We start from the raw sequence: 57671 nt of genomic DNA, 5'->3' as shown, positions 1-57671 counted from the left end.
GACTTTGGTTTTGTTTGGATCAAGAATTTTAAATACTTGTTCTTGATAAGTTTTTGCGTTTTCTAGCACCTGCTCACGTGACAATGGCGGGCGGGTTGCGCTCTTACCCGTTGGGTCACCGATCATCGCAGTGTAGTCGCCGATCAGGAAGTACACTTCATGACCCAGGTCCTGGAATACTTTTAATTTATTGATTAAAACTGTATGACCTAGGTGCAGGTCCGGTGCAGTTGGGTCAAAACCCGCTTTAATTTTTAAAGGACGATTCTGCTTTAATTTCTTCAGAAGGTCTTCTTCAGAAATAATTTCGTGGGTGCCTCGTTGGATGAGGGCAAGTTGTTCTTCAGCCGGCAGGAAATTTGACATCACAAAATCCAAATACATCAGTTATTCAATTTGTGCGATATACTAACACTTTTTTAGCACATTGCAGGCTTAAGAATAATCATGACAGCGATCTATATTGGGGTAATGACCGGCACAAGTATGGATGGTGTCGATATTGTTGCTGCTTCTTTTGATCCACTTCAGCTTCATGCCACCCTCACCTTGCCTTTTGATCCCGATCTTCGTGATGAACTGATGGCACTGACTTTGCCAGATGACAATGAAATCGACCGCATGGGCAAAGCTGATGTCGCACTGGCACAAATGATTGGTCATGGCATCAATGCGCTGATTAAAGAAAATAATTTAGATCGATCTCAAATCAAGGCGATTGGCTCACATGGTCAGACCATCCGCCATCGCCCCGAACATGGCTTTACCCTGCAAATTGGTGATCCGAATATCATTACTGAAATCACCCAGATTCCGGTCATTTCCGATTTCCGTCGTCGTGATCTGGCTGCTGGCGGCCAAGGCGCACCTTTGGTTCCCGCTTTCCATCAAGATATTTTCCAGCATGACAGTATTCACCGCGTGATTCTGAATCTGGGCGGCATTGCCAATGTGAGTATTCTGCCGGCAGGTCAACCGGATCAGGTGTATGGCTTTGATACCGGCCCTGCCAATATTCTGATGGATGCCTGGTGTCAGCGTTATACCGGCCAGCCTTTTGATGAAAATGGTAATTGGGCGGCTTATGGCACGCCAATCCGTAGCCTATTAGATCGATTACAGGAACATGAGTTCTTCTCAAAAGAGCCACCCAAAAGTACTGGCCGCGAAGACTTCAATCTGGAATGGCTGGATGAACAAATTGCCGACTGGCGCAATGACCTTCAATACGATGAACTTGAAGATACACCAGAGAATGTGCAAGCTACTTTAATGAAGCTCACTACCCGTGCGATTAAAAAAGCCATTTACCGTTCCGGTCTGGATACCGGTGAAGTTTATGTTTGTGGTGGTGGTGCCTATAATTCACATTTATTGGAACAGTTACGCTGGCGTTTGCGTAAACATCATTGGAGCGTACAAACCACAGCCGATCTTGGCTTAAATCCGACTTGGGTAGAAGGCACGGCTTTTGCCTGGCTGGCGATGCGTTTTATGAATCAACTCAGCGGCAATCTGCCGGCTGTGACAGGCGCATCAGGTTATCGTGTTCTGGGTACAATTACCTCTGTATAAGAGCAGCTTTAAGCTCACTATATATAGTTATAAAAAAGGTCTGCATATTTGCAGACCTTTTTTATAATGAAGAATCATATTTAGATCATGTCTAAATTCTTCCTAACGCATCATGAGTTTGGCATTTTCATTTCTAAATGCACGCAGGATTTGCTGTCCTGCGCGACCGGTCGGGCTTAAACCCAAACGGTTCTGTTCCTGACGAATCGCCTGACGGGTTTTATCCCCAATTAGACCATCTACCTCACCAATATCATAGCCACGGTTTAACAGGAATTGCTGGATCTCGCGACGTTCCGCACGTGACGTACCCGGATCATCGGTTGGCCAAGCTGCCTGGATGCTTCCTTTACCTTGTAAGCGGTCAGATAAATGTGCAATCGCTAAAGCATAACTTTCTGCTGCATTATAGCTGTAAATAGCATCAAAATTCTTAAAGACTAAAAATACCGGGCCATTTTCACCTGCAGGTGCCAATAAGCCAGCCTGAGAAGATTCTGATAAATTGCCCTGCAATAGCGAAGTACCGTCAGCGCGCACCACACCACGGTTCATCCAGCTACTCAGTGATTTTTTATTGCGTCGGCCTTCGCCTGAAACAGACATGCCTTGTGGAATTTTTACTTCAAAGCCCCAAGGTTGGCCAGTCTGCCAGCCACGTTTTTTCAGGAAATTGGCTGTAGAAGCCAGTGCATCAGGAATACTGCCGACTAAATCACGACGACCATCCCCATCAAAATCTACCGCTAGTTCATCATAGGTTGATGGCATAAACTGGGTGTGACCAAATGCGCCTGCCCATGAACCTTTGAGCTGGCTTTCATAGACATCACCACGCTGTAACAGTTTCATAGTGGTGAAGAACTCACCACGGAAATAACTTTGACGACGACCTTCACAACTCAAAGTACCCAAGGCCTGTAATAAAGGATACTTCCCGGAAATATCACCAAAATTACTTTCTACGCCCCATACGGCTACGATGGTTTCTGCCGGTACTCCATAGGCTGTGCTAATCCGGTTTAATACCTCACGATGTTGCTGCAGTTTTTGTCGACCCAGTTGTACACGTTCTTCATCCACCAGTCCGGACAGATAATCCCAGATCGGAGTCGAAAACTCAGGCTGATAATTCAGCTTTTCAATCACAGAATAATCGGGTGTTAAATTTTGCGTATAACGATCGTAGGTTGAACCACTTACGCCTTGTGCAATCGCCTGACTGCGCAAATTGGCAAGACAATTCTGAAAATTATTTTGGGACGCATAATTGACGGGGCTGCTCGGAACAGAGGATATATCCGTTGATGTCACACGCTGACCATTAATAATCAGTTCTGCCTGTGCCTGTGTAGCAGCTAAAACCAAAGAACCAACAAAAAGTGCAAGCCGTTGCATAAGACCCTTAAATATTTAGATTTTGAATTATGTTTCTACCTTAGCAGCTCATGACGAAAATTAAAGCGCCAATGCGTAAATTTAAATTCATAATTCCTACACTTTTGAATTCATTTTGTAGCTTTTAAATTTAAAAACTTATCCACAAGTCCATTTTAAATTCAAATCAGGCTCATTTTTTAAATTTAAATTCAAAACTCAGGAAATTACTTTTGAATTTAAAAATTTATTGTGGATAACTTGTCTTTAGATTAGGACTGCTCAATCAGCCAAAGGCTTCTGGTATATAGTATTTCTATTTTAAATTCATTTTTATTAGAAGTAACTATATTTAAATTCAGAACTTTGAATTCATTGATCAGCTTTTAAATTTGAATTCATATTTTTGAATTTAAATTTAAGCAGCGAAGTTTAAATTCAAAGTTCATTTTTAAATTTGAATTTATTTTTATGAATTTAAATTCAAAATCTATTTCCAGTTTTAAATTCAAACTCAATATTAAGTTTATCCACAAGTGAATAACCCAGAATTCAGCCCAAAATAGCAGCGAATTAAATTATTATATTTATACTCAATTGATCAGTTTATAAGCAATTGATTTTAAAAATGATCCGACCAATGGCAGGGGATTTTTAAAGAGGCGCAATCATGCCTGAATCTGGACAAATAAAAAAGCGATCACCGAAGTGATCGCTTTTTTTATCAGCAGCTTAAAGCTTAGATGGTCATATCTTCGCTCAATGCCAATGGATTCGGTAAAATCTTCGCCAGTTGACGGCATAAAGTGGTCAGCTGAGCGCTGTCTGTGGGCATCAAAGTGATGTGACCAATCTTGCGACCTTCACGTTCTGTTTTATTGTACAGATGCAGGTGTGCGCCTTCTAAAGTCAGGACATCTTCAGATTTGGGATGCTGACCGATAATGTTCACCATCACGGTTGGACGCACCACTTCAGTTGAACCCAGTGGCAGACCTGCGACCGCACGAATATGGTTTTCAAACTGCGAGCAGACAGCGCCTTCAATCGACCAGTGACCTGAGTTATGCACACGTGGTGCCATTTCATTTGCATACAGGCCTTTGTCTGTCACAAACAGCTCAAGGGTCAAGACACCCACATAATTCAAGTGATTGAGCAGGCGAGTGATGTAATCCTGCGCGACTGGCTGCAGATCCGCACTATTGGGTGCCGGAACGATGGAATGCGACAGGATGCCGTTATGGTGATGATTTTCAGCCAATGGCCAGGTTTTGACATCACCATTTTGACCACGTACCGCAATGATGGATACTTCACGCGAGAAAGTCACAAAACTTTCGGCAATCAATTCACCAGCAGGGCCGAGTTCCGCCCAGGCCTGATCAATCTGATCTGCTGAACGTAGAACGAACTGGCCTTTGCCGTCATAACCACCACGAGAGGTTTTTAGCACGATCGGTAAGCCAAGCTCAGCAACGGCCGCCTGCAAGCTTTCGACTGAAGTCACCGCTTTATATGGTGCAACCGGAATTTCCAGTTCATCAAATAGTGCCTTTTCAGACAGACGATGTTGTGCAATAGCTAAAGCCTGACGAGGTGGATGCAGATCTTTGTTTTGCGTTAAAACGTCGACATCAGCTAGGGGTGTATTTTCAAACTCCAGGCTGAAGACATCTGCGCTATTGATGAAATCCTGCAAGCCATTTACAGCTTTTGTTGAGAAAACCGGACCCAAAGCCGCAGAAGGGCAGTCCGTATTGGCTTCAAAGAACGTACATTGAATATTTAGAGGTAGTGCGGCTTGTGCCATCATCCGACCTAACTGGCCGCCACCAAAAATACCGATGGTTTTATCCATTGTGTTTGATCCCGTATTAAGCTTGGACTTACATTTGACCTGGAATATTATTACTTGCGACTTTCTCGGTTTGTGCCGCGCGGAAATCTGCGACATTTTTTGCGATCTCTGGACGGGTTAAACCTAAAATCTGTGCTGCCATAATGGCTGCATTGGTTGCACCGGCAGGACCGATCGCCAATGTTCCTACGGCGATACCCGCTGGCATTTGCACGATAGAAAGCAATGAATCGACACCATTTAAGATCGAAGATTTGACGGGTACACCCAGTACTGGCAGATCAGTTTTGGCTGCACACATACCTGGTAAATGCGCTGCACCACCTGCACCGGCAATAATCACCTGAATACCACGATCACGCGCTTGTTCAGCATATTCAAACAGACGGTCCGGGGTACGGTGTGCGGAAACGACTTCGGCTTCAAATGAGACACCAAGCTGCTTGAGCATATTGGCAGTGTGTTCGAGAGTTGCCCAATCTGATTGAGAACCCATGATAATACCTACGAGAGGAGTATCTTGTGCAGCAGCCGCATTCATTGCAAATTTTCCAGAGATTAAAGTAAGAAAGATAAATCTCGACGAGAGAGCCAAGCTTGAATAGGAATGCATATTATAGACTGATTTTTCATCTTCATAAAATTTAACGGTCAAAGCAAGGCTCGATTTTTCTTATTTTTTTAGCAGATTCTTAAAAACTGGAATAAAAATAGGGAAGTAGTGGCTAGTAGATGATTTCAAGAACTGCGGAATACAAAATAGACACAACCACAGAGACATAGCGCCGCCCATAAATAATCCAGTTTAAACGGATGTTTGAACAGGAAGATCATAAAGGGAACAAAGACCAGTAGAGTGACGACTTCCTGAGTAATCTTCATTTGACCCACCGCCAGTCCCTGTTGGGCTAATAATTTGGTCGCTGGAATCATCAGGCTATATTCAAACAAGGCAATGGCCCAGCTAAATAAAATCGCCTGCCACAGCGGTGCATCATGCGGCAGGAATTTGAGATGTCCGTACCAGGCCAAGGTCATAAAACAGTTGGCAATCACCAGAAGAAATAGAGCCGGTAGCATCTGCATGCACTCTGCAAAAAGTTCGGGCTTATTTTACGATTTATTTTGCCAAAAGATATTCCGGAAGCTTGAAAATTTCCCTGAATTTGTCTGTGAAACAGGATTTAAAAAATCCCGCAGGAATGCTTGAACTTTGACTATCTTTTCGGTCAAAGCCTTGCTATCGTTGCTTGCAAATCGAATAAATCATGGCAACAGCACCAGTACAAAGTGATGTGTCAGGCAAAATGGAGTGAAGTAGATGCATCTGCATATTTTGGGTATTTGTGGCACCTTTATGGGTTCACTGGCATTACTGGCACGTGATCTAGGCCATAAGGTGACAGGATCGGATCAAAACGTTTATCCACCGATGTCGACCCAGCTGGAAAATGCAGGCATTACTTTAATGCAGGGCTACGACCGCAGCCATTTACAGCCGCATCCGGATCTGATCATTGTCGGCAATGCCATGAAACGTGGTATTGATGCTGTAGAATATATGCTGAATGCAGGTCTACCTTATATTTCAGGTCCACAGTTTCTGGCAGATCATGTCCTGCAAGGTAAACACGTTTTAGGTGTAGCTGGTACGCATGGTAAAACCACAACTACCACCATGCTGGCATGGGTACTGGATCAGGCCGGTTTAGAACCTGGCTTCCTGATTGGCGGTGTACCGCTTGGCTTTTCTGAAAGTGCGCGTTTAGGTGGCGGGAAATACTTCTGTGTCGAAGCCGATGAATATGATTCTGCCTTTTTCGACAAGCGTTCCAAGTTCGTGCATTACCATCCTAAAACGGCGATTCTGAACAATCTGGAATTTGACCATGCCGATATCTTTGATGATCTGGCAGCGATCCAGAAACAGTTCCACCATTTAGTGCGTACCATTCCAAGTGAAGGCCGCATTATTACGCCAATTACTGAAACGAATATTGATGAAGTGCTAGAGCAGGGCTGCTGGACGCCTGTGGTTCGTACTTCATTAGATGCCAATGAAAAATCTGAGCTTTATGCTGAACAGCTTTCAGAAGATGGTTCTCACTTCAAGGTACTCCAATACGGTATCGTGAAAGGCGAAGTGAAATGGAATATGACGGGTCAGCATAGTGTAGCCAATGCACTAGCAACGATTGCTGCTGCTGAACATGTCGGTGTCTCTATTGAAACGGCTTGTGAAGCACTTTCAAACTTTGGTGGTGTGAAACGCCGTATGGAACTGCTGGACACTGTACGCGGCATTGAAGTCTATGATGACTTTGCCCATCACCCAACTGCAATTGATACCACCCTTGAAGGTGCACGCAAGCGTTTAGGTGAACGTAAGCTGTGGGCGATTATTGAACCACGCTCCAATACCATGCGTATGGGCAGTCATAAAGATGGTTTGGCACATTCCGCGCGTCTGGCGGATGAAGTGATCTGGTATCAACCTGAAGGTCTGGACTGGGATCTGCAACCGGTAATTGACGCTGCACCGAATAAAGCTGTAGTTGCACGTACCCTGGATGAGATTATCCAAACCGTGGTGGCTGAAGCAGGTGAGGGCGATGCGGTGGTAATCATGTCCAATGGTGGTTTTGGCAGTCTGCATCAAAAACTGATTAGTGCTTTAAAAGCTTAAAAATTTATATAAAAAAGCCCGTAATAGCGGGCTTTTTTATTTTAAAAATTAAATTCGCTTTCTATCTTTTTTAAGAAAATTAAACTTCATTCAAGTTCAAATCAACTTTCTTATTTCACTATTAAAACAGCTAAAATTTATCTTTCTTCTTTTCATTATCTTTTGTTGCAATCTGAACATAAGACTCATTGCAATCTTTGAGTGCTCTAGGCACAATCAATAAGAACAACAGTATTTCGATCCTCTTTTATCCTTCACCCTCCTGATGATTTTCCAGGCTGTAAAGGCAGCAAAAAAATAGCTTTATCTCTCTTGTTCAGACCCTCATTTCCTTAGGAGATCTGTCATGACAACAATGAAAGCCATGGTGTATTACGGCGCCAATGATATTCGTTTTGAAGAACGTCCTATTCCCCAAATTCTGCAACCTACTGATGCCATTATCAAACTTAGCAAAGTCACCATTTGTGGTACCGACCTCGGGATCTGGAAAGGTAAAAACCCCGAAATTGAAGAGGTCGCAAAAGAAAAAACCGGCAGCTTTAATGGCCGGATTCTCGGTCATGAAGGTATTGGTATTGTGGAAGAAGTTGGTTCTGCAGTTCAAAACTTTAAAAAAGGTGATCGGGTGATTATTTCCTGTGTCAGCCGCTGCGGCACCTGCGAAAACTGTCAGAAACAGCTATATGCCCATTGTAGAAACGAGGGTGGCTGGATCATGGGCTATATGATTGACGGCACTCATGCCGAATATGTCCGAACCCCATTTGCCGATACTTCTCTCTATCACCTACCAGAAGGTCTGAATGAAGATGTTGCGGTCTTTCTTTCAGATATTTTACCGACCTCACATGAAATTGGTGTGCAATATGGTCAGGTCAAACCGGGAGACAATGTGGCGATTGTCGGTGCCGGCCCAATCGGCATGAGTGCCTTGCTCACTGCTCAGTTTTATTCTCCAGCCAATATCATCATGGTCGATGTCGATGATAACCGGCTGGAATTTGCCAAAACTGTCGGTGCCACCCATACCGTGAATTCAGCCAATGAGGATGCTATTCAACGTGTACTGGACCTCACTGATGGAAGAGGAGTGGACTGTGCCATTGAAGCGGTGGGCCTGGAAGCCACCTGGAATATTTGCCAGCATATTGTGAAAGAAGGCGGTCATCTGGCCAATGTCGGTGTACATGGTAAATCCGTCAATTTTGAACTGAATAAACTCTGGATTAAAAACCTGACCATCACCACTGGCCTGGTCAATACCAATACCACCGGGATGCTGCTCAAAACCTGCTGCTCCGGCAAACTGCCACTGGAAAAACTGGCCACCCATCACTTCAAGTTTGCTGAATTTGAAAAGGCCTATGATGTGTTTAAACATGCCTCTGACGAAAAGGCTTTAAAGGTCATGATTGAAATGACTTAGATCATCATTGGCAACAAAAAAGTCCGCTATGCGGACTTTTTTATTTTTTAGCATCAATTAAAAATAGGGAATATAACCACGCTGTTTATAACCTTGAGGAGAAGCAAGATTGGCCTGATTTTCATCCAGACGATAGAGCAGTTCCAGGAATCCACCCAGTTGTTCCTGTTGCAGTGCATGAGGTTCAAATTGGCCTAAACCTAAACGTGAAAATAAAGAAGAAATTTCACTATGTTTATGGACATATTTCATCGACCACTCCGAGAAATGTGGACGTTCTACCGTTGCATCCTGAAAGCGAAGCACCTGATGATGGCGTGGATCACGGCAAATACTCTGAAACAGATTTTCTACCACCTCTGCCTCACCTTCCAGACATTGAAAAAACTTGCCGTGGGAATAATATAAAACCCCGTTAATTTGGTGAGCTTTATTAAATTTTCTCGCTACAGATAATATATCGCTAAGATCCTGTAATAACTCTTGTTCAGATTCTATCCGCTCACTGGCGTAGCAAAGCTGTAGCATAAGGTCATCTCACTGAAGAAAGAATTAAAAGCATAATTTAATCAATTATTTTAATTTAAGTCGATCATTTTTTAATCAAATATCCGTTTTTGCTTACATTGTTTTAGGTTTGCTTTTCCAAAGAAAACTTCTAACAATTACCTCCTGAGAGGAAATCAATGATTTCAGATATATAGCGATAATGATGAAGGAGTGAAACCTGATGTTAAAAGATCTGATTTTCACTGTAGCGTTGTTGTGTATATGTTTTATGCTTTTGATTATGCTGAATGAGATGGCCTTGACGACCGAGACCAACATTCTGCTCAGTTCAGTTTTTGTAGGCTGGACGCTTTTACAGTTTGTTCGCCGTCGTATGTTTTTTTATATCAGTGTAAGCCTGATGATAGGAATACTTACGCTGTTAGGCAAATATGAAGAAGTGTTATGGAACAGCATAGGCCTGATGGCAGGTTATAGCGTATATAACCTGCTGCAGCGTATTTCTGTACCTGCACTTAAAGGCAAATTACAACATATCTCTATCTTGGATAAGTTTAATTCAATTGCTAAATAGCAGCTGCCACATCCTGTAGGCTGCGATCACGTTTAAACATGACATCTACATAGGAACACTGGGGAATAATTTTTAAGCTATTCTTGCGGGCAAAGTCGACCAGTACATCCAGCATTTTGCGTGCTACGCCTTGACCGCGTAAGGAATTATCTACCCAGGTATGATCAGCCACGATGGTCGATGCTTCTTGCCACTGATATGTAATTTCAGCAAGACGTCGACCATCTTCCTCCATAAAAAATACACCGCCGCGTTTTGAATCTTGATGTTGAATGTCCATACTGAAGGCTGATCTCTTAATAAAATTATTGGTTTATTTAATTTAAAACATCTTCTTAAAGAAATAATATGAATTATTGTTAAGTTTTTAATATTGGATGAAATTTTTTATTTTCTTTCATCATTTCCTGTGATTTTTTTCAAATATTGATAACTTTTTATTTCTCTATTTTGCCTGATTGAGGGTGATGCAGTTTTAGTCATCACATATCACCCCAAAAATTTAATTTTACCTACTCCCTAATTGAGAAAGACAGGATTAGAATGCAGCATCTTTTTGCATGCAACTTCGTATGTCTGACTCATCTTCCGCTTCTTCCGTCACCAAGCAATGGATTGGTGTCATCGCTTTAGCCTGCGCGGCTTTTATTTTTAACACCACCGAATTTATTCCTGTGGCATTACTGAGTGGAATCGGGCAAAGCTTTGCCATGTCCGCCACTCAGGCCGGCATCATGCTGACCATTTATGCCTGGATCGTGGCCCTACTATCTCTTCCGATCATGCTGCTCACTAAAGCCATAGAACGGCGTTTTCTACTGATGCTGGTCTTTGCGGTCTTTATTTTAAGTCATGTGCTGTCCTATTTTGCCTGGAGTTTTAGCACGCTGGTGATCAGCCGGATAGGGATTGCCATCGCACATGCCTTGTTCTGGTCGATTACCGCTTCACTCGCGGTTCGGGTCGCACCGAAAGGTAAAGAGTTTCAGGCACTCGGTTTATTGGCCACAGGAACGGCGATGGCGATGGTGCTCGGTATTCCATTTGGCCGGATGATTGGTGAGGCGTATGGCTGGCGTAATAGTTTTGCCCTGATTGCGTGTCTCGCATTGATCATTTGCCTGATTCTGGCCAAAACCTTGCCATTGCTTCCAAGTGTCAATTCAGGCTCCCTCAGCAGCTTAAAAAGCCTGATCAAACGTCCAAGCCTGATGCTAGTCTTTACCCTCACCATTCTGGTGATTACGGCGCAGTTTACCGCTTATAGCTATATTGAACCATTCTCCCTGAATATCGCCCGCTTTGATTCAGCCCAGACCACAACTTTACTTCTGGTTTATGGCGGAGCAGGATTCCTGGGTTCTTATCTGTTTGGCCGCTTTGCCGCACAGTTTCCGAAAATGACTATTCCTGCTTTTACTTTTGGACTGGTTATTTCCATGCTGCTGTTATTGCCCTTGTCGAGCACAGTCACAGGCCTCTCTGGCTTATCTCTGCTGTGGGGTTTGAGCATCATTGGTTTCAGCTTGGCTCTACAATCCAAAACCCTGAACCTAGCTGCAGATGCCACAGATGTTGCCATGGCCATTTATTCAGGCCTGTATAACGTCGGGATTGGCGGAGGAGCTTTGCTTGGCAGTATTGTCACGCTTCAGATCGGGCTATCGAGCATTGGCTGGGTAGGCGCAGGGCTGGCGATTCTTGGATTTCTGCTTAGTCTTTATTTGGTTCAGCGTTTGGACTTCCTGCCCAAAGCTGCTGATTAAACGCTGCTTTTTGTAAAATAATTTGTGATTATGCATAAAATCTGTCATGCTCATTTGATATTGAGCAATTGCTCAAACAGAATTGAGTTTGAACAAGGGGAGTAGCCTCCTCCAAACGTTTAAGAATGAAATTTTAGTTTTTGAACGTATCAGAATATCGTCATTACACTTTGCAAAAAGTCGGTATCTGAGCATCTTGAAATACTGCTGGATCTCATCCAGTAGAGCACAAAGATGTAGGCAAGACCTTGATCATGTTGTTATAGATGTATTTCATCTGACAGCAGGTCAAGGTTTTTTTATGGCCGATTGTCAGATGTGGAGAATTCCCATGGAAACAATTGGTACACCTTGGCTGTATCTGGCTTTTTTCATTATCGTTGCAGTGATGCTGGTCATCGATTTTATCGGCTTTAAGCATCAGCACGGACAGCCCACCAAAGTCCGCACTGCCGCCTACTGGAGTGTTGCCTGGGTCAGTGTAGCGACTCTGTTTGGCGGTGCATTATGGCTGTATCTGGAACAGACTTCAGGTGCTGCTCTGGCAAACCAGAAGGTGATGGAATACTTTGCCGGTTATTTGCTGGAAAAATCTCTGGCAATTGATAATGTCTTTGTCTGGCTGATGATCTTTGCTGCCTTTGCTATTCCTCCTGCACTGCAACGCCAGCTGCTGCTCTATGGCGTTTTGGGTGCCATTATTCTGCGGACCATCTTTATTTTTATTGGCGCATGGTTCGTACAGGAGTTCTCGTGGATTCTGTATATCTTCGGTGCTTTTCTGGTTTATACCGGTTTTAAATTCCTGCGCGGCCAAGGAGAAGAGCATACCGATATTGAAGATATGGCAGTTCTGAAATGGCTACGCAAACATATCCGGATTACGCCGCAAATGCGTGGCAATAAATTTTTTGTGCATCAGAACGGTGTCCTGTGGGCAACGCCATTATTTCTGGTGCTGATTCTGGTGGAAGCTTCTGATGTGATCTTTGCGGTAGACTCGATCCCAGCCATTTTCGCTGTCACCACCGATCCCTTTATTGTTTTAACAGCGAACCTGATGGCGATTCTGGGTCTGCGTGCCATGTTCTTCCTGCTCGCTGGTGCTGCATCAAAAATGTACTATCTGCCTTATGGCCTCGGGATCATTCTGGTCTTTATCGGCTTCAAGATGCTGATGCTGGAAGTATTCCATATGCCGATCTGGATTTCCCTGAGCTTTATTGTCATTGTGCTGACGATTACCGCCTGGTTATCAATCCGTCATAGCAAAAAATACAATGAAACAGCGCTATAAATAATTGCTTCGGCATTCCTGATAAGTCCGCAAAATGCGGGCTTTTTTTATTTCAGGCCAGTGATCGTTTTGGCTACTTTAATTAGCATCATTTTCTTTATTTAAATCTAATTTAAAAATCTCGTGATAATTGCTTTGATCTTGGCCGCTATTTTGCATTGTTAAAATTTGGGGATTTTTAGTTGTGTATTTCCCATACAGGCTAGAACTTTTCAGCTACAATCAATCGAAAAAATTACAAAGTGCAGGTTTTCAATGTCTTCTTACATTGCGACGACAGCTATCCGTGGTCGTTTCCTCGATATCCAGAATACAGTTGCCCAAGCACGTGAAATTCACGACCAAGTGCGTTATATAGAAGATGGTTTACTCATCATAAAAAATGGAATAATCCAGTGGTTTGGTTCCTGGCAGGAAGGTCAGCAGCAGCTCCCTGAAGGTCTGGATATTACTTATTATCCTGAACAGCTCATCATTCCGGGTATGATCGATACCCATATCCATTTCCCGCAAACTGAAATGGTCGGTGCTTATGGGGAACAGCTACTAGAATGGTTAAATACTTATACCTTCCCGACTGAGATCCAGTTTCAGGATCCGGCGTATAGCCAGAAAATTGCACAGTTCTTTATTCAGGAATTGCTGAAAAATGGTACAACCACAGCTTTGGTGTTCTGTACCGTTCATCCAGCCTCGGTAGAAGCACTGTTCGAAGCGGCTACAGCACAGAATATGCGTCTGATTGCCGGTAAAGTGCTAATGGACCGCCATGCACCTGAAGCCCTGACGGATACTGCAGAATCTGCCTATAGCGACTCTAAAGCCCTGATTGAGAAATGGCATGGTAAAGGACGTAATCTTTATGCGATTACGCCACGTTTTGCTCCGACCTCAACGCCTGAACAGCTGGAAAAAGCAGGGCAGTTAAAAGTCGAATATCCAGATGTTTATATCCATACTCATCTCAGTGAAAACAAAAATGAGATTGCCTGGGTAAAAGAACTCTTTCCGGAACGTGAAGGCTATCTGGATGTCTATCATCATTATGGACTGACCGGCGCTAAATCCGTATTTGCCCATTGTGTGCATCTGGAGGAAGGGGAGTGGGAGTGTATGCATCAAACCGACTCTGCAATTGCCTTCTGCCCAACCTCAAACCTTTTCCTGGGTAGCGGTTTGTTTCCGCTGAAGAAAGCCTGGGATAAAGGCGTGAAAGTCGGCTTGGGTACCGATATCGGGGCAGGAACCTCCTTTAACCAACTGCAAACCTTAAATGAAGCTTATAAAGTGCAACAACTGCAAGGAGAAAAACTTTCGGCTTTTGAGTCGCTATATCATGCGACCCTGGGTGGTGCGAAAGCCTTAAGTCTGGATGACCGTTTGGGGAATTTCAATGTGGGCAAAGAAGCAGACTTTGTGGTGCTGGATCTCAATGCCACCGCTTTACAACAACTACGGCAGAGCAGGGCCAAAAATATTGAAGATACCTTTTTTGCACTGACCATGCTGGGGGATGACCGTAATATTGCAGCAACCTATGTCTATGGACAGGCTGTCTATGTCAAAGCCCAATAAATCGCGTCAGCGCAGGATCATTTTGGCTGCAATCGTCGCTGTCTGTGCCTTTGCGCTGAAGAGAGATTCACAGCAGCCCGAAAATTGATTACATTTACAGCAAGTAAAACAGGTGCATCTCAAGCAAGGATGTATTAAAATTGCTGCAATTCAGGTGTTGCAGGTCAACACCTTTTTTATTTTGCTATTTTTATTTTTTAGGTATCTACCCATGACCGTTCAAATGAGCGTAATGATTTCCGCTGAAGAAATTCAAGCTAAAGTCAAAGAGCTTGGTGCTAAAATCGATGCACACTATGCCAATAGTGACAAAGAGCTTGTACTTATCGGTTTGTTACGCGGTTCAGTGATTTTCATGGCAGACTTGTGTCGTGCCATTACCAAGCCACATGAACTCGACTTCATGACTGTATCCAGCTACGGCGGCGGTACGATTTCGAGCCGTGATGTCAAAATCCTGAAAGATCTGGACGGTGAAATCCGTGGTAAAGATGTGCTGGTGGTTGAAGATATTATTGACTCAGGTAATACCTTAAGCAAAGTCCTGGAAATCCTGCAAACCCGTCAGCCAAACTCAATTGAACTGTGCACTTTGGTGAGCAAACCTTCACGTCGTGAAATCGAGCTGGAAGTAAAATTCTTGGGCTTTGAAGTCGAAGACAAGTTCATTGTTGGTTACGGTCTGGACTATGATCAAAAATACCGTCATATTCCATTTATTGGTGAAATCGGCCTTTAAGAACCGGTTTAAAAGAAGTGGCTTCGTGCCACTTTTTTTATTTCTTGAATCATTTCAGTAACACAGCAAACAAAAACGCAACAGCCCGTTGCAGGACATGACTTTTTTCAGTGCTTTTCTTGCCGCAAGATAAACCTGATGTAAAAACAAAGACATGATAACAAGGAGTATGCTGATGTGGTCAATTATCGTTGCGATTGTGGTGGGTTTTATTGCGGGTCTGGTTGCACGCGCGATTCATCCTGGTGATGACAAGGCTGGATTCATTGTTACGACCCTGTTGGGGATTGCCGGTTCACTGGTTGCGACCTTTGCCGGGCGTATGCTGGGCTTGTATTCCCAAGATTCTGCCGCAGGCTTTATTGCCTCAGTGATTGGTGCTGTAGTCATCCTATTTATCTATAATATGGTGACCAAACGCAAACGAATCTAAGCCCTGCTTAGAATAAGTTTCTTTCATAAAAAAAGAGCACTGGTTTAAGTGCTCTTTTTTTATTTATTGAGTATAGTCAGAATTTTACAGGCCGAATTCTTTGAAACCTTGTTCAATCTGTTCTGCTGGCTGAGCGCCCATGACTTTAAAACCATTCGAGAAAATAATCGCTGGTGTGCCATTTACACCGAGTGATTGTGCCAGCTGTTTATTACGTTCAATCGGGTTGGCACAGCTCTTTTTCGATTTAGGTTGTATACCTTGACCAATCAGGTCTTCCCAAGCCTGTGCTGGATTTTTTTCACAATAAACCTGTTTAGATGGCGCAATTGACTGCTGTTTTAAAGGCAGGATGAAGGTATAAATAGTGACATCTTTGAGTTTTTTCAGCTCTACTTCAAGTTGTTTACAATACGGGCAATTTGGGTCAGAAAAGATGGCAAGCTGACGTTTTCCTGTCCCTCTGACTGATTTAATCGCATCCTGTAGCGGTAACTTTTTCCAGTCGACACTGTTTTGTTTGAGTAATAAATCCTGAGTCAGATTATGCTGGTCCTGAATACGGAACATTGAACCAGCTAGGAGATGCTGGGCATCTTCATTCAGATAGACAATCTGCCCCTGCATGGAACCGCTATAGATTCCTTTCATTTCGGTAGGCTGAATATTTTCAATTTTTAGGTTGGGACTGTTTTTTGCCAGATTGGCTTTAACTGTATCCACATTGGCAAAGCTAAGGCCAGGGAAGAGGGTCAAAGCCAGCAGCATATTTCTTATTTGCATGAATGTCCTGCTCAGGTCCAAGTTAAATGTGTTTCGATTTTAGTCTTTTTAAAAAGAAAATTCTGACTATTTTATGTAGCCTGATGTTCAAATCGAACTGATCAATCAGTTATGTTTCACGTGGAACATTGACCCTTTAATGCTGATTGACTTCTACCGAGATATGCACGATTTCGTCATGAATAGAGATCGCCTCACGGATTTGATCAGCACTAATAGGGATTCCTGTTTGAACGGCAACAAAACAGGAAAATTTACCTTTACCGACTCTCGATACATGCAGGTCAGTTAAATGCAGATCATTCCCATATTCAGCAATGACTTCACGTATTTCTTCGACCACTGGGGCATCCATATCGGCATCCAGTAAAGTCTTGGCACTTTGCTTTAGCAGGCCAATCGCCCAGCGTGCAATCAGGATTGAGCCGACCAGTCCCAGTACTGCATCGAGAAAATCCCAGCCCATATATTTTCCAGCAAACAAGGCAATAATGGCCAGAACAGAAGTCACGGCATCAGCAACCACATGCAGAAAGGCCGCTTTATGGTTCAAGTCATGATGACCATGATTATTATCATGCTCGTGATGGGAATGTCCGTGATGATGATCATGGTGATGGTGCCCATCATCATGCAGCAACCAAGCACAGGCCAGATTAATCAATAGTCCTAAAATCGCGATTGGAATGGCTTGGCTATAATGAATCTGAACTGGCGAAAATAGACGTTCTACTGAATGAATCGCCATAAAACCGGCTACTACAAGCAATAAAATTGCACTGCTATAACTGGCCAGAATTTCAATCCGCCAAGTACCCATATTAAAGCGGGGATCATTCGCATAATGGCGGGCCGCTTTATAGGCAAAGTAAGCTAGTCCCAAGGCCAATACATGCGAGCCCATATGCCAGCCATCAGCAAGTAAAGCCATTGACTGGAAGATCCATCCCCCTAATACTTCCAGCACCATCATGACGGCAGTCAGAATCGTGGCAAACAGAATCTTTTTCTGTGCGAGTGGATTACCTTCATCAAATTGATGGCTGTGCGAATTGGCGGTATGTTTTTGCATAAAAGGGAACTGTTATTAATACTCCCCCCTAGTATATTTATTTTTGGAGATTTGTGGTGAGTCATGTACATGATGATAAAAAAATATTAAACCGGGTACGGCGCTTGCAAGGTCAGATGAACGCCGTAGAGCAGTCTCTCCAGAATCCTGAGACAGGCTGTATTCAGGTCCTGCAACAGGTTGCAGCCGTTAAAGGTGCCATAAACGGTTTGATGAATGAGTTGATCGAGACCCATTTAAGAGAGCATGTCATTGGAGAAGCTGTGGTTAATGAAGAAGAACTGGCTGAGTTTTTAAAATTATTAAAGCGTTATGGCTAATTGTTTAGTTCAACATTTTTGTTTTCTTTACAGCAAGATAATTGACCGCTTTTTCATCTAACCGATACACTGCCACCCATTCTCTTCTTTCTTCCACATCATTCTTTTTAAAATGTGGTGAAACTTTTACGGCAGCTACATGACAGAAAATATCTCATGGCGACCTTTCGCCATGGTCAGTCTTGCATTGATTATGGGTACCATCGGTACAGCACTGGCAAGTCCGCTTTATCCCATTTATCAACAGATCTGGCATTTATCGCCAAGCCAGATTACCTATATTTTTGTCGCCTATATGTTTGGCTGTCTGGGTACCTTGTTATTCCTGGGACGTACCAGCAACACGATTGGTTTCTTAAGAACCCTGCAAATTGGTCTGGTATTTATTAGCATTGGCTTGGTCATTTCAGTCTTTGCCGAGAATGCGCTGATTTTGTCGGTGGGTCGTTTTATCATTGGTATTGCTTCAGGTCTGATGACCACTTCAGCAATGCTAGGCATGATGCAAACCATTCCAGAAACTCATAAGCAGCTTGCACCACAACTGGTATCGATTCTGACGGCTATAGGTTTTGGTTTGGGGCCGTTTGTGGGTGGGGTAATTGCGCAGTTTTCTCAAGCTCCATTAATTACTCCATACCTCCCAATTATTCTTGGGGCAGTGCTGTGTTTTGTCGGATTATTCTGGCTAAAAACCCCTGCTTTTGAACGTCAGCCTTTTAGTATTGCACCGAAATTACTGCGTCCTGAACCTCAGTATCATGCTGTGTTCATGATTGTGGGATTAACTGCATTTAATGCCTTTGCTGCTTTCAGTTTATTTGCTTCACTGTCACCGTCTTTTGTGCAGGATATCTTGCCCTGGCATGATCCTTTGGTCAGCGGTACCGCCATTACCTGTATTTTGCTGATTTCTGCTGTGGTGCAGTTCTTTGCTAAAGCTGTTCCTGCAAAGAAATGTCTGAATATTGGCCTGATGATTATGCTGGTGAGCTTGGTTAGCCTTGCTCTTTGTATGATCCTTAAAGCAAGTATCTTGTTCTTCGCCAGTGATATCTTATTCGGGATTGGACATGGTTTTGCCTTAATGGGCGCATTCGGTGTGATTCATGCGATCACAACCTTGCAAAATCGGGCAGCCGTGATGTCGACTTACCTGTTTATTGGCTATTTGGGCACGATTGTGCCGATTATCGCGGTGGGGTATCTGGCTGATCACTTCGGCTTAGGATTTGCCGTGATCAGCTTCTGTGTAGTGATCAGTGCACTCTGTCTAATCCTTTGGCTATGGCATCAGAAACTGCAGGTAAAAGCCTGATAAAAAAGCCCACATTTGAGGGCTTTTTTATATAACTTAAGGATTATTTTCCAATACAGAATGTAATTTAAATTATATTTTTAATATAAATTAATTACTTATAAAAATAATTAAAACTCAGTGCCTAACAAGTGACTGATTATGTCATCACTAGGCACTTTTTAAGCCTGTGCCTGATCTGCTTTTGTTGTTCGATTTGGTCGCATGGGTGGGGGATGCTCAGACATTCCAGCATGATAGATCGGATACCGCGTCCATCCAATCGAGTTTTATCTATTGGGATTTTAAAGGCCAAAACCACACTTTAGCTCTCTCCCTCGCGTGCGCGCGCGTTTTATTGATTATTGTCTGACGGTATAGCGGTTTGCTGTGTTTTTTCGCTGCTCAATTTTGAGCATCGGCACTGGTGACTGTACGAAAGTTTCGTAGTGGATTACTACTACGGAAAACTCAGGTTAGCCAACGCAATTTTGCGTTGTCCTACTATAGAAAACTTTAGTTTCAAAAATACAAAACCTAATAAAACCTAATATTCAAAGATGCCATGCTGTTATCAATTGTTATGGTCTGGACTTAGTAAAACTTAGTATTGCAGACGGCGTAAATCCTAAGTAATCCTAAGGTCATAACCTGACAAAACCTGACATTTAGAACGCCGTAGCTGTAAGCAATAGTAAGTACCTTTAACTTTATTTTAACTTTTAACTCAAACAGGATTTTTTTTGCTGGTGCGGTTGGGAGTGGTCTCCGCTTTGGGCCAATCCATAAGGTATAAAATCCCCCCCTTGCTATATAATCGTATATACGATATATTAAATGAAGAATCTACTAAGGGGTATACAATGACGAACAAGACTAAAACTTATGATGCTGGTGATATGCACGACCTAGCTTCATTAGCTGAATCAGATATGAACTGGATGTGTACAGCTATCAGCCATATCAGAAAAGAAGTAATGAAGTTAAACAAGCTGGCAGAAAGTGGAAAAGAAGTCAGCCAGTATCATTTTTCTGAAATTGTTACTCAACTAGATATGTATGAATATTTAGCAGAAGACCGCCACCGCAACCATGCTAAAGGGGCAGAAGCATATAAGGCTGAGTGGGAAGCTGCCAAACAAAAGGCCAGTGCATGAACAAGCCTAACGACACGCCCAAAACTCGCTATGAGAAAAAGCGCAAGCAAAAGCTAGTCAGCTTCAATACTGAGAATCCACACGATGCCAATCTATTGGCCCATGCTAATAAACTGGATGATTTTAGCGGATGGGTTAAAGAACAATTGAATGAAGATATGAAGAAAAAGAAAGGCTCACAATAGTGGGCTTTTTTAATGCCTTAAATACACATAGTCTTATGCCATGCTTTACGCCCTTAATAATTATTTAAACCTGATCAATCCGACTGAGATAACTCACTAAGAATATCGACATGAAGTTATATTTTTTATTTGGCCGAAACATCGCATAAGGCATATCGTTTTGATGTGGTAACAGGAAATCAGATATACAAGTTTTGATGTGGTAACAGCATTTTTTTGATGTAGTAACATGGTCAACGTATATAAAATAATCAGAAGTACTGACGTGTGGTATACGGTTATAATTTTGGTATCCATCCATAAAAATAGAAATATCAACCTGTCAAAACCTGACACTTTTCCCAGTATAAAAACCTGTCAAAACCTGTTATTTGAAAGTAAGGGATAGTAAGTATTTGAACCTAACAAAACTTAACCTTTGAACCTGATAAAACCTGAAATTAGAACCCAATTAAACCCAACGATTGAGCCCGATAAAACCTATTATTTGAGCTTCAAAATACTTCAAGTTGTTATCAATTGTTATGGTTCGGACTACTACAAAACACTACCCTATTTTCCATATAAAAAACCGACATTATAGACCCCTTTATAAACACTCTATTTGTACGAAATTGCTTACATATATTATTGAAATATAAGGTTAATTATTACTTTCTACATGGTAAAATTAAGAATAAATTTTTGGTGAAAAATAGCAGTCTATTAAGGCTAATTTACTAAAAATTTTGAATAGCTAAAAAGAGGCTATTAATCACTAAAAAGTAATTTTAAAAACAGGAGAATGCTTATGCCAATTGCAGCAGCAGCAATAGGAACAAAACTTGCAGTAGGTATGGTAGGTGCCAGTGTGGTTGGTGGTGCTTTGTCCTCCAGGGCACAAAGAAAATCAGCAAATGCAGCAGCAAACGCCCAGATCGAAGCCTCTGAAATGGGGGTAGAGGAACAGCGTCGACAGTTTGATGCAGTTCAGAAGCTCTTAAAACCTTATGCGGATGCAGGCCTTAGCGGTTTGACTGGTCAGCAAGATTTGCTTGGAATCAATGGTAATACAGCCCAACAAGCAGCGATTAACAACATTAACAATAGCTCTGAAATGCAAACCTATTTGCAACAAGGTGAAAACGCCATTTTGCAGAATGCATCCGCTACTGGTGGGATACGTGGTGGCAACACTCAAGCAGCATTAGCACAGTTTAGACCGCACTTGCTTAACCAATTAATCAATCAGCGTTATCAAAATTATGCTGGATTAACATCATTGGGTCAGAACGCAGCAGCAGGGACAGGTAATGCTGGCATGCAAACAGCTAGCAATATTTCAAACCTGTATCAACAGTCTGGTGCAGCACAAGCGGGTGCGGCTTTAGCAAAAGGTCAGGCAAGTGCCGATATGTGGAATGGTGTATCACAGGCAATCGGTCAAATTAGTGGTATGAAGATGATGGGCCTATTTTGATTAAAGGCCATTTACTGATACGTACTGATACGAAATGCAGTTTCAGCAAAATGGCTATGATGCTTATATATAAAGGCTTTGATGGGGGTTTTATGGTGCTTTTTGGTGGGGTACTGTCAAGGTAAATCAGAGAAGTGCTGTATAGCTAAATTTCTCCTTTCAGATTTGGAATCTGGTAGGGTGACATTTGAAATGCGACCCTATGAAAGAGATGCTTTTAATCTAATTAGACTGCACCGATCTAAAGCTGTTTATTCTATTGTCACGATTTCCATGATAGTTGAATCTGCATGGTTATCTTGACCATTCAGCCAATAAAAAGCCCCCAATTAAGGAGGCTAGTCAATCATAGCAATTGCAGCTCATCGGCTCGAATCTCTGTTATTTCCCGATCAGTTCCTTTATTGTCTTTCCACTTCCTTGTACGCAATGAGCCCTCAATATAAACCTTGCTGCCTTTCTTGAGGTACTTACTGGCAATCTCGGCTAATCGGTTGTTAGTAGTGATTCTGTGCCATTCTGTAGCCTCTTTGCGCTCTCCAGTGGTCTTGTCTTTCCAGAACTCGGACGTTGCAACGCTGAATGTCGTAATGCTGCCACCGTTGGGAAATTGTTTAGTTTCAGGGTCACGGCCTAATACACCCATCACAGTTACTTTGTTTACGTTTGGCATTGGCTTAAATCTCTCTAAATTTTCTCAGAATGTCTATTTTTCATGGGTAACGTAGGTAACATGGGTAACATCCTTGCTATGACAGCGTTTCAGGGTGTTACCTATATTTTTTTGCTTGGGTAACGATGGGTAACATGGGTAACAAATGAGGGAAAATTTAGAACTTGTTACCTCTGTTACCTGTTACCATTTTCAATAGGTAACGCCTGAAAGCCTTTATTCATGCGGTTGTTACCTGTGTTACCTCTGTTACCTTCGTTTTTTACTATTCCCAGCTAAAAATAGCCTCTTTGACGGCGTAAACCTTCACTGCGTTTTTCCGTGATGGGATTCTTGCGGTCTTGCTGGTCTTGCCTGTGTCATGCTCAAGTAGGTTGTAAGCTAGTAAGGCCCTTGCTGCTTTGCGACTGTCATAACCTTTGCAGACTTCATTTTTAAACTGCTCAGGCAATACATAAAATATCTTTTCGCCGTTCTCTATCTTCCAGTAGCCGACACGGTTATTGATACGCTCGATATGATCGGGATCGGGTGTAATAGCTTCAAAACGGCTTGATTCATTCGCCTCAAAGAATGCCTTAACATGGGTCACAATTTCCCGATTCTCATAATCTCCGACCTGCTCAAAACTGCCCAGCCATTGATTAAATATCTTTTGTACGGCGTTAAACGCTGTGCCTGTTTTCCAGCCTGTAATATTGGCCTTTGTTGCCAGCTCTCCAGCCGTTGCCACCAATGCAAAGTAGTTAGCCACTCGGACAATATGCCCTTGCGACTGGTTCACGGTTAAGGCTTGGCGATACTGGTCTAAAAGCTCTCTAGCTTCGTCCATGCGCTCGCCTTTGTTGCTGGTCAGATACTCAAGCCATGCAATGCCAGCCACGCCGTAGCAGTCTGCCATGCGTTTACTCAGTTCAATCGCTTGCTTTGCCCCATCCTCTGCAAAGTCGATACAATCAAAAATACCGTACTCAGACTGGTCTATATCAATATCAGCCAAGCGTATTTCTTGCCCCAGCTTAGTCTTTTGGCCTTGCTCGGTCATAATGTCTTTAAGGCTTTTTTCACCACTGGATAGAAAAATAACTTTCCACTGGTGCATAGGTTTTGCTGTAATTTGCTTGGTCATTCGACCTTTACCTAAACCATTGGCAAGCATATAAACGACATTGCCTAGCTCTTTGGGGTTCGCTATCTCCCCGATTTCATCCAGCACTAAAAAGCTGTCATTGTGCATATACGCTGTATGCTCTAAGGCGTTCCCTGTGGCTCTCCATGTCCTATAAAACTGCTTTGGATTTCCCCACACGGAACTCGCAAGGTTTAAGGCTGTGCTTTTCCCTTTGGATGAACTGCCCTTGATATGAAAGCCTCCGCCTTGCTGGTTAAGAGGGTCTAGCAGTTGCCCAGCAAAGGCCGTACACAATGAAAAAGCCAACAAGCTATGATTCTCTGCCAATTGCGCTACATTACTTCGCCATTGCTCTAGTGTGCCTTTGCTTTGATAACGGTTATCTAGGGCATTGTTAGCCTGATAAACAATTAAATCACTGCTGCTTTGTCCGATCTGCTTATGAGGTAGTACAAATACGTCATCATGCCAGCCGACCCGATCCACACATAAGGCATATTGACCTGTTTGATAACTCATTAAATAGCATTGAAAAAGGTTTCTTGCTCGTTGGTCAGGTGCAATCATTACACCCTGGTAAGACAATGCTTTGCGTAGGTCTGCGCCGTCCGTCTGGAATAGCTCCATAGATAGGGCCTGTGTGTGTTCTACCTCGTTGTCATCCTTCCACTTGAGCAATACACCCCAGTTATTACTAGAATTATCCCTAGTCTTTGCAACGACCAATACAGGGCTTGAGATAAAACGCTTGTGGCTTATGCCGTTCTTATCTTCGTCAACAAAATAAAGCCCATCCTCTGTGATGTGGAAATGTCCGTTTTCCCATTTCATAGGTTTAGCCAGGTGGCCTTTGGGTAAAATACTTTTTACTGGTAAAGCCTCTATAGCTTCATCAATAAACGCCAGCACCTCACTTACACTTTCATGCTGGGTCAGTTCGATCTGAAATTCACTTACACCAATTTTTAAATACTGGCATAGCAGCCTAACAGCCGTGTTCTGCTCCAATGCTTTGAATGGCTCAAGGTGCATTTGCTCAATTCTGACAGGTAGGTAAAGCTGCTTATAACCTGCCTGTGATAGCTGATTAATAACGAACTGTATTTGTTCAAAATCAAACGGCTTGAGTTCTGTTTTATGGTTGCTGCATAGGGTAGGCAGTAGCACCAATACAACGGCGTACCCAGTCTGTGCGACCTTAAAGAAAGCCTCTAGGCTGTACGTGATAATGACAGGCTTGGCATGGTCAAAATCACCATACCTTACAAAACCTTTAGCCAGTCCATCAGGTATGACGGCCACACGCTGCCCATCCTGCATGACTGCACATTGAACAAGCTCCATTTGCCCATCATAGATAGGCATAATCAAAGGCTGTGCATAGGTAACGCCGTTTATATCCACATTGCCATCATCAACATAAATCGGCTGCTCAGGACTGCCAAAACGCTGTATTAATGGATGTGATGAATAGGCATCATTAAACGATACAAGCTGTGTACATTGCGCTAAAATATCTTTGGCTTGATCTAGTGTATCGGGGCTTTTGTGAAGTGCGTTCATAATTGCCCCTTTATGCTTGAACTAAGCGCGAAACGCCTAGCAAAACTAGAATGAAGATTACGCCGTAGAACAAGCCAAGCATAAGATCGAATAAATACTGTTTCATGCTGCCACCTGCTTAATAAGTTCATAACGCGCATTACGGCCAATACCTGAATTATTGCGCTCGTTATGGGTCACAATGTCATAGCCTGCATTTCGTAAACGCTGAATGATTGCGCTCAGGCGGTAGCAGTTGAAAAGGTCGATAGCCTCGGCCTGTGAAATGGTCTTGCCTTGCTTGAGGTGTGCTAGGACTTGTTTTAATTGGGTGTTGTTCATGTTCTTATGCTCCCATTCCTGATAGTGCATCAGTCAGCTTGTGAATCGTTCCGATATGGATTATCAGAACGTCCTTAACACCTGATTTCTTCACCATGTCAGCATGTTCACTGAGTAGCTCTTTAATCGTTCCGTTAAAGCCTTTAACCTCTAAAAACTTCATAGCTTCATCATTTACGATTAAATCTGCTTCCTGATCCGCTTGGCCAGTCGGACAATATGAAGCAAGGGCATAGGCGTATAGATCGGCTGGGTCTGTAATGCTCAAGGTTTCCAGTGCCAAGCGTAAAAAGGTATTTAGCTTGCTGGCCTCAGCCTTTAGGTAGTCATCAATTGAATAAGGCTTAGAAAATACCTCTGCACTTAATTCGGATGCTCGGATAGAAACATGGTCTAGCAGGTCAATTGCCTGTTCAATCTGTCTTGCATTGGCTTCGGTTTTAAGTTCATCAGGCAAGTAATCAAGGGCCAAGCAAGTGAAGTCAGATACATCAGTAAAAAGGCTCTTTATCTGCTCGCCGTTTCCTGCATGGCTGATCTGCTCAAGTTTGTTTTGCGCTTGCTGGGTGATGCTAATCGCATCTTGTAGAGTAATTTCCATAGCTCAAGCCTCCATCGTTGCAATGGTGGCTTTGTGGCTTGCTATGCGTTCATTAATCCACTGGTCTACATCGGATTCAATCCAGGCCACGCGACGTTCAGAAATATTGACTGCTTTCGGGAACGTGCCTTGTTGCATCATTGCGTAAATTGACGATGCACCCAAACCAGTTTTGGCCTGCACTTCTTTACGGCGGATCAGGCGTACATTTTCGATTTTTTGTTCTTTAGATAAAGTCATCTAAACATTCTCCATAATGGAAATGCCTAGACACAAAATAGGGAATAGAAAAGTAATTAAGAGGGAAAAACTAAGTTTTATTAATCAGATATAGCAGCATATAGCTGTTCAATAGATTCTAATGACTAACAACAAATGTTCAGTTTAGTAAACAATATGTTGACTTATGCCATGTTTGAACTACTATAAATACTGTTAAACCAATTTAACAAAATTAGTTTTTAATCGTTTTACATTTCTAAAGTTCCTTTAGTTTTGTGCCTGTCACGGCGGTTAAAAACATTTGGTGATTTTGCGACTGCAATCGCTTGTCACCACGGAAAAAGGTTAGCACTGCAATGCTGGCCTTTTTTTGTTTGTGGGTCTAAATACACCTTTAAAAAGGTATGATAGACATTCATTAAGTTCCTAATAAATACATTGGAACTCTATGTTTTACTTTATAAGAGTTTTGCTTAAATGGCTACCTCTTTACCCAACAAGCGCGACATCTTCAGTAACACCTCACTACTTAAATAATTCACTTTTGAATAACAGTACTATTAAAAAAATATAACCTGAGTTATAGGCTTTAAACTTCAATTTAACTCTATTTAATTCGGTTTAAGTCGTTTTACCTCACTTTTGCTATAAATCTAATATAACCAAAGTTATAAATTGAATAGCATTACTATTAGTCATATATGAATAATTAATAATTCAGCAAGTTACAATTAGATACAATTAAGCACCTTTAGCCTGATTAAAAAAGATCAGATTCGGTTCATAAATCACACTAAAAATATGATTACTCCATTTCTGCATCATCTCTGTGCGTTCTTTTTCATACTTGGCTTTGTTATATACACCCCTTACACCTTTGGCCGTATGGTTTAAACAAGCCTCGATTGCATCACTATTAAAACCTTGCTCGTTTAAATGGGTGCTGGCCGTTCTTCTCAAGTCATGCACGGTAAACGGTGGCAAGTCTGTTAGTGCCAGTGCTGCCTTTTGCGCCGTATTAAATGCGTTATGGCTGATATGAGTACCTGGCTTTCTGCCTACAAATACAAAAGGCTCATTGCCTGCAATCGCTTTGAGTTCCTTAAATATCTCCATCACCTGATCCGACATATAAACGACCATTTCACGGCTATGGCCTGTCGCACTGTCGGCCTTTGTTTCAGGGATAAGCCATATACGGCTATCAAAGTCGATATGCTCCCATTTAGCCCTCAATAGCTCTGACTTTCTAACCAATGTCAGCAATGACAGCAAAAGGCCCAGCTTTCTAGGTCTATAGATTCTCGAATTTAGTAAGGTGGTGTAATAGGTACGGATTTCATTTGTACTTAAATATCTATCTCTAGGCTTTGCCTTGTGTACGTGCCGTGATGGGATAGCCAAAACAGGGTTATATGGTACAAGGCCCAAAGTCATTGCATAATCAAACATGCGCTTTAACAAGCCTCTGACTTGGTTAGCTGCTGCATCATATCCCTGTTCTTTTTTACGCCATATAGTACGGCGTATATCTTCAATACTGATCTGATCTAATGGAATATGGCCCATCATCGGATAAATATCATTGCTCAGGCATAAAACCATGTTGTAAGGGTCTTTGCGGTCTTTTTTAATGACTTCTTTTAAATAGCGTTCGCCGTAGTCCTTGAACAAAATACCTTTAGGTTTGGTCTTATCTTGTTTTGGTGAAATACCTTTAGCCACCAATGAGGCGGATTCATCCCTGATCTGTCTAGCATCCTTCAATGACAAGTCAGGATAACGACCTATAACAAGCCGTTCTTGCTTGCCTGCCAGTGAGTAACGATAGTGCCATGACTTAACGCCTGATTCCTTCACCTCAATAAACAGGCCATTATTCAGCTTGTCTTTAACTGAATATCGCTTGTCTTGTGGTTTCAGGTTTTGAATCTCTCTATCAGTAGAGAAAAACAGGCCGTTCATTTTTGGCATTACTCTAGTCACTCAGGCATGAAAATAAGGTTTTATTGTCACGTAGCTAGTAGGTGACTAAAAAAATCATAGCACTAGATGAACGTATAGAACATATTGGAACAATAAAAAGACATAAAAAAAGCACTAAGCTATTAAAACTTAATGCTATTTAATTATCATTGGAACTTATTAGAATTTACTGGAATATAGGCTTAAATTGAAATTACTTTCCAATACAGAACGATCCAAAGATCTTGCCCAGCAGGTCATCCGCACTAAAGTCACCCGTAATTTCGCCCAGCGCATTCTGTGCCAGACGTAAAGACTCTGCGACCAGTTCACCTGCGTTATACACTACAAGTTGCTCACGGGCTTCAGCTAGGTACATCTGAGTGCGCTTCATTGCGTCTAAATGGCGGGTACGGGCAATAAAGGTATCTTCTTCAGGCTGGAAGCCTGCATGCGCCGTAATCGCATCTATGAGCGACTGGACGCCAGTTTCTTGCTTGGCTGAAACGGTAATGTGACGGAAGCCCTTAAAATCCCCCATGACAGCATCGGCACCGGTCAAATCGGCTTTATTCCCAATCAGGATCAGACGTTTTGGCTCGAGATGCTCGGCAAAATATTCTTGAGCGAGTTGTAATGGGTCATCACCTTGGCTCAGGTCATAAACCAGCAACAGCAGATCGGCCTGTTCAATTTCTTTAATCGCGCGGCGAATGCCTTCTTTTTCCACGATATCGCCGGTTTCCCGCAGACCAGCAGTATCGGTCAGGGTAATCGGCAGGCCATTCAATGTGATCTTTTCATGCAATACATCACGGGTTGTCCCTGCAATATCGGTCACAATCGCACGTTCATTACCTGCTAGGGCATTGAGCAAGGAAGATTTACCTGCATTCGGTTTACCGGCAATCACCACTTGTAGACCTTCGCGCAGTAACTGCCCCTGACGTGCAGATTGCTGAACCTGAGTGACGGCATTCGCCACGCCATCCAGCAGATTTAAAATCTTGCCATCCGCCAGGAAGTCGATTTCTTCTTCAGGAAAATCAATCGCCGCTTCGACATGCAAACGCAAATGAATCAGCTGTTCTAATACCGTATTGACCTTAGTCGAGAATGCCCCTTGCAGCGAACGGACTGCAGACCGGGCAGCCGCTTGGGAGGTCGCATCAATCAGATCGGCAATGGCTTCAGCCTGTACCAGATCCAGCTTGCCATTCTCAAAGGCACGCATCGAGAATTCACCGGCTTTGGCTGCAGTGGCACCCAGTTCCAGCAAACGGCCCAACAGGGCATTCTGAATCACCGGGCCACCATGACCTTGCAGTTCTACTACATCTTCACCAGTAAAGGAATTCGGATTCGGGAAGCAGATCACCAGACCTTCGTCCATCACTTCACCAGCTGCATCATAGAACTGACGGAACCCGGCAAAACGGGCTTTGGGCAAATCTTTTTGGCTCAAGGCCTGGGCAATTTCATAAGACTTGGGACCCGACAGGCGAATGACACCTACACCGCCACGTCCTGGGGGAGTTGCAATCGCAGCAATCGTAGTTCGGTCGAGCATAACATTCACCTAGAAAAACTTAAAAATACAGCAAAAAAAATCCGCTCAAGATTACCATCTTAAGCGGATTTATTCAGCCCATCAGTACAACTTAGTTGACTGGTGTTGCCTCATCGCGTTTAGCACGGTCTTTGGCAACAGACTTGTTGATCAGTGTTTGCTGCAAGATCGTGATCAAGTTGTTCACAATCCAGTACAACACCAGACCTGCCGGGAAGAACAGCAAGAATACTGTAAAGATCACTGGCATAATCTTGAACACTTTCGCCTGCATTGGATCAGTTGGCTGCGGATTCAGCATCTGCTGAATATACATGGTCGCACCCATGATCAATGGCAGGATGAACCAAGGATCCATTGAAGATAAATCCTGAATCCAGAACATCCATGGTGCATGACGCAGTTCTACAGATTCCATCAATACCCAGTACAGTGCCAGGAAAATTGGCATTTGCAGTAACAATGGTAAACAGCCAGCAAGTGGATTCACCTGCTCACGTTTGTACAGTGCCATCATTTCCTGAGAGAAGCGCATACGGTCTTCACCAAACTCTTCTTTCATGCGTTGCATTTCAGGTGCAATCACACGCATTTTCGCCATAGAGCGGTAGCTCTTCGACGACAATGGCCACAGGATCAGTTTCACCAGTACGGTTAACAGGATGATTGCCCAACCCCAGTTACCCACTAGACCATGGAAGAGCTCAAGACCAACAAACAGCAGTTTGGCAATTGGCCATAACCAGCCATAATCTACAGTCTGGTTCAGACCAGTCGCTAGGTCTTTCAGCTCCGATTGAACTTTTGGACCAGAGTAGAAGGTCGCATCGATTTCAGCTACGGTGCCTGCAGGCACATTGAAAGTTGGAGAAGTAAAACCAATGATATTCATGTTATCAGTTGATTTACGTGATTCCAGCTTCGCACTGTAGGCTTCACCATTGGCTTGAGTCAATTTCAGGTTACCTGGCACCCAGGCACTCACGAAGTAGTGCTGAACCATTGCAACCCAGCCACCTTTGGCTTCGGTATTCAGTTTTTCTTCAACAAAGTTGTCAAATTTTAACTTGTTGTAGTTTTCATCCGGTGTACCCCAAGCGCCGCCCAGGAACGTTCCCAGTGTGAAGATACCCTGATCAGATTTACCTGGATCTTCGGAATTGTCACGTTTGATCTGACCGAACATCTGACCTTGCCAGGTCTGGCCGCTGCGGTTGACCACTTTGTGATTCACAACTACCGGATATTCACCTTCAGTAAAGTTGAAGGTTTTAATGACTTCTACACCATCAGCCGTTTTAAAGACCATAGGTACAGAAAGTACTTTGACAGTTTCGCCATCTTTATTTTTAGCGGCTTTGGCATCTGCCAGTGTATAAACCGTTTTTTCCAGCTCATAGGTTGGACGGCCATTACGGCTGCTGTCCGGTCCATTCAGACCGATCAGACCCGACTGGGCGACATAAGTCCGTTTCGCATCGCTTTCCAGCATGACGAACGGTTCATCGCTGTCTTTATTCTTGTCATGATTGAGTAATTCAACACGAACAATATCACCACCTTTAGGATTGATCCAAAGATGATAAAGGTCAGTTTGTACTGAAATAAGCTGCTGACTTACAGGTGCGGTGGCATCCGTTGCTTGCTGCGCTGGCATATTTGCTTGTGGCAGATCAGAGGCGGTCGTCGCCGTCTGAGCATTTGGCAAATCTGCAGATACTTCATGTGAAACAACCGCAGCTTCTTGCTGTGGTTTGGTTTCAGCATTGCCATAATCTTTTTGCCACGCCAAAATGAGCAAATATGCGACAACAAACATGGCTCCGAGAATTGCAATCCTGGCCCATTGTTGCATATGTATTACCCCAAGTGGTTAGAGTGATTTTGGTTCAATAAACGATCACGAAAGGGTACAGCAACGTGAAGCGTTTGAGAATCTATTTGCTGAAATGAAATAAAACGAATCGCTTTCGGGGGAACCGGATCATATCCAGAGCCACCCCACGGATGACAACGGCAAATACGCTTAGTAGCCAGCCACACACCACGTACAGCTCCATGTGTATGGACTGCTTCCAAGGAATATTGAGAACATGTTGGAATATAACGACAGCGTGGTCCCAATAAAGGACTAATCGCAATCTGATAGAAACGTATTAACCAATGCAGTAAACGTACCATTGGCCATCTCTACTTTTGTGGGGAGGATGATGCTATTTTGGAATGCTTTTTGGCAAGACGGTTGAGTTTCTGCCAGGCAAATTGTAATTGCTGATGCAACTCTGCGTTCGGCACTGCTTCTATACCTACTTTAGGCATAACCACAATATCCAAATCATCTAGTTGCTGTTGATGCAGGCGAAAACTTTCGCGAGCAAGTCGTTTTACTCGATTTCGTTCGTGCGCACGGCGCACTTTTTTCTTGGCAACAACTAAACCCAAACGGCTGTTTGGCAGTTCGGAATGTTTTGCAAGAAAAAGGAAATGGGGTTGATGCACTTTAAAAAGCGCACCATCAAAGACTCCTTTATAATCTGCAGCACAGCGTAAACGAAGCTCTGTACCAAAACTATAAAGTGTAGTCATAACACCCAAAATCGGCAAAGCCTAACTGATTAAACAGTTAAGCTGTGACGACCTTTTGCACGACGGCGAGCTAGAACTTGACGACCAGCTTTAGTAGCCATACGAGCACGGAAACCATGAACGCGTTTACGCTTTAATTCAGATGGTTGGAATGTACGTTTCATATTGAAACTCCAAAAATGATCTTTCTATAAAGGTCCGCGATTTTAGTGCTCATTGCTTGAGCTGTCAATGCAAAAGCCACTTTCTTTTCAAATAAGACTGAAATCAAAATTGTAAATAGGGATTAAAAAAATTGTATTCAAATACCTATATATAAGTTAACCACAATATAACTATTTGTTTTAAAATTAAATATAAGTTATTAACACTTATATCAACATAGTTATCCACAACTTATGTGAAATCTAAATTTAACCCATGAGTTTTGAATTTAAATTTAAACTTTTCTTAGTTATCCACAAAAGAACCGAATCTTATAAATAAATTCAAATTTATAAATTTAAATTTATTACTATTAGGATGGACTTTTTCTGTGGAAAAGCTAATTTTGTATTAAATAAACAAAAACTTAGTTTGTGGATAAAACTGTTTTTATTAATTTTATACTTTGTGGATAACTTTGTGTTATATTTTATCCACAGCTTGCGGATAAACTTATCCACACCAGCTTTTTAAATTTAAATTTATCCACCATGACTGCTTTTTGCGCAAAATCTGTGGAAATTGCCATGACAGATGTGGATAACTTGGTTAGAATGGCGACCCGCTTTGGTCGCGGTCAGCCTTTTTGATTAACAATGGAATGAATAGGGGATTCACATGCTTTGGACAGACTGCTTAAATCGCTTGCGACAAGAGCTCTCTGGAAATGTCTTTACAATGTGGATTCGCCCGTTGGTTGCAGAAGAGCTGGACGATACCCTGCGTCTTTATGCACCTAATCCGTATTGGACGCGCTACATTCAAGAGCATCATCTGGAACTGATTTCGATTTTGGCCGAACAGCTGTCTGAAGGTCGCGTACGTAAAGTTGAAATTCTGGTGGATTCACGTCCAGGTGCAATTTTATCTGCCAGTGAACAGCCAGCGACGACAACAGCGGCTTTGGAATCTGCACCTGTGGTTGCGCCAGCACCGCGTCCTAAGAAAGAAAAAGAAGATTCAGGCAAAAATAGCCGTAAACGTCAGCTGAACCCTTTATTTACCTTCTCGTTATTTGTTGAAGGCCGTTCTAACCAGATGGCGGCTGAAACTTGTCGTAAGGTGTTAACCCAACTCGGGGCTTCACAACATAACCCGCTATTTTTATATGGTCCGACTGGTCTGGGTAAAACCCACTTGATGCAGGCAGTCGGGAATGCATTATTACAGGCAAAACCCAATGCCCGCGTAATGTATATGACTGCGGAAAGCTTTGTGCAGGATTTTGTCAGTTCCCTACAACAGGGCAAGGTTGAAGAGTTTAAGAAAAACTGCCGTTCACTGGATCTTTTGCTGGTTGATGATATTCATTTGCTGGCAGGTAAAGAAGCCAGTCTGGTGGAGTTCTTCTATACCTTTAACGCGTTGCTGGATGAATCGAAGCAAATTATTCTCACCTCGGATCGTTATCCTAAAGAATTGACCGAACTGGATCCACGTCTGGTTTCACGTTTTTCCTGGGGACTTTCTGTGGGTGTGGAACCACCCGATATTGAAACTCGCATTGAAATCTTGCTGAAAAAAGCTGAAAACACTGGTGTAGACTTACCACGTAACTGTGCGCTATTTATCGCCCAACAAGTGGTAGCGAACGTCCGTGAACTTGAAGGTGCGCTTAATAAAGTGGTGGCGATCTCGCGTTTTAAAGGAACGCCGATTGATCTGGATGTGGTACGTGAGTCTTTGAAAGATGTCCTCGCAATTCGTGCCCGTACCATCAGTACTGAAAATATCCAGCGTGTAGTGAGTGAGTATTTTCGCATTCCGCTTAAAGAGCTGGTAGGTCCAAAACGTACCCGTATTTATGCCCGTCCACGTCAGCTTGCAATGGGTCTGGCACGTGAACTGACTGGAGACAGTTTCCCAGAAATTGGTATGGCTTTTGGTGGTCGAGATCACAGTACAGTCATGCATGCCTGCGAAAAAGTACAGAGCTTGCGTGAAGAAGATCCGATCTTCAATGAGGACTATAAAAACCTGCAACGCCTGTTGCAGAGTTGACCTAAAACGCTCAAATTCTGTTCTTGCTATGCGGCCTGTTTTGCCGCATAGTTAACTGCTAAAAATTCAACTTTTATCTTATTAATCTTCAGCTTTAGAGGAATGTACCGTGCGTTTAAAAATCGCGAAAGAAAGCTTACTGAATGTTCTCTCACATGTCGTAGGAGCGGTTGAACGTCGCCATACCTTAAATATTCTTTCAAACCTGAAAATCCAGGTGACTGCTGAAGCTTTGATCGTCACTGGTTCCGACTTGGAAGTAGAACTGGTTGCTAGCACCCAGTTGGCTGAAGGTGCATGTCTGCAAGCCGGTGAAACCACTGTTCCAGCACGTAAGCTGATTGATATCTGTAAATCTCTGCCATCAGCAGCCCTGATCGACCTGCAAATTACTGATGACCAGCGTTGTATTCTGAAATCTGGAAATAGTCGTTTTGTGCTCGGTACTTTGCCTGCGGATGACTATCCATTATTGAATACTGAAAATACCCAAGGCACGCAAGTGACTGTGACTCAGCGCGAATTAAAGCGTCTGTTTGAAAAAACGGCTTTCGCAATGGCAGTGCAGGACGTACGTTTCTACCTGACCGGTACTTTACTTGAAATTGACGCCAATCAGCTTCGTGCGGTAACGACAGATGGTCACCGCTTGGCACTGTGTGAAACAGCAGCACAATCGACAGCAACTCAACCGATTCAAGCCATTGTTCCACGTAAGGCAGTCGCTGAATTGCAACGTTTATTAAGCGTTGAAGATGAGCAGCTTTCTCTGCTGATTGGTCGTGAATTATTGAATGTGACCATTCGCATGGCCAGCCGTGATAAAGAACAGACCGATATCACAGTTCGTTTCACCACGAAACTGATTGACGGTAAATTCCCGGACTACCGCCGTGTGATTCCACGTGGTGGCGACAAGAATGTGATTATTGCGCATGACGTGTTTAAGCAATCTTTACAACGCGTGGCTATTTTGAGTAATGAAAAACTACGTGGCGTATTCCTGAACTTTAATGCCGGTTCATTACAACTTCGTGCCAATAACCCGGAACAGGATGAGGCGATTGAAGATCTGGCCATCCAGTATGCAGATGCACCACTGGAAATGTCATTCAATGCGCAATACCTGATTGAAGTGCTAGGGGTACTGGACGGTGAAGATGTGTCGATGACCATGACTGAAGCGAATCAGTCTGTGCTGGTTCAGGATCCATCTCATACCGATCAGACTTATGTCGTGATGCCAATGCGTGTCTAAGCGACAGCTGAGTTAAGCCAACGCTATGCATATTACGCGTCTTCATATTGAACGTGTACGAAACTTAAAAACGGTTGCACTCCAGGGATTGCAACCGTTTAATGTTTTTTATGGCCAGAATGGTTCAGGCAAGACTTCAGTACTGGAAGCCATTCATTTACTGGCCACAGGACGTTCCTTTCGTACCCATATCCCGAAAAATTACATTCAGCATGGCGCCTCGGATGCGATTGTGTTCGCCCAATCGGAAACTGAAAAAGTCGGCATGCAAAAAATGGCCAGCGGGGAACAGCTGATTAAGGTCAATGGCGATGCGATTGCGACTCAAGGCCAGCTTGCTAAAATGTTGCCCTTACAACTGCTTGATCCACAAAGTACCGATATTATCGATCATGGCGCCAAACCACGTCGTCAGTTATTGGACTGGTTAATGTTCCACGTGGAACCAGAGTTTTATCATGCCTGGCAATATTATTCACGAGCCTTAAAACAGCGGAACAGCCTGCTTAAATCCAAACGTTTTCTAAGTTTGTCTGATCTGGAACCGTGGAACCAGATGCTGAGTGAGTATGGCGAGATTTTGCACTCCCAGCGTGTCGGCATCGTGGAACAGTGGAAGCCATTTTTTGAGGATGATCTCAAGCATCTACTGCCTGATCTGGAGATTTCTCTGGAATACAGCCCTGGCTTTCACAGCGAAAACGGCCTGCTGAATGACCTGACTAATCATCATGATAAAGATGTGGAACGACGCTATACCGAATATGGTCCACATCGCGCAGATTTGCGTCTCAAGACCCCTTTGGGGGATGCTGATGTGATCCTGTCCCGTGGACAAAAAAAGCTTTTAATGATGGCACTTAAACTGTCGCAAATCGCAATGCTGCATTCTTGTAATAAGGAAACTGTGGTATTATTAGATGATGTGACAGCAGAATTAGATTTAACCGCACAACAACGTTTAATTGAGCGATTGAGCCAGCTTGGTAGTCAAGTTTTTATTACCACTTTAGACCATGAATCAGTACAAAAGCACCTACATGATCTGTCTATCTCATATCAGTTATTCAATGTTGAAAACGGTACAGTTCAAGTTGTTGTGCAATAGTTTTTAAATTTTTACCTATCTTTGGATAAACCTATATTTCACTAGGGAGAAACCATGAGTTCAGAAGATCAAGCTGCTTCTCAAACAGAACAAACCACTGAAAAAGCTTATGATTCCTCTAGCATCAAGGTATTACGTGGTTTAGACGCAGTACGTAAGCGTCCAGGCATGTACATTGGTGATACAGACGATGGTACCGGCTTACACCACATGGTCTTCGAGGTCGTAGATAACTCGATTGATGAGGCGCTGGCAGGTCACTGTGATGAAATTTTAGTGACTATTCATGAAGATGAATCAGTTTCAGTATCAGATAATGGCCGTGGTATTCCGACCGACATTCACCCTGAAGAAGGTGTGTCTGCTGCAGAAGTAATTTTAACCATTCTGCATGCTGGCGGTAAGTTTGATGATAACAGCTATAAAGTTTCTGGCGGTCTGCACGGTGTAGGTGTATCCGTAGTAAATGCATTGTCAGAAAAACTGGAATTAACTATTCATCGTGCCGGTAAAATCCATGAACAGGAATACCGTCATGGTGATCCACAATTCCCGTTAAAAGTGGTGGGTGAGACCGATAAGACCGGTACTCGCGTGCGTTTCTGGCCAAGTGCTGAAACCTTTAGTCAGACCATTTTTAATGTCGATATCTTGGCGCGTCGTTTACGTGAACTGTCCTTCCTAAATGCAGGTGTACGAATCGTATTACGTGACGAACGTATCAATGCCGAATACATTTTTGACTATGAAGGCGGTTTGGCTGAGTTTGTTAAGTACATTAACCAAGGTAAAACCCACCTGAATGACATTTTCCATTTCACCACTCAGGCGGAAAATGGCATTGGTGTAGAAGTTGCACTGCAATGGAATGATTCTTATCAGGAAAATGTACGCTGCTTTACCAACAACATCCCGCAAAAAGATGGCGGTACTCACTTAGCCGGTTTCCGTGCAGCACTGACCCGTGGTTTAAATAACTACATGGACAGTGAAAATATCCTGAAAAAAGAAAAAGTTGTGGTTTCAGGTGATGATGCGCGTGAAGGTTTGACTGCGATTGTGTCAGTAAAAGTGCCGGATCCGAAATTCTCTTCACAAACCAAAGAAAAACTGGTATCGAGTGAAGTGAAATCTGCCGTTGAGCAGGCCATGAACAAGGCATTCTCTGAATATCTGTTAGAGAATCCACAGGCGGCTAAATCAATTGCAGGCAAGATCATTGATGCAGCGCGTGCCCGTGATGCGGCGCGTAAAGCCCGTGAAATGACCCGTCGTAAGAGCGCGCTGGATATCGCCGGTCTTCCAGGTAAACTGGCGGATTGCCAAGAGAAAGATCCAGCTTTATCTGAACTGTACCTGGTCGAAGGTGACTCTGCGGGCGGTTCTGCAAAACAGGGCCGTAACCGTAAGATGCAGGCAATTCTGCCGCTAAAAGGTAAGATCCTGAACGTGGAACGTGCCCGTTTTGACCGTATGATTTCTTCTGCAGAAGTGGGTACGCTGATTACGGCACTCGGCTGTGGGATTGGTCGTGAAGAATATAACCCGGACAAGCTGCGTTATCACAAAATCATCATCATGACCGATGCTGACGTGGATGGTTCACATATTCGTACGTTGCTGTTGACCTTCTTCTTCCGTCAAATGCCGGAACTGGTGGAACGCGGTCATATTTATATTGCACAGCCACCATTGTACAAGTTGAAAAAAGGCAAGCAGGAACAGTACATCAAGGACAATGATGCACTGGAAACTTACCTGATTTCGAATGCGATTGATGAGCTGGAACTGCATATCAGTGCCGATGCCCCTGCGATTCGTGGTGAAGCTCTGGCCAATGTGATTACTGATTATCAAACTTCACAGAAGAGCCTGGCACGTTTAACTGTACGTTATCCTGCAAGCTTGCTGGATGCGTTGATTTCACTCGAAGCATTCAAGCTGGATCAGCTGGAAGATAAAGCGTATGTGGAAACCTGGGGTGAAGACCTGCGTGCAGCGATTGAAAAAATCCAGCCAAGTTTACGTCCTGAATTGAGTCTGGAACGTTTTGAAAAAGATGTTGATGGCCAGATCGTAGAAAGCTGGTTACCACGGATTACAATTTATGTGCATAACCTGCCGCATCATTACCTGCTAGATGCTAGCCTGCTCAGCTCAAGTGAATATGCACGTTTACTGAAAAATTCGAAAAGCTGGTTCACGCTGCTTGAAGAGGGTGCTTATTTACAGAAAGGTGAGCGCAAGATTCAGGTCAGCAGTTTCCATCAGGTTTGGCAGCACATTCTGCAAGACTCTCGCCGCGGCATGATGATCCAGCGTTATAAAGGTCTGGGTGAGATGAACGCGGACCAGTTGTGGGAAACTACGATGGATCCGGAAAACCGTAACATGCTACAAGTGACGGTGCAGGATGCAATTGAAGCAGACCGCATGTTCTCTTGTTTGATGGGGGATGATGTGGAACCACGTCGTGCCTTCATTGAAGAAAATGCCTTGAATGCCGATATTGATACCTGATCCATCGGAATAAATCGAAACGAAAAAGCGCCTTTTAAGGCGCTTTTTTTACGTAAATTTTCTATTAATGCCAGATGAACTGTTTAGAATAATTTTAATCTAAGCAGTTTTTAGACCAATGATCTGCTAATGCTAGGTCTTAAAAAACCTAGTTCAGTAGAATCAAGTCTTATTTATAAAGAGGTTTATCCATGGATAGCCAGCTTGAAGAAATACGTGAGATCTGGGCAAATGCATTCTACAGTGGCGACTATGATGTGCTGCGCCACTATGAACATCAGGACTTTCAGGTGGTTTTTGAACAGGAAGGCCGCGTAGAAGGAAGTTATCTGCGTTATGACCGGATCGCTCATGCGGTACAAAATGGCGTATGGAAACCGCTGAAGCCAGACATAGAATATGAAGAATACGAGTACAATGAAGATCAGACCGAATGCCGGATCTTGATTGGACTGGAAAATAATAAACAGCGTCTTCAGGAGATCTGGAAGCTAGAGGATGAATGGAAAATTCTAGAACTTAGATTTTTGAAATCCTGAATTTCAATGATTTATTAAGTTACTTCGAAATTTTTTAAAAATATTTGAATAGTGTTGTTTTAAATCTTACTTAAACCTTGATCAATCGTGTGGATAACTGCAAAGTTATCCATATTTTTTATGTGAATAAGATAGTATTTATCCACAAGTTATATTGCCTTTCTTATCTCTCATTTTTTTAAATTTAAATTTAATTTCTCTATCTTGTGGATAAGTGTTTTTAAATTTAAAATGGGTTTTTGAATTTAAAAGACTAGTTGGAGCCATATCTTCTATGTTCTTTAACGGCAACCAGTTCAGGTGAGTTTTTATCTGTTTTTAATGGTAAATTATATAAATAACTTAAAAATTAATGGTTTATATTGATATTGTAGATTTAATTAACAATCAGCGTGGAACATATTTTAATTCTAAAAATCTTCACTGTAGTGAAACTACACAATTAATTTAATAATCAAGTGAACTTTCAATTTTTTATTACTGAATCATAGGCTTATAGATTTTTCTAACTTTTACTTCTATAGCTTAGTTTCTTTAAGCTGGATCATCACGTGACCTAGTGCCAGTTCATTTGATAAACAGGCAATAGATCTGAGCTTTTAGAAACTGAAAATAGAAAAAAATACGGTTTATAAAATGGTGATCAAAAATAAAAAAAGCGCCTAATGGCGCTTTCTATTTTTTACCATTGTATTTATGGGGTCAGAATAATCTTGCGGCAGTCTTCTTCACGTTTATCGAAAATACGATAGCCTTCAGCAGCTTCTTCCAGTTTCATGCGATGGGTAATAATCACTTCTGGAGACAGCTGGCCATTTTCTACATATTCAAGTAATTGTGGCAAGAATTTATGTACATGTGTTTGACCCATTTTAAAGGTCAAGCCTTTATCGAAGGCATCACCAAACAGGAAGCCATGAATTGGACCAGCATATACACCTGGCACACTCACCACACCACCACGGCGTACTGCGGCGATACATTGACGTAGGGCAAAGCCGCTCGAACCTTCAATTTTTAGATTCGTCATCACAGTTTCAAGCAAACTGCCTTTGGCCTCGAAACCAATCGCATCAATGACGGCATCAACACCACGATGACCGGCAGTATTCTGAATAATATATTCAGCTGCATCGACTTCATCAAAATTCACTGGAATTGCACCATAAGTTTGATGGGCGAAACGCAGACGGTAAGGGTGGTGATCGACCATAAAGATCTGTTCGGCACCCAGCATACGTGCGCAGGCAGCCGACAGTAAACCAACTGGACCAGCACCATAAATCGCAACACTGGAGCCGCGAGTGACCTGGGCATTGGTTACAGCCTGCCATGCAGTAGGCAAGATATCAGTCAGAAACAGGACTTTTTCATCCGGTAATGATCCTGGCACTTTAAATGGGCCCACATTACCTTTAGGCACACGAACATATTCAGCCTGTCCGCCTGGTACACCGCCATATAAATGGCTATAACCAAACAGAGCCGCACCTGGTGGAATTTGTTTCTTATTGATAATTGCACCACGGCCAGTATTGGTATTTTCACAGGCAGCCATCAGTTCATGTTCACAGAAAAAACAGTGACCACATGCAATCACGAAAGGAATAATTACCCGGTCGCCTTTTTTGACTTCTGTGACTTCAGGGCCGACTTCTTCTACAATTCCCATAAATTCATGGCCGAAAATATCGCCATCTTCAGTGGCCGGGATTTTACCCCGGTATAGATGCAGATCTGAGCCACAGATGGCAGTCGCTGTCACCCTTAAAATGACGTCATCTGGTTCCTGAATCACTGGATCTGGAACGGATTCAACTCGTACATCCCGAGCACCATGATAGGTAAGAGCACGCATGCGGATTTCCTCTCTCTAGTTCAACATTAAACAGACTCGTATCAAGGCTACCAAAAATAAAAAACACTTTTATTAGAGCCTTATGCGCCAAGAAATCGCTGTAAATTAATGTATGAAATAAGACATCCGAGTGTTTAAAAAATAAACTTATATAGGATTTGCGTAATTCACTACAAAATATGTCAAAAAACGGTTTCGATAAAAAAATCAGGGAAAAGATGGAGAGAGCAATATATAAAAAGTATAAAAAAGAGATTAGCTCCAGTTGCAGCTAATCTCTAAGATTTGAATCAAGGTTTAAAACTTAACCTTCCTGAAAAGATTGCTCCAAACTTTCTAGCTCCATCATCAGTTCTAGCATTTGCTCTTCGGCAGTTTCCAGTTTCTGTTTCAGTTCAGTTTGCTCGTTCATAAGTTTCAGCAAGTCATCTTTACGTGCAGCTTCATATAAAGCGCTATCTGCCAGCAATTCTTCAATTTCTGCCAGACGCGGTTGTAACTTGTCAATTTGCGCTTCGCATTTTTCGATATTCTTGCGAATCGGACGAGTCTGCTCACGACGCTGAGCGGCCAGTTTGCGCTGTGCTTCCTTATCTACTTTGGCTACCACCACAGGTTTAGCTTCTGTTTCTACTACCTGTGCTTTGGCTAAGGCATTCTGTGCATTGATCTGCTGTTGACGCGCTTCACGTAACCATTTGGCATAGTCCTGCAAATCACCCTCAAATTCGGTACAACGTCCGGCATGTACTAACAGCAATTCATCACATACTGTCGCAATCAATTGACGTTCATGCGAAACGAGTACCACCGCACCTTCAAAATCCTGCAAAGCCATAGTCAGGGCATGGCGCATATCCAGATCCAGATGGTTTGTCGGTTCATCCAGAATCAGTACATTTGGACGCTGCCAAACAATTAAAGCCAAAGCCAAACGTGCACGTTCACCCCCAGAGAAACTCTCACATGGGGTATCCATGCGCTCACCGCTAAAACCGAAACTGCCGAGGAAAGAGCGTAAAGAAGCTTCACTGATTTTTGGATCGGCGATACGTGCCAGTTGTAGCATTGGGCTGGCATTAGCATCCAAAGCATCCATCTGATGCTGAGCAAAATAACCGATATTGAGTAATTCTGAGGCTTTACGTTGACCATTTAATAAAGGCAAATCTCCGACTAAGGTTTTGATTAGGGTTGATTTACCCGCACCATTCATTCCCAGTAAACCAATGCGAGAATTTGGGGTGATTTGCAGGTTAATTTTGCTGGCAATCGATTTATCGCCATAACCAATTTCCGCCTGTTCCAAGGCCAGAAGTGGTGAACTCATTTTGGTCGGTTCACGGAAACTGAAGGTAAAAGGTGTATCCACATGAGCAGGGGCGAGATCCTGCATGCGCTCCAGCATTTTGATCCGACTTTGGGCCTGACGTGCTTTGGTCGCTTTGGCTTTAAAACGGTCAATAAATTTTTGTAAATGTGCCCGGGCTTCCTGCTGTTTCTCAAAGGCTTGTTGCTGTTGCGCCAGACGTTCACTACGGGTCACTTCAAAAGTTGAATAATTGCCGGTATAGAGGGTGAGTTCCTGATTTTCGATATGCAGAATATGATCCGTCACAGCATCCAGAAAATCACGGTCATGCGAAATTAGCACTAAAGTGCCTTCATACGCCTTTAACCAATCTTCGAGCCACAAGATCGCATCCAGATCCAAGTGGTTGGTTGGTTCATCGAGTAATAGCAGGTCGGAACGGCTCATCAGGGTACGGGCCAAATTCAGTCGCATCCGCCAACCGCCTGAAAAACTGGAAACATCCAGACGGATCTGATGATCCATAAAGCCCAGACCGGCCATTAACTGAGCTGCTTTTGATGGTGCAGAATAGCCATGAATCTCGTCGAAACGGCCATGTAGCTGTGCCAGTTCTGCATCGGACAGCTGTTCTGGATGCGCAAGTTTGGCCTGTATATCCCAATACTCTTCATCGCCTGACAGAACAAAATCAATGGCCGGCATATCTAGTGCTTTAATTTCCTGAGCCATATGCGCTACGGTCCACACGGATGGACGGGTTAGTGAACCTTCATCTGCACTGAGCTCACCTAAAAGAGCCGCAAACAGGGTTGATTTTCCTGCGCCATTCACGCCGGTTAAACCAATTTTCCAGCCGGGATGAAGCTGCATGGAGGCTTTTTGAAATAACACTCGCCCACCACGGCGTAACGAAACTTGGTCTAACTGAATCATTGAACTTACTAACAAGAGCAAAAGAGAATGCCGCTATTCTAATGGAAAGCCGGAAGAAAACAAAAAATCTTCGTTGCAGCTTATCCTGTTCAGGCTTTAAAAATTTATAGATTCATATATGATGAACTATATTTTGAGTAAATACTCTATTTTGTTTAAAAACCGAAAGATAGAGCCATCAAGGCTCATAATAATATTGAGTAGAATAAAAATGAAAAAAGGATTTTTAATTTTATCTGCACTGGGCCTATGGGCTTCGAGTGCACATGCTGCCCCAGTCAATGTCTGTGTATTTGATTTACTGGGAAAATCGGGTGAATCCTTCAAACTGCTGGAAGAATGGGCATTAGCCAGCAAGCAGTGGGGGGCTACGGTTCAATTGATTGCTTATCAGGATGAAGCCAAAGTCGATCAGGATGCCAAAGCCGGAAAATGCGATGGCTTCTATATGACCTCCATGCGCGCGCGAGCTTATAACAAATTTGCAGGCTCCATTGATGCCATTGGCGGCGTTCCTAATAATGACATTGCCATGAAAGCGGTGAGTTATGTGCTGGATAAGCGTAATACCAAGCGCATGACCACTCAGATTGGCAAGGAAAAATTTGAAGTAGCCGGTATTGGCCAGATTGGTCCTGCTTATATTTTTGTCCGTGATCGTAATATGAACAAGCTGGAACATATTAAAGGCAAGAAGTTTGCAGTTCTACATTATGACTATGCCCAAACGATTATGGTGAACCGGGTAGAAGCCGTACCGGTGAATTCGGAAATTTCCAATTTCATTCGTAAATTTAATCAGGGTGAAGTGGATATAGTGGCAGCGCCCGCTTATGCCTTTAAACCTCTCGAAGTGACTAAAGGGTTGGGCCAGAAAGGAGCCATGATTAACTTTCCGGTGGTAAATGTCACAGCAGATCTGATTATTCGACCAGATAAATTTCCGGAACAGTTTGCAGCCAATTCCCGACAATGGTTTGTTAAGCAGTTACCCCGTAGCTTCGCGATGGTGAAACGTATGGAAGCAGAAATCCCGCGTAAATATGTTCTGAACCTGAGTCGTGAGGAACAGGTCAGTTATCAGAAAATTCTGCGTGAAGGGCGTATGGATTTAACCAAACAGGGCATCTATGATGCTGGCATGATGACGGTATTAAAACGGGCACGCTGTACTGTGGAAAGAACCAATTTCGAATGCTCAATTAGTGGTGAATAGTTTTAAAATCATGTATATCTTTGTAACTACAGCGAATGAAATGTAATTCAAAGTAGCCAAGTTAAAATATTAAGATACTGATATATTTATAAAAAAATAAGATAAAAGAAATCAAGAAAAACTGATTTATCTTTATAGGCCAAAAAGCCGCTTTTATCTGGAGTAAATGCTCTATTTTTTTGAAATAAATTTGCTTAATATTTGACGCGTGTACGGACACTCAGCTAACAACAAGATTTCAAAGGATAACTAAAATGAAAAAAACACTCTTATCATTGGCTGCATTTTCTGCATTTGGTTTTGCAGGTGTGGCACATGCAGAAAAGGTCGATATCTGTGTGTTTGACCTACTTGGTAAATCTGGCGAGTCTTTCCAGATGGCTCAGGAATGGGCGCTGGCAGCAAAAGGCTGGGGCGCAGATATTAATCTGATCGCCCGTCAGGATGAGGCCGTCGCTGACAATGACTTTAAGGCTGGCAAATGTGATGGTGTATTCATGACCGCCATGCGTGCCCGTCAATACAACAAGTTTGCCGGTTCAATCGATGCCTTAGGTGGTGCTCCAAGTAATGCCATTGCACAGCGTGCGATTAGCTTCGCTTTGGATAAGCGTAATGCCGCTAAAATGGTTACGACCATGGGCGGTAAAAAATATGAGGTGGCCGGGATTGCGCCATTAGGTTCAGCTTTTATCTTTGTACGTGACAAAAACATTAACTCCATTGAAAAAGCGGCAGGCAAGAAGTTTGCTGTTCTTGGCTATGATGATGCGCAAAAAATCATGGTTCAACGTGTAGGTGCTCAGGCTGTAGTGTCTGATGTATCCAACTTCGTGGCCAAGTTTAATAATGGCCAAGTCGATATGGTGGGCGCACCGGCGTATGCGTACAAGCCACTCGAAATCTATAAAGGTCTGGGCAATAGCGGTGCGATGTTTAACTTCCCGGTACTGCATGTTACCTCTGACTTTGTGATCCGTCCGGAGAAATTCCCAGCCGGTTTTGGCCAGAAGTCTCGTGACTGGTTCATTAAAAATCTGCCTAAGAGCATGGCGATGATTAATCGTCTGGAAGCCGGTATTCCAGCGAAATATAAGCTGAATCTGAGCGCGGAAGACAAAACCAAGTACCAGAAGTTATTACGTGAAGGACGTATGGATATGACCAAGCGTGGAATCTATGATGCCAGCATGATGTCGGTATTGAAACGTGCACGTTGCTCTGTCGATAAGGCCAACTTTGAATGTTCACTTTCTGGCGAATAATTTGATTTTTAAGGAAAAAAGCTTAGATTTATCTAAGCTTTTTTTATATTAAACAAAGTCAGATCTGCCATTGCAGATCACGGTAAAGCAGTTAAGCTGATTAAAAATAATGCTTTCATGTTTAGTATAAAAAACAATAACATGTAGCACTTAAAGCAGATAACAAAAACAAGGCAATCAAGGAAAGCAAAATGATGCAGAGAGGATGGAAAGCCCTGGCTGTAGGTGCAGCACTCGCGGCAGTTTCAGGTCTGGCTCAGGCTAAACAGGTGGTATGTGTATTTGATCTGGTCGGCAAAAATGGTGACGTTTATGCTGTAATGAAAGACTATCAGCTGGCTGCAAAAAACTGGGGTGCTGATATCGAGCTCAGGGTAAATACCAATGAAGCTGTCGTCGCAGAAGATTTTAAAGCTGGTAAATGTGACGGGATCAGTGTCACTGGTATGCGTGGCCGTCAGTTCAACCGTTTTACTGGTTCACTCGATGCGATTGGTGCAATTCCTGATCTGAACCTGGCGGTAAAAGTTATGCAAGGCCTGGCGAGTCCGACCTTTGCCAAGCTCATGGTTCAAGGCAAGTATGAAGTCGCAGGGGTAATTCCGGTAGGCGATGCCTTCCTGATGGTCAATGACCGGAGTATTAATACTGTTGCAAAAGCAGCAGGTAAAAAAATTGCTGTACTTGACTATGACGAAGCACAAAAAATCATGGTTCAACAAGTGGGTGCACAGGCAGTCAGCGCCGATGTGACCAACTTTGGCTCTAAATTTAACAATGGTCAGGTCGATATTATTGGCGCGCCGGCTGCTGTATTTAAACCGCTAGAACTGCATAAAGGTTTGGGTAGCAAGGGTGCTATTGTGAATTATCCGGTATTGCAGGTCACCGGTAATATTATTATTCGTCCAGATAAATTCCCGGCAGGATATGGACAAAAATCACGTGAATGGGTGAAAAGCCAGTTACCACGTGCTTTTGGAATTTTGGGTAAAATGAAGGCAGATATTCCCTCTAAATACTGGATGGATATTCCTGAAGCAGATAAGCCAGGTTACCAAAAGCTGATGCGTGATTCGCGGATTGATCTGACCAAACGGGGTATTTATGATAAACGCATGATGAAGTTACTCTGGCAATTCCGCTGCAAGCAAAATCCGAAAAACTTCGAATGTGCATTACAGGATGAGAACTATAAACAATCCTGATAAAATTACTCTGATTTGACTTTTAATCTGTACAGACTGACCATATATTGAGTGTGTTATACTTGAAATATGGTCTTTTCTTTTTAAAGACATTCCATTCAACAGAGGAATCCGCCATGAATGCTCAAGCGCTTGTGCTCACCGACAATGCCGCAAATAAAGTACGCCAGTTGCGTGACAGTGAAGGTAACCAAGACTTAATGCTCCGTGTGTATGTCACCGGTGGCGGTTGTTCAGGTTTCTCTTATGGCTTTAACTTTGCGGAAAGCCAAAATGAAGATGATGCAGAATTCGTCAATGGCGATGTCAAAATGCTGGTCGATTCTCTGAGCTATCAATATCTGGTCGGTTCAGTGGTTGACTATGTTGAAGGTCTGGAAGGTTCACGTTTTGTGGTACAAAACCCGAATGCGACCACGACCTGTGGTTGTGGATCTTCATTCTCGATCTAATACCTATCAAGTTGAATAAAAAAGTCCTCATATGAGGACTTTTTTATATCTGAAGAAAGCTTAGCTTTCCAGTTTGACCGCTTCAAGCAGGTCAAAAATCACTGTAGTGACATCCTGACTCAGTTCGCGGTTATTAAATATCTCGTAGGCTGTAATGGTAATGTCCGTATCACTCGGCAACAGACGCTGTTCTTCCTCAATCAAGTCATTGATCGGTAACAAAGTCTGTTTCACTTGCAGATGCAAAATATCCTTAAATTCAAGATTTTCATCATCCAGCTCGATCAGCTGTTCATTGAAATAAGGCAGCAAAATTGAATGAAGATAAGGTTGAATATCCTCGATATCAAAGATCTCGATATCACGGGTTTCATCAATCGTACTAATGTGGTCATTTACTTCAATTAAAATATGGTAGTAACTCACATGAATCTCCAAGAAAGTTGGCCTAAGACGTCCTACTGTTCTTCACAATAACATGAAATGAAACCAAGTTGTATTTTTACTAGCCTAAACACATAAATAATATAGGGAATTAAAACCTGAATGTTATCGGGTATACAATAGGGTCTTGTCTGCCGGGCGTAGTTTGAAATCTTGCAGATTCTGTTCACCCAATACAGGATACATTAAGGCTTCCGGATCATTATGATGATAGAGACCCAAGGCATGGCCCAGCTCATGTGCCAAAGTTAAACGTAAATCATCTTTGGCATCAAACTGGTAAATCTGGATCTTATCTCCCATAAAAATACCCTTATGAAACTGGCGTGGGGGAAAACGCTGCTGGGCCTGCTGGATATTTCGCTGATGGCTTTGCACACTGTTTTGATGAACAGAAACTTGCTGATTAAATGAAGATAGCTGTTCCTGAAGATAGGCATATTCGCGCTTAAAACTTTCCAGTTTAGGCTTGAGCATTTCCATCTCATACTGAAGCTGTTCACGCTCGGCAGATGAGCTGGCTTGTTGACGGCGTTGCAATAAAGTTTGAAATTCAAACTCAAGCTGACTTTTTTGCTGGATCAGTCGTTGCTGCTGATCTTCCAGATTTTTCTGTGAAACTTGCAGATTGCTGACTTCACGCTGATATCTGGCTTCATCGGCAAGTAACTTTTTTTCAACCTTTTTAAAGGCTTCATAGTCCTGTTGGCGTTGATCATAAATCAGTTGAATGGCCAGCTGAGCATTCTCATCATAGACCATCAGATCATCGCGATTGGTTCCTTCATGCCAGATCTGAATAGCTTCCTGACTTAATTGAATGACCTCATCACGGGTCAAGCCAAAACCGGGATCGACTTGGTCAATCCGGAAACGTAGGCGCGTATCAAAAGGATGGGTCAAACGGTCAGCCAGGGAATTAAATTTTAATTGTGGATGGGTCTTGGTTTGTAGATACAAAAACAGTGACACAATGAAAACGACAATCCCCAGAAAGCTTAAAAGACGCATAGTGTTTTTTTAAATATTGTTTGGCTCAATGTAGCTAAAAAACCAGCAAAATCCTAGCGTCAGAGCGATAAAAAGTGGCAATAAAAAACCGTGCTTATGCACGGTTCTGTTCAGGTCAGATTATGATTTTTTACCTTTCCACTGTTCAATCTGTCTTGGCATATTGGAATGATAGATAAAACCAAGGCCTATACCATTCAATAAGAAGATCATAAATTCAATTAAATATTTCAGGTTATAGGAATGTCTGGTTTGGTGATTAAAGGCATACAGCGTGATTTCAGATTTAAAGATCTGGAAAATAATATAGCTCAGCAATCCAATAGCTAGAATGATAAAACCTTTTCCGGAAGGGTAACGCTGAGGTACAGCCAGGATCAGTAATACAATGATAGCAATCAGGAAACCCAAGGAAAAAGAAGCTTCAATTCCGAAAGTTTGCAGGTAATTAAAAGGTGCTAGTACCACATTCGGCGGTAAGATCAGAAGCAGATTGCCCATCGGGTAGAGCAGCATGATCGCAAGCCCGGAAGCCAGAAGAAAAAGCTTAATAAAATTCTGCATACGTTTTTATTTTTAAGTTATTTATTTCATTATAGTTTAATTAAAAAACATTCTATTGCCTATGCATTGAGCAAAAAAAAGACCGCATAAAATGCGGTCTTTTTCTCAAAGTGACAAATTATTTTTTGTCATCTTTTACTTCAGTGAATTCAGCATCAACTACACCGTCATCTGCTTTTTGAGCTTGGCCTTCGCCGCCTTGAAATGCATTAGGATCGAAACCTTGTGCACCGCCTTGGCCTTGAGCTGCTTCATAAGCACGTTGAGTGATCGGCATAATAATGTTTTGCAATGCTTCAGTTTTCGCTTTGATTGCTTCAACATCATTTTCTTTCGTAGACGCTTCTAACTCAGAAACCGCAGTTTCGATTGCAGTTTTTTCGTCAGCAGTCACTTGTTCGCCAAGATCTTTTACTGCTTTTTGAGCAGAAGAGACTAGCGCATCCGCTTCGTTACGTGCTTTTGCAAGCTCTTCAAACTTACGGTCTTCTTCAGCATTCGCTTCAGCATCTTTGATCATCGCTTCGATTTCAGCATCAGACAAACCTGAGTTTGCTTTGATCTGGATAGATTGCTCTTTACCAGTGCTCTTATCTTTCGCAGATACTTTCAAGATACCATCCGCGTTGATGTCGAACGATACTTCAATTTGTGGCACACCACGTGGAGCAGGTGGGATGTCGCCTAACTGGAAGTTACCCAACAATTTGTTTTGTTGAGCCATTTTACGTTCACCTTGGTAAACTGAAATGTCTACAGCAGGCTGGTTGTCCGCAGCAGTTGAGAACACCTGAGATTTCTTCGCAGGAATCGTCGTGTTTTTCTCAATGATTGGAGTCAACACGCCACCCATGGTTTCAATACCAAGAGTTAGTGGAGTTACGTCAAGAAGAAGTACGTCAGTTTTATCACCAGACAATACCGCACCTTGGATCGCAGCACCCATTGCGACTGCTTCGTCCGGGTTCACGTCTTTACGTGGCTCGCGACCGAAGAATTCTTGTACTTTTTGTTGTACAAGTGGCATACGAGACTGACCACCTACCAAAATTACGTCAGAGATGTCAGAAGTTGAAAGACCAGCATCTTTCAGCGCAATCTTACAAGGCTCAATGGTACGAGCTACAAGATCAGCCACTAAACCTTCAAGTTTTGCACGAGTCACGTTGATCACTAAGTGTTTAGGACCAGTCGCATCTGCAGTGATGTATGGAAGGTTGATTTCAGTTGCGTTAGAAGAAGAAAGCTCGATTTTTGCTTTTTCAGCTGCTTCTTTCAGACGTTGTAACGCAAGTGGATCATTCTTCAAGTTAACGTTTTGTTCTTTCTTGAACTCTTCAACCAGGTAGTCGATCAATGCGTTATCGAAGTCTTCCCCACCAAGGAAGGTATCACCATTAGTTGATAACACTTCGATTTGCTGGTCACCATCAAGGTCAGCAATTTCAATGATTGAAACGTCGAATGTACCACCACCCAAGTCGTATACCGCAACTTTACGGTCGCCTTCTTTCTTGTCCATACCGAACGCAAGCGCCGCAGCAGTTGGTTCGTTGATGATACGTTTAACTTCTAGGCCTGCAATTTTACCTGCATCCTTAGTTGCTTGACGTTGTGCATCGTTGAAGTAAGCAGGAACAGTAATCACCGCTTCAGTGACTGTTTCACCCAGGTAGTCTTCTGCAGTTTTCTTCATTTTTTTCAGAACTTCTGCAGAGATCTGTTGTGGAGCAAGTTTCTTGTCGTTTACTTCAACCCAAGCATCGCCATTGTCAGCTTTCAGGATTTTGTAAGGAACCAGACCGATATCTTTTTGTACTGCCTGGTCTTCATAACGACGACCGATCAGACGTTTGATCGCGAATAATGTGTTTTTAGGGTTGGTTACCGCTTGGCGTTTAGCTGATTGACCAACAAGGATCTCGCCATCTTTGTACGCAATAATAGATGGAGTTGTACGTGCGCCTTCAGCGTTTTCGATAACTTTAACTTTGTCGCCTTCAAGTACTGCAACACATGAGTTTGTAGTACCTAAGTCAATACCAATGATTTTAGCCATTTGGATGTTTCCTCAAAAATTCTTTTATTCCCAAATTTTTCCCTTTAACAAAGGGAAATTAAAAGGGATTTACTTGTTATCCGATATGAGAGCCGTTCAATTTTTTTCAAGTAAATTTTTAGAAAAAATTTCACAAACTCCCGATTTATTTAGCTTAAGCGCCAACCATGACCATTGCAGGACGTAATAAACGACCATTGAGGGCATAGCCTTTTTGCAAGACTGTACCGATTTCATTAGATTTGGCATTTGGATCAATACCGACTGCCTGATGCAATTCAGCATTAAAACCATTTGCGGTATCAACTGCGACTACACCAAATTTCTCTAGTGTATTGAGCAACGCTTTCAGCGTCAGTTCTACACCTTCACGTAATGGGCCCTGCTCTTCCCCTGCAGCAACAATCGCGCGCTCCAGGTTATCTACTGTATCTAGCAGTTCTTTAGAGAACTTTTCCAGAACAGTGTCTTTATGCTTTTCTGATTCACGCTGGATACGTTCTACACTTTTTTGTGCTTCGTAAACTGCATTGGCAGTGCGTGCTTTTTCTAACTTTAAGTCACCTTCAAGTTGTGCAATCTGCTCTTGTAAAGATTCAACGGTAACTTCTACTTGCTCAGGTTCAGCTTGAGTTTGCTCTACCTCTTGTGTCGCTTGCTCTTGCTCAAGATCTTGAGCTTGTTCGTTCTGCTCAGTTGCCATTGATTTACTCCGTTTAAATGGATTCTTAAACATGTACAGTCCTTGGGCGTCAGAGTTAACTGCGTTAATACTGAACTGCCATGATTGAAATTTTTAATTATTTAAAGAAATCGGGGCAGGGGCAAAAAATTCAAGCACAAGTACAGATTAATTTTAGGATTTATTTAGATTTAATGACTTTCATAAATGTAGCATCGTATTTTTAGATAGAAATAATAATTTTTATCTGTTTTAAATATTTTTAAGACCGGTGCATCATAGTGTCATTAACAGCGACCTTGTTCTGAGGAGAGAGCTGAACCAGGTTGCTGTTGCCTTATTTTTTAAGCTGTTTTTTCCAGTCGGATCCCTCACACATGGTCCGGCTTTTTTTTGTCCAGATTATTTTTTAGACATAAAAGCGATTAATAACTAAGCAATAAAGTATTACACAAAAAATGAGCAACGCTATATTATTCATTTCAGATTCTATCGCTGTAGTTTCTTCTCTTTTTTTAGAAATGTGTTTTCGTGGCTTATCTTTTCTCTAGATAAGCCTTTTTTTTGCCTGAAATTTGCTACGGTTTTCGACTTATAAAATGGGATCATCTTCATCAAGGCTGTGTTGAGTAAAAACATTTCTTCTATTCAAAGAAAATAACTGGAATGAGATCAAAACCATAAAACCGAGTCCATAAAAAAAGCCCTGATCTAAATCAGGGCCTCTCTTTTTATTTATATTCTGCCTAATCACGACGATTACGTGGTCGCTGCTGTTCCTGTTTACGTCGCTGATCATTCCAGCGTGGATTATTGGAGCGGTTTTGCTGAACCCGTTTACGCTGCTGTTCTGCCACTTTTTTACGTTGTTCCAGCTGCTGGCGACGTTTACGTTCGGCCTGGGCCTGTTTCTGACGCTGGTTACTCAGATTCTTGCGTTGCTGTTCCAGACGTTGTCGTTCCAGTTGAGTTTTACGACGATCCAGTTCTATTTGCCGACGACGTTCCTGTTCCCAGTTACGCTGCTGAATATTTTTGCGCCGTTCCAGTTCCAGCCTCTTACGTTGCTGTTCATATTCCCAGCGTTGCCGGTCATAGCGGCGGTCTTGATCATAACGATAGTCATAACCTCGATCGCGACGGTCATAACGTCCGTCATAATAACCATCATCAGGAAAAGCCACACAGCCTACGGCTAAAAATGCAGTGGCTAAGGATACCGTTATTATTCTTATCGCCATAAGCTATCTCCTTTTATACAGACTTCTACATCAAAGTCGCAAAAGTGCTGTAAAAATCTCACTTAAACTGTCAATGACATCTGATTAAATTCAGGTTAGCGTATTTGGCAGATGATCTATGTACATTGATATTAAGACTTATATAAGAATATGGTCACTAAAACCCTAATCATGTAGAAAAAATGAAGAATTATGGGAAAAGGATGAAAACTCATGGGTGTGAATAATCCGGTCACAAAATTTGTAATGGATAAGGGGCAGGGCACTGCAGCACGCTTGCTGGATTGCCTGCCGAGCTTTGCACAAGAACGTCTGGTAAAAGCATTGGATTATCCTTATGGCTATCCTGATTTGGATCCTTATATAAAATGCTTGATGGCGATTCAGATTAAACAGGGAGAGCACAGTTTTATTAGTGAAGATGCGGTGCAGTCACGTCAACTGTTTGATGAACGCATGAAAGCTATTCAGGCGAAACCGACGCCGGTCAAGGCAGTCGAGGATCTGCGTTTGCCATTGCAAAATGGCACTATCTTTGCCCGACATTATCATCCGGCACCACAGAAAAAATTGCCGATGGTCATTTTCTATCATGGTGGTGCATTTATAGTGGGTGGTCTGGATACGCATGATGAGTTCTGCCGTTTATTGGCGGTGCATGCCAAGGTGCAGGTACTCAGCGTGGCTTATCCGCTAACGCCCGAATACAGTCCTTTGCAGATGGTACAGGTCTGTGAAGATGCTCTGGCTTGGGTACATCAAAACATTAAGCAGCTGAAAATCTATAAAAACCAGATTGTAGTGGCCGGGGATAGTGCAGGTGGAAATCTGGCGGCAGTGGTTGCGCAGCGGAGTGCCGATAAAATCTATGCACCTCGCGCACAGTTATTGCTTTACCCGGCTGTCGATTTTAAAAGCCGCCATCCTTCTTTTTATGCATACAATCAGGGCCTGGTACTTTCAGCTCAGGATATTGATCTGGTGACCAAGCTATATGCTGAAACACATCAGGTCGAACTGGACGATCCGCTGATTTCACCGACCTATGGTGAACTGAAGAATCTACCGCCTGCCTATGTGATTACCGCCCGTCATGATGTGTTGCATGATGAGGGTTCAATCTATGCTCTGAAGTTACGTGAGAATGGGGTACGAGTGTACTATCGGGAATATACGGATCAGGCACATGGTTTTATCAATCTGACCCCAATTCATAAACGTTCGAAAAAGCAGGTTATTGAACTCAGCAAGAATTTCCGTAAATTCCTGGATAAAAAGATCTGATTCAAAAATAGATGTAAAAAAGGTGTTTCACGTGAAACACCTTTTTTATTTTTTATGGATCTTGGCTTCTGGAAAGACTAAATTAAATTTAGGTACATAAAAGCTTTGTAAATATTTAGCTTTAGAAAAATCTGGGAATATATCCTGAGTATCTTGCCACTCTGCTTGAATGAGCTTGGATAAATAACCCCGGAATTGAGGGCTAAACTGATAATGCTGGGATTTCCAGGTTTGCCGGATTTTTAGCATGGAGCTTGGAAGATGATGACTATTTAAATAGAAAGAACGAGGAGATTTAGGTTTTTTAAGACGAAGCGTCATGCTTTGCTCACGATAAGTAATGCGGCAAATCGTTTCCTGTCCCTGTTCTTGCCAGTCAAACTCTGCATATTCTTTAGGAATACCCCACAAGTGCTGACCATGCACAATAGATTCATGAGTAGAGACATAAATTTTCGGAATAGTCGAAAGACGCCGTCTGCTAATTAAAGGATGATCCATAATGAGCAATTCATCATAAGGGCCCACAGGAGAATGATGATAGCGCACTAATAGAACCTGAACGACACGGCCGAGTGGAGATGGCGCAATCCGAAAACTTTGAAATTCACGAATGAAATGAGGGGTAATCCAGTAATTTAGAATAAAACCCTCCCCCTGCAAATGCCAGGGCGGAAATTGATGGACGCTTTTCTCCTGTAGTAATGCATGGCTCATTATTATTCTCTTGTCTTTAGTCGGCAGGTCACTGCATTATTAGTCATGAAAGATTAATATGTTGTGAATCTCAACCTTTCTTTATCAGTAGATGAGTTAAAAAATGTTAAAAAAATCATTATCTGCTATCGCGTTGATCGCATTTAGCTTGCCAAGTTTTGCTGCCAATACCCTGATCGAGATGAAGACCTCATCCGGTAATATCGAAATTGAACTCTTTAATGACAAAGCACCGATTACGGTGAAAAACTTTGAAGAATATGTCAAAAGCAACTTCTATACAGGAACCATTTTCCATCGGGTCATTCCTGGTTTCATGATTCAGGGCGGAGGCTTTGATCTCAACATGCAGGAAAAAGCCAATAATAAAGCTTCAATCAAGAATGAATCAGATAATGGTTTGCAAAACAAACGTGGCACTTTGGCCATGGCACGTACCAACGACCCTAATTCGGCGAAAGCGCAGTTCTTTATTAACTTGGTAGATAACAGTTTTCTGGATCGTTCACCAAGAAATGCTGGATATGCAGTATTTGGGCGGGTCACTAAAGGTATTGAAGTAGTCGATAAGATCGCTCAAGTACCTACTCAGAACTATGGCATGCATCAGGATGTTCCGAAAACAGCTGTGAAAATCAACAGTGTGACCATTAAAGCACCAAGCGTGAAAAAGTAAGTGAAAAATAAAACATAAATGTTTTGTTTATATTTTCTTTGGAATATTATGAACTTATGTAACAATTGGTAGGAAAATGAACTAATTTGGTGCATAAAAATGAAACAGTCATGATTGGTGTGCGTTAAAAGCACTTGCTTGTGTAGGAAATTGCCCTATAATGAGCTCATACCGACGAGATAGACGGAAACGAACGAAACGCGAAGCGTTGAGTTGTTAAGTTTATCAAAGTCCAGCTTCTGGCATTGACGAGATGTTAGAAAGATCATTAAGAGATTATGAAGAACAACTTGTGTGGATTTTTACTGGTTGATTGATCGAAATTATTTTCATTGATTGAATGGTAGAAATTACTCGAAGTTTATTTGAGAAATATTTGTCAGAAAAT

At 42.7% G+C, this 57671-nt stretch carries 53 protein-coding genes and 1 pseudogene (1 of these 54 running past the window's edge); 25 read left to right on the top strand and 29 right to left on the bottom strand.

The features are described 5' to 3' along the window. Positions 1 to 384, bottom strand: the beginning of a protein-coding gene (tyrS, locus tag FTU01_RS11485) for a tyrosine--tRNA ligase (RefSeq protein WP_161792066.1). 849 nt of this gene lie to the left of the window's left edge; the window shows 384 of its 1233 coding nt (coding positions 1–384); its start codon is at positions 382 to 384; its stop codon lies off the left edge, out of view. Positions 385 to 447: 63 nt separating this feature from the next. On the opposite strand from tyrS, the gene FTU01_RS11480 reads away from it, so the two are divergent. Beyond that, a complete protein-coding gene (locus FTU01_RS11480) occupies positions 448 to 1575 on the top strand; it encodes an anhydro-N-acetylmuramic acid kinase (protein ID WP_179993045.1) in 1128 nt (375 codons plus the stop codon). 102 nt (positions 1576 to 1677) lie between these two features. Here the strand turns inward: FTU01_RS11480 and FTU01_RS11475 are convergent, their stop codons facing one another. The 4 genes from FTU01_RS11475 to FTU01_RS11460 form a co-directional block, all read right to left on the bottom strand. Continuing rightward, the gene (locus FTU01_RS11475) at positions 1678 to 2973 is read right to left on the bottom strand and encodes a lytic murein transglycosylase (protein WP_218948194.1); all 1296 of its coding nucleotides are present in this window, start codon (positions 2971 to 2973) and stop codon (positions 1678 to 1680) included. A gap of 718 nt (positions 2974 to 3691) precedes the next feature. Beyond that, positions 3692 to 4813 carry a 5-(carboxyamino)imidazole ribonucleotide synthase gene (locus FTU01_RS11470; protein ID WP_179993046.1) on the bottom strand — a complete coding sequence of 374 codons (1122 nt, stop codon included), beginning with the start codon at positions 4811 to 4813 and terminating at the stop codon, positions 3692 to 3694. A 28-nt stretch (positions 4814 to 4841) separates the two neighbouring features. Continuing rightward, the gene (purE, locus tag FTU01_RS11465; RefSeq protein ID WP_180139165.1) at positions 4842 to 5354 is read right to left on the bottom strand and encodes a 5-(carboxyamino)imidazole ribonucleotide mutase; all 513 of its coding nucleotides are present in this window, start codon (positions 5352 to 5354) and stop codon (positions 4842 to 4844) included. 197 nt (positions 5355 to 5551) lie between these two features. Next, positions 5552 to 5893, bottom strand: a complete 342-nt coding sequence (locus tag FTU01_RS11460; protein WP_180139177.1) for a DMT family protein — start codon at positions 5891 to 5893, stop codon at positions 5552 to 5554. A gap of 241 nt (positions 5894 to 6134) precedes the next feature. Between FTU01_RS11460 and mpl the strand changes: the two genes are divergently transcribed. Continuing rightward, entirely contained in the window at positions 6135 to 7499 is a 1365-nt protein-coding gene (gene mpl, locus FTU01_RS11455; protein WP_180139162.1) for a UDP-N-acetylmuramate:L-alanyl-gamma-D-glutamyl-meso-diaminopimelate ligase, read from the top strand. A gap of 346 nt (positions 7500 to 7845) precedes the next feature. Next, positions 7846 to 8928: a zinc-dependent alcohol dehydrogenase family protein gene (locus tag FTU01_RS11450; RefSeq protein WP_166139256.1), complete on the top strand. Its 1083-nt coding sequence runs from the start codon at positions 7846 to 7848 to the stop codon at positions 8926 to 8928. A gap of 57 nt (positions 8929 to 8985) precedes the next feature. On the opposite strand, the gene FTU01_RS11445 is transcribed toward FTU01_RS11450, so the two are convergent. Further along, positions 8986 to 9456 (bottom strand): BLUF domain-containing protein, encoded by a 471-nt coding sequence (locus FTU01_RS11445; protein WP_180012271.1) that lies wholly within the window; start codon positions 9454 to 9456, stop codon positions 8986 to 8988. A gap of 202 nt (positions 9457 to 9658) precedes the next feature. Here FTU01_RS11445 and FTU01_RS11440 point away from each other — a divergent pair, with 202 nt between their 5' ends. Further along, the gene (locus tag FTU01_RS11440; protein ID WP_180139159.1) at positions 9659 to 10012 is read left to right on the top strand and encodes a hypothetical protein; all 354 of its coding nucleotides are present in this window, start codon (positions 9659 to 9661) and stop codon (positions 10010 to 10012) included. Here FTU01_RS11440 and FTU01_RS11435 read toward each other — a convergent pair. Next, positions 10005 to 10292, bottom strand: coding sequence for a GNAT family N-acetyltransferase (locus FTU01_RS11435; protein ID WP_004780333.1), 288 nt, complete (start codon positions 10290 to 10292; stop codon positions 10005 to 10007). The two genes, FTU01_RS11440 and FTU01_RS11435, sit on opposite strands and share 8 nt — an antisense overlap. Positions 10293 to 10584: 292 nt before the next feature. Here FTU01_RS11435 and FTU01_RS11430 point away from each other — a divergent pair, with 292 nt between their 5' ends. The 5 genes from FTU01_RS11430 to FTU01_RS11410 all read left to right on the top strand — a co-directional run bounded on the left by FTU01_RS11430 (position 10585) and on the right by FTU01_RS11410 (position 15822). Then, positions 10585 to 11778, top strand: coding sequence for a sugar transporter (locus tag FTU01_RS11430; protein ID WP_180139174.1), 1194 nt, complete (start codon positions 10585 to 10587; stop codon positions 11776 to 11778). 331 nt (positions 11779 to 12109) lie between these two features. Beyond that, positions 12110 to 13075 (top strand): TerC family protein, encoded by a 966-nt coding sequence (locus FTU01_RS11425; protein WP_180053994.1) that lies wholly within the window; start codon positions 12110 to 12112, stop codon positions 13073 to 13075. Positions 13076 to 13330: 255 nt separating this feature from the next. Further along, a complete protein-coding gene (gene guaD, locus FTU01_RS11420; protein ID WP_180139155.1) occupies positions 13331 to 14650 on the top strand; it encodes a guanine deaminase in 1320 nt (439 codons plus the stop codon). Positions 14651 to 14861: 211 nt separating this feature from the next. Continuing rightward, positions 14862 to 15389, top strand: coding sequence for a hypoxanthine phosphoribosyltransferase (gene hpt / locus FTU01_RS11415; RefSeq protein WP_004780337.1), 528 nt, complete (start codon positions 14862 to 14864; stop codon positions 15387 to 15389). Positions 15390 to 15564: 175 nt separating this feature from the next. Next, positions 15565 to 15822, top strand: a complete 258-nt coding sequence (locus FTU01_RS11410) for a GlsB/YeaQ/YmgE family stress response membrane protein (protein ID WP_034171345.1) — start codon at positions 15565 to 15567, stop codon at positions 15820 to 15822. A gap of 84 nt (positions 15823 to 15906) precedes the next feature. On the opposite strand, the gene FTU01_RS11405 is transcribed toward FTU01_RS11410, so the two are convergent. Further along, on the bottom strand, positions 15907 to 16605 hold the full coding sequence (locus FTU01_RS11405; RefSeq protein WP_180025583.1) for a DsbC family protein: 699 nt from the start codon (positions 16603 to 16605) through the stop codon (positions 15907 to 15909). 136 nt (positions 16606 to 16741) lie between these two features. Next, positions 16742 to 17677: a CDF family Co(II)/Ni(II) efflux transporter DmeF gene (gene dmeF, locus FTU01_RS11400; protein ID WP_180139152.1), complete on the bottom strand. Its 936-nt coding sequence runs from the start codon at positions 17675 to 17677 to the stop codon at positions 16742 to 16744. 56 nt (positions 17678 to 17733) lie between these two features. Between dmeF and FTU01_RS11395 the strand changes: the two genes are divergently transcribed. The 5 genes from FTU01_RS11395 (at position 17734) to FTU01_RS11375 (ending at position 22095) form a co-directional block, all read left to right on the top strand. Beyond that, complete coding sequence (locus FTU01_RS11395) at positions 17734 to 17997, top strand: metal/formaldehyde-sensitive transcriptional repressor (protein WP_180018418.1); 264 nt, start codon at positions 17734 to 17736, stop codon at positions 17995 to 17997. A gap of 172 nt (positions 17998 to 18169) precedes the next feature. Further along, positions 18170 to 19315 (top strand): MFS transporter, encoded by a 1146-nt coding sequence (locus FTU01_RS11390; protein ID WP_180139171.1) that lies wholly within the window; start codon positions 18170 to 18172, stop codon positions 19313 to 19315. Positions 19316 to 20157: 842 nt separating this feature from the next. Continuing rightward, positions 20158 to 20451, top strand: coding sequence for a hypothetical protein (locus tag FTU01_RS11385; RefSeq protein WP_180139149.1), 294 nt, complete (start codon positions 20158 to 20160; stop codon positions 20449 to 20451). Continuing rightward, positions 20448 to 20636, top strand: coding sequence for a hypothetical protein (locus FTU01_RS11380; protein ID WP_180139146.1), 189 nt, complete (start codon positions 20448 to 20450; stop codon positions 20634 to 20636). The genes FTU01_RS11385 and FTU01_RS11380 overlap by 4 nt, the downstream gene beginning before the upstream one ends. A gap of 790 nt (positions 20637 to 21426) precedes the next feature. Continuing rightward, a complete protein-coding gene (locus tag FTU01_RS11375) occupies positions 21427 to 22095 on the top strand; it encodes a hypothetical protein (protein WP_257233678.1) in 669 nt (222 codons plus the stop codon). Positions 22096 to 22444: 349 nt separating this feature from the next. On the opposite strand, the pseudogene ssb reads toward FTU01_RS11375, so the two are convergent. The 11 genes and pseudogenes from ssb to rpmH all read right to left on the bottom strand — a co-directional run. Continuing rightward, a pseudogene (gene ssb, locus FTU01_RS11370) lies at positions 22445 to 22768 on the bottom strand (single-stranded DNA-binding protein); the annotation flags it as partial. A gap of 265 nt (positions 22769 to 23033) precedes the next feature. After that, positions 23034 to 25463: a DUF927 domain-containing protein gene (locus FTU01_RS11365; RefSeq protein WP_180139140.1), complete on the bottom strand. Its 2430-nt coding sequence runs from the start codon at positions 25461 to 25463 to the stop codon at positions 23034 to 23036. A gap of 102 nt (positions 25464 to 25565) precedes the next feature. Further along, the gene (locus tag FTU01_RS11360; RefSeq protein ID WP_180139138.1) at positions 25566 to 25784 is read right to left on the bottom strand and encodes a helix-turn-helix domain-containing protein; all 219 of its coding nucleotides are present in this window, start codon (positions 25782 to 25784) and stop codon (positions 25566 to 25568) included. A gap of 4 nt (positions 25785 to 25788) precedes the next feature. Beyond that, on the bottom strand, positions 25789 to 26385 hold the full coding sequence (locus FTU01_RS11355; protein ID WP_180139135.1) for a hypothetical protein: 597 nt from the start codon (positions 26383 to 26385) through the stop codon (positions 25789 to 25791). Positions 26386 to 26388: 3 nt separating this feature from the next. Beyond that, positions 26389 to 26625 carry an AlpA family transcriptional regulator gene (locus FTU01_RS11350; RefSeq protein ID WP_004814006.1) on the bottom strand — a complete coding sequence of 79 codons (237 nt, stop codon included), beginning with the start codon at positions 26623 to 26625 and terminating at the stop codon, positions 26389 to 26391. 723 nt (positions 26626 to 27348) lie between these two features. After that, positions 27349 to 28581 (bottom strand): tyrosine-type recombinase/integrase, encoded by a 1233-nt coding sequence (locus tag FTU01_RS11345; protein WP_180139132.1) that lies wholly within the window; start codon positions 28579 to 28581, stop codon positions 27349 to 27351. Positions 28582 to 28786: 205 nt separating this feature from the next. Continuing rightward, complete coding sequence (gene mnmE / locus FTU01_RS11340) at positions 28787 to 30142, bottom strand: tRNA uridine-5-carboxymethylaminomethyl(34) synthesis GTPase MnmE (RefSeq protein ID WP_125279429.1); 1356 nt, start codon at positions 30140 to 30142, stop codon at positions 28787 to 28789. A 91-nt stretch (positions 30143 to 30233) separates the two neighbouring features. After that, positions 30234 to 31997 (bottom strand): membrane protein insertase YidC, encoded by a 1764-nt coding sequence (yidC, locus tag FTU01_RS11335; protein ID WP_180139128.1) that lies wholly within the window; start codon positions 31995 to 31997, stop codon positions 30234 to 30236. Between the two features lie 5 nt (positions 31998 to 32002). After that, entirely contained in the window at positions 32003 to 32323 is a 321-nt protein-coding gene (gene yidD / locus FTU01_RS11330; protein WP_005233127.1) for a membrane protein insertion efficiency factor YidD, read from the bottom strand. A 9-nt stretch (positions 32324 to 32332) separates the two neighbouring features. After that, positions 32333 to 32728: a ribonuclease P protein component gene (rnpA, locus tag FTU01_RS11325; RefSeq protein WP_034706193.1), complete on the bottom strand. Its 396-nt coding sequence runs from the start codon at positions 32726 to 32728 to the stop codon at positions 32333 to 32335. Between the two features lie 29 nt (positions 32729 to 32757). Beyond that, on the bottom strand, positions 32758 to 32892 hold the full coding sequence (gene rpmH / locus FTU01_RS11320; RefSeq protein WP_000831329.1) for a 50S ribosomal protein L34: 135 nt from the start codon (positions 32890 to 32892) through the stop codon (positions 32758 to 32760). A 658-nt stretch (positions 32893 to 33550) separates the two neighbouring features. Here rpmH and dnaA point away from each other — a divergent pair. From dnaA to FTU01_RS11295, 5 genes are all read left to right on the top strand, one after another. Beyond that, positions 33551 to 34933, top strand: coding sequence for a chromosomal replication initiator protein DnaA (gene dnaA / locus FTU01_RS11315; protein WP_004780349.1), 1383 nt, complete (start codon positions 33551 to 33553; stop codon positions 34931 to 34933). Positions 34934 to 35042: 109 nt separating this feature from the next. Then, complete coding sequence (gene dnaN / locus FTU01_RS11310; RefSeq protein WP_180139125.1) at positions 35043 to 36191, top strand: DNA polymerase III subunit beta; 1149 nt, start codon at positions 35043 to 35045, stop codon at positions 36189 to 36191. A gap of 25 nt (positions 36192 to 36216) precedes the next feature. Continuing rightward, the gene (gene recF, locus FTU01_RS11305; RefSeq protein ID WP_166139276.1) at positions 36217 to 37299 is read left to right on the top strand and encodes a DNA replication/repair protein RecF; all 1083 of its coding nucleotides are present in this window, start codon (positions 36217 to 36219) and stop codon (positions 37297 to 37299) included. A gap of 54 nt (positions 37300 to 37353) precedes the next feature. Beyond that, entirely contained in the window at positions 37354 to 39819 is a 2466-nt protein-coding gene (gene gyrB / locus FTU01_RS11300) for a DNA topoisomerase (ATP-hydrolyzing) subunit B (RefSeq protein WP_166139278.1), read from the top strand. A gap of 191 nt (positions 39820 to 40010) precedes the next feature. Further along, on the top strand, positions 40011 to 40358 hold the full coding sequence (locus FTU01_RS11295) for a hypothetical protein (RefSeq protein WP_180012252.1): 348 nt from the start codon (positions 40011 to 40013) through the stop codon (positions 40356 to 40358). A gap of 694 nt (positions 40359 to 41052) precedes the next feature. On the opposite strand, the gene FTU01_RS11290 is transcribed toward FTU01_RS11295, so the two are convergent. Both FTU01_RS11290 and FTU01_RS11285 read right to left on the bottom strand, forming a co-directional pair. Then, on the bottom strand, positions 41053 to 42216 hold the full coding sequence (locus FTU01_RS11290) for a zinc-dependent alcohol dehydrogenase (protein ID WP_159124281.1): 1164 nt from the start codon (positions 42214 to 42216) through the stop codon (positions 41053 to 41055). 304 nt (positions 42217 to 42520) lie between these two features. Further along, on the bottom strand, positions 42521 to 44464 hold the full coding sequence (locus FTU01_RS11285) for an ATP-binding cassette domain-containing protein (protein ID WP_180070371.1): 1944 nt from the start codon (positions 44462 to 44464) through the stop codon (positions 42521 to 42523). 211 nt (positions 44465 to 44675) lie between these two features. Between FTU01_RS11285 and FTU01_RS11280 the strand changes: the two genes are divergently transcribed. The 4 genes from FTU01_RS11280 to erpA all read left to right on the top strand — a co-directional run bounded on the left by FTU01_RS11280 (position 44676) and on the right by erpA (position 48605). Next, positions 44676 to 45680, top strand: a complete 1005-nt coding sequence (locus FTU01_RS11280; RefSeq protein WP_159124291.1) for a putative solute-binding protein — start codon at positions 44676 to 44678, stop codon at positions 45678 to 45680. Between the two features lie 254 nt (positions 45681 to 45934). Continuing rightward, positions 45935 to 46945 carry a putative solute-binding protein gene (locus tag FTU01_RS11275; RefSeq protein WP_004780360.1) on the top strand — a complete coding sequence of 337 codons (1011 nt, stop codon included), beginning with the start codon at positions 45935 to 45937 and terminating at the stop codon, positions 46943 to 46945. A gap of 194 nt (positions 46946 to 47139) precedes the next feature. Next, entirely contained in the window at positions 47140 to 48153 is a 1014-nt protein-coding gene (locus tag FTU01_RS11270; RefSeq protein WP_180018435.1) for a putative solute-binding protein, read from the top strand. 116 nt (positions 48154 to 48269) lie between these two features. Continuing rightward, positions 48270 to 48605: an iron-sulfur cluster insertion protein ErpA gene (gene erpA / locus FTU01_RS11265; RefSeq protein WP_004780362.1), complete on the top strand. Its 336-nt coding sequence runs from the start codon at positions 48270 to 48272 to the stop codon at positions 48603 to 48605. 60 nt (positions 48606 to 48665) lie between these two features. On the opposite strand, the gene FTU01_RS11260 is transcribed toward erpA, so the two are convergent. From FTU01_RS11260 to FTU01_RS11235, 6 genes are all read right to left on the bottom strand, one after another. Beyond that, a complete protein-coding gene (locus FTU01_RS11260) occupies positions 48666 to 49043 on the bottom strand; it encodes a hypothetical protein (protein WP_162835342.1) in 378 nt (125 codons plus the stop codon). 111 nt (positions 49044 to 49154) lie between these two features. Further along, on the bottom strand, positions 49155 to 50060 hold the full coding sequence (locus tag FTU01_RS11255; protein ID WP_034171331.1) for a matrixin family metalloprotease: 906 nt from the start codon (positions 50058 to 50060) through the stop codon (positions 49155 to 49157). A 120-nt stretch (positions 50061 to 50180) separates the two neighbouring features. Next, entirely contained in the window at positions 50181 to 50624 is a 444-nt protein-coding gene (locus FTU01_RS11250) for a hypothetical protein (RefSeq protein ID WP_180139123.1), read from the bottom strand. A 118-nt stretch (positions 50625 to 50742) separates the two neighbouring features. Then, complete coding sequence (gene dnaK / locus FTU01_RS11245; protein WP_104426786.1) at positions 50743 to 52683, bottom strand: molecular chaperone DnaK; 1941 nt, start codon at positions 52681 to 52683, stop codon at positions 50743 to 50745. Positions 52684 to 52837: 154 nt separating this feature from the next. Next, positions 52838 to 53386: a nucleotide exchange factor GrpE gene (grpE, locus tag FTU01_RS11240; protein WP_166138659.1), complete on the bottom strand. Its 549-nt coding sequence runs from the start codon at positions 53384 to 53386 to the stop codon at positions 52838 to 52840. Positions 53387 to 54111: 725 nt separating this feature from the next. After that, positions 54112 to 54606, bottom strand: coding sequence for a hypothetical protein (locus FTU01_RS11235; protein ID WP_180025579.1), 495 nt, complete (start codon positions 54604 to 54606; stop codon positions 54112 to 54114). 213 nt (positions 54607 to 54819) lie between these two features. Between FTU01_RS11235 and FTU01_RS11230 the strand changes: the two genes are divergently transcribed. Then, the gene (locus tag FTU01_RS11230; protein ID WP_180139120.1) at positions 54820 to 55890 is read left to right on the top strand and encodes an alpha/beta hydrolase; all 1071 of its coding nucleotides are present in this window, start codon (positions 54820 to 54822) and stop codon (positions 55888 to 55890) included. Positions 55891 to 55935: 45 nt separating this feature from the next. On the opposite strand, the gene FTU01_RS11225 is transcribed toward FTU01_RS11230, so the two are convergent. Next, a complete protein-coding gene (locus FTU01_RS11225; RefSeq protein ID WP_179993066.1) occupies positions 55936 to 56607 on the bottom strand; it encodes an acetoacetate decarboxylase family protein in 672 nt (223 codons plus the stop codon). A 103-nt stretch (positions 56608 to 56710) separates the two neighbouring features. Here FTU01_RS11225 and FTU01_RS11220 point away from each other — a divergent pair, with 103 nt between their 5' ends. After that, positions 56711 to 57283, top strand: a complete 573-nt coding sequence (locus tag FTU01_RS11220; RefSeq protein ID WP_180054080.1) for a peptidylprolyl isomerase — start codon at positions 56711 to 56713, stop codon at positions 57281 to 57283. Positions 57284 to 57671: the final 388 nt, after the last annotated feature.

This window comes from Acinetobacter sp. YH12043, from assembly GCF_013419915.1.
Lineage (GTDB): Bacteria > Pseudomonadota > Gammaproteobacteria > Pseudomonadales > Moraxellaceae > Acinetobacter.
This window is presented reverse-complemented; position numbering and strand designations above follow the sequence as displayed.

Excerpts from the sequence above, each read along its gene's own strand:
- FTU01_RS11230 (WP_180139120.1), top strand. The coding sequence starts at position 54,820 with ATGGGTGTGAATAATCCGGTCACAAAATTTGTAATGGATAAGGGGCAG.
- FTU01_RS11350 (WP_004814006.1), bottom strand. The coding sequence starts at position 26,625 with ATGACTTTATCTAAAGAACAAAAAATCGAAAATGTACGCCTGATCCGC.
- mpl (WP_180139162.1), top strand. The coding sequence starts at position 6,135 with ATGCATCTGCATATTTTGGGTATTTGTGGCACCTTTATGGGTTCACTG.
- FTU01_RS11250 (WP_180139123.1), bottom strand. The coding sequence starts at position 50,624 with ATGCAGAATTTTATTAAGCTTTTTCTTCTGGCTTCCGGGCTTGCGATC.
- FTU01_RS11405 (WP_180025583.1), bottom strand. The coding sequence starts at position 16,605 with ATGCAAATAAGAAATATGCTGCTGGCTTTGACCCTCTTCCCTGGCCTT.
- yidD (WP_005233127.1), bottom strand. The coding sequence starts at position 32,323 with ATGGTACGTTTACTGCATTGGTTAATACGTTTCTATCAGATTGCGATT.
- FTU01_RS11450 (WP_166139256.1), top strand. The coding sequence starts at position 7,846 with ATGACAACAATGAAAGCCATGGTGTATTACGGCGCCAATGATATTCGT.
- FTU01_RS11460 (WP_180139177.1), bottom strand. The coding sequence starts at position 5,893 with ATGCTACCGGCTCTATTTCTTCTGGTGATTGCCAACTGTTTTATGACC.
- purE (WP_180139165.1), bottom strand. The coding sequence starts at position 5,354 with ATGAATGCGGCTGCTGCACAAGATACTCCTCTCGTAGGTATTATCATG.
- rnpA (WP_034706193.1), bottom strand. The coding sequence starts at position 32,728 with ATGACTACACTTTATAGTTTTGGTACAGAGCTTCGTTTACGCTGTGCT.
- FTU01_RS11255 (WP_034171331.1), bottom strand. The coding sequence starts at position 50,060 with ATGCGTCTTTTAAGCTTTCTGGGGATTGTCGTTTTCATTGTGTCACTG.
- FTU01_RS11425 (WP_180053994.1), top strand. The coding sequence starts at position 12,110 with ATGGAAACAATTGGTACACCTTGGCTGTATCTGGCTTTTTTCATTATC.
- FTU01_RS11290 (WP_159124281.1), bottom strand. The coding sequence starts at position 42,216 with ATGCGTGCTCTTACCTATCATGGTGCTCGGGATGTACGAGTTGAATCC.
- FTU01_RS11470 (WP_179993046.1), bottom strand. The coding sequence starts at position 4,813 with ATGGATAAAACCATCGGTATTTTTGGTGGCGGCCAGTTAGGTCGGATG.
- FTU01_RS11390 (WP_180139171.1), top strand. The coding sequence starts at position 18,170 with ATGGTCAGTCTTGCATTGATTATGGGTACCATCGGTACAGCACTGGCA.
- FTU01_RS11220 (WP_180054080.1), top strand. The coding sequence starts at position 56,711 with ATGTTAAAAAAATCATTATCTGCTATCGCGTTGATCGCATTTAGCTTG.
- FTU01_RS11445 (WP_180012271.1), bottom strand. The coding sequence starts at position 9,456 with ATGCTACAGCTTTGCTACGCCAGTGAGCGGATAGAATCTGAACAAGAG.
- FTU01_RS11480 (WP_179993045.1), top strand. The coding sequence starts at position 448 with ATGACAGCGATCTATATTGGGGTAATGACCGGCACAAGTATGGATGGT.
- FTU01_RS11410 (WP_034171345.1), top strand. The coding sequence starts at position 15,565 with ATGTGGTCAATTATCGTTGCGATTGTGGTGGGTTTTATTGCGGGTCTG.
- FTU01_RS11475 (WP_218948194.1), bottom strand. The coding sequence starts at position 2,973 with ATGCAACGGCTTGCACTTTTTGTTGGTTCTTTGGTTTTAGCTGCTACA.
- FTU01_RS11360 (WP_180139138.1), bottom strand. The coding sequence starts at position 25,784 with ATGAACAACACCCAATTAAAACAAGTCCTAGCACACCTCAAGCAAGGC.
- FTU01_RS11365 (WP_180139140.1), bottom strand. The coding sequence starts at position 25,463 with ATGAACGCACTTCACAAAAGCCCCGATACACTAGATCAAGCCAAAGAT.
- FTU01_RS11440 (WP_180139159.1), top strand. The coding sequence starts at position 9,659 with ATGTTAAAAGATCTGATTTTCACTGTAGCGTTGTTGTGTATATGTTTT.
- FTU01_RS11295 (WP_180012252.1), top strand. The coding sequence starts at position 40,011 with ATGGATAGCCAGCTTGAAGAAATACGTGAGATCTGGGCAAATGCATTC.
- grpE (WP_166138659.1), bottom strand. The coding sequence starts at position 53,386 with ATGGCAACTGAGCAGAACGAACAAGCTCAAGATCTTGAGCAAGAGCAA.
- recF (WP_166139276.1), top strand. The coding sequence starts at position 36,217 with ATGCATATTACGCGTCTTCATATTGAACGTGTACGAAACTTAAAAACG.
- FTU01_RS11345 (WP_180139132.1), bottom strand. The coding sequence starts at position 28,581 with ATGCCAAAAATGAACGGCCTGTTTTTCTCTACTGATAGAGAGATTCAA.
- FTU01_RS11285 (WP_180070371.1), bottom strand. The coding sequence starts at position 44,464 with ATGATTCAGTTAGACCAAGTTTCGTTACGCCGTGGTGGGCGAGTGTTA.
- gyrB (WP_166139278.1), top strand. The coding sequence starts at position 37,354 with ATGAGTTCAGAAGATCAAGCTGCTTCTCAAACAGAACAAACCACTGAA.
- FTU01_RS11235 (WP_180025579.1), bottom strand. The coding sequence starts at position 54,606 with ATGGCGATAAGAATAATAACGGTATCCTTAGCCACTGCATTTTTAGCC.
- FTU01_RS11375 (WP_257233678.1), top strand. The coding sequence starts at position 21,427 with ATGCCAATTGCAGCAGCAGCAATAGGAACAAAACTTGCAGTAGGTATG.
- FTU01_RS11380 (WP_180139146.1), top strand. The coding sequence starts at position 20,448 with ATGAACAAGCCTAACGACACGCCCAAAACTCGCTATGAGAAAAAGCGC.
- FTU01_RS11275 (WP_004780360.1), top strand. The coding sequence starts at position 45,935 with ATGAAAAAAACACTCTTATCATTGGCTGCATTTTCTGCATTTGGTTTT.
- FTU01_RS11355 (WP_180139135.1), bottom strand. The coding sequence starts at position 26,385 with ATGGAAATTACTCTACAAGATGCGATTAGCATCACCCAGCAAGCGCAA.
- dmeF (WP_180139152.1), bottom strand. The coding sequence starts at position 17,677 with ATGCAAAAACATACCGCCAATTCGCACAGCCATCAATTTGATGAAGGT.
- FTU01_RS11430 (WP_180139174.1), top strand. The coding sequence starts at position 10,585 with ATGTCTGACTCATCTTCCGCTTCTTCCGTCACCAAGCAATGGATTGGT.
- yidC (WP_180139128.1), bottom strand. The coding sequence starts at position 31,997 with ATGCAACAATGGGCCAGGATTGCAATTCTCGGAGCCATGTTTGTTGTC.
- erpA (WP_004780362.1), top strand. The coding sequence starts at position 48,270 with ATGAATGCTCAAGCGCTTGTGCTCACCGACAATGCCGCAAATAAAGTA.
- FTU01_RS11225 (WP_179993066.1), bottom strand. The coding sequence starts at position 56,607 with ATGAGCCATGCATTACTACAGGAGAAAAGCGTCCATCAATTTCCGCCC.
- FTU01_RS11435 (WP_004780333.1), bottom strand. The coding sequence starts at position 10,292 with ATGGACATTCAACATCAAGATTCAAAACGCGGCGGTGTATTTTTTATG.
- guaD (WP_180139155.1), top strand. The coding sequence starts at position 13,331 with ATGTCTTCTTACATTGCGACGACAGCTATCCGTGGTCGTTTCCTCGAT.
- mnmE (WP_125279429.1), bottom strand. The coding sequence starts at position 30,142 with ATGCTCGACCGAACTACGATTGCTGCGATTGCAACTCCCCCAGGACGT.
- FTU01_RS11385 (WP_180139149.1), top strand. The coding sequence starts at position 20,158 with ATGACGAACAAGACTAAAACTTATGATGCTGGTGATATGCACGACCTA.
- hpt (WP_004780337.1), top strand. The coding sequence starts at position 14,862 with ATGACCGTTCAAATGAGCGTAATGATTTCCGCTGAAGAAATTCAAGCT.
- FTU01_RS11280 (WP_159124291.1), top strand. The coding sequence starts at position 44,676 with ATGAAAAAAGGATTTTTAATTTTATCTGCACTGGGCCTATGGGCTTCG.
- dnaA (WP_004780349.1), top strand. The coding sequence starts at position 33,551 with ATGCTTTGGACAGACTGCTTAAATCGCTTGCGACAAGAGCTCTCTGGA.
- rpmH (WP_000831329.1), bottom strand. The coding sequence starts at position 32,892 with ATGAAACGTACATTCCAACCATCTGAATTAAAGCGTAAACGCGTTCAT.
- dnaK (WP_104426786.1), bottom strand. The coding sequence starts at position 52,683 with ATGGCTAAAATCATTGGTATTGACTTAGGTACTACAAACTCATGTGTT.
- FTU01_RS11270 (WP_180018435.1), top strand. The coding sequence starts at position 47,140 with ATGCAGAGAGGATGGAAAGCCCTGGCTGTAGGTGCAGCACTCGCGGCA.